Raw genomic sequence first — 57,671 nt, 5'->3', positions numbered from 1 at the left:
TCGGCAAGCGGCTGCATCGGCCAGAGCAACAATAAGGCGGCCAAGAGACTGCCTGTCAAAGACATCGGTAATGCCCAGCTTTTTGCAACATTGGAAACCATGAACCGGCCCTCCTGATTATATTTTAGACAATACGGGGACCCCGGGCCCATGGATTCCGTTAGCGCCCCCTTTCCGGCCAGATCAGTTCCATCAGGGCCCGACGACGGGGGTCAGGGAATACCACCGTGCGATCGGATCGTTCGTTTTCGAGAACCTCACCAAGCGCCCGAAACAGAAGTCTCAAAGCCAGGAGATCGTAGGGATCGTCCAGCTCAGCGAGCTGCGCTGCCCGAGTTAAATCGACTTTATTAATATCGCTCAAAAAATGACCTGAAGAATGGCGTTGCACGTAGAAATACTTACGACACCCAACGCGAGGAAGATTCCCGATGCACATGACGCTCAGAAAGCTGAAAGCAAGGAAGCACGACACCGTTACCCTGCTGGAAATCGTTTCCATGGAGGGGCGCTATTACATGGCACGTTTCTACATCGATGGCTCAGGCTATATTCTCACTGACGAAAACGACCACGTACTGATGTTTTCAGGCGCCTGTGCCACACGGGAAGTGTTCCACGACCTTCACGTTGAGCATGTCGATGTGCTGCCTCCCACCGGCACCGACGAGATGATCGGTATGCCCGATACGAGTTCAGAGCCAATGCGCGTTCCCTTCTGAGAAACAGTCGCTCCAGGTCGCCGAGGCCAGCCCAGGCCTCTGACACCTGCGTCCTCATCTCCGGCCATCGTCGGCCCTGAATCGACAGCATTTGTCGCACCACTTCCTTAAAGTGATCTCACACACCCTTTCTCGGTGTAAACGGTCCGATTTTGTTACCAGTTACGGTAACCTGACGGATCGGGAATGAACTTATCACGCGACAAGGAACTCCATGGCCGACTATTCCGCCATTGAACCCGGCTTCCACGCCATACACGCCAATCATCTGGAAGACCTGCGCAGGGCGGTGGTCTTCATCTGCCAGCAGACACCGATGCCGCCGCTGGAAAGCGAAACCTTTCTGGTCCAGAGCAACGGCATTGCCCAATGGCTGAAACTGGCACTGGCCGAGAAGCGCTCAGATGATGGTGACACCGGTGGACTGGGTATAGCCGCCGGCATGGATTTTCTGTTTCCCGCCCGTTTTATCTGGCAGGCCTACCGCGCCGTGTTACCCGAGGGCGATGTTCCGGAACAGTCACCCTTCGACAAGCGCCGGCTGGTGTGGCGACTGTACCGGCTGTTGCCGGAGCTGGTTGGTCAGGATGAGGTCTTTACCCCCCTGGCCCGGTTTCTGGACGGCACCGATCCGGATCTGAGGGATTTTCAGCTGGCCGAGAAGGTGGCGGACCTGTTTGACCAGTACCAGGTGTTCCGGGCCGACTGGCTCAGTGCCTGGGAGCAGGGCCGGGATGTGCTGATCACCGCACGCAACGAAGAGAAACCGCTGGATGAAGAACGCCGCTGGCAGCCAGTGCTGTGGCGGCGTCTGGTGCAAGATGTAGGCACCGAGGCTCACACCAGCCGGTCACAGATCCATACCCGGTTCATGCAAGTCGGACAAGCCCTGGCCGCGCCGGCCAACCGCGCCCGGCTGCCCAGGCGCATTGTGGTGTTCGGGGTGTCGTCCCTGCCGCGCCAGGCACTCGAGGCATTGTATGTGCTCAGCCGGTTCAGTCAGGTGGTGCTTTGTGTGCATAACCCCTGTCAGTTCTACTGGGCCGACATCATCAGTGACCGGGAACTGCTGAAGGCCGAGCGCAAGCGCGGCGTGGCCCATCCAACCCTGTCGCAGATCGGCGATCCGGACCAGCTGCACCAGCACGCCAATCCACTGCTGGCCGCCTGGGGCAAACAGGGCCGGGATTACATCCGGTTGCTGGACGAATTCGATAACCCGGACGAGTACCGCGACCGATTCCAGACCCCGGACCAGAAAATCGACATCTTCTCGGAACATGGCAACGATACGCCCCGCCTGCTACACCAGCTGCAGAACGACATCTACAACCTGACCCCGCTGCAGGATATTCGCGACCAGCAACGACAGGTTGACCTGGAACAGGACCACTCCCTGGCCTTTCACGACGCCCACAGCCCCCAGCGGGAGGTGGAAATCCTGCACGATCAACTACTGGCTGCCTTTAACGCCGATCCGTCCCTGCGGCCCCGGGATGTCATCGTCATGGTGCCGGACATCAACGTCTATGCACCGCACATTCAGGCCGTATTCGGGCGCTACCAGCCCGGTCGCAAGCGCCACATTCCGTTTACTATCTCGGACCAGGGCCAGCGCCATCACGAGCCGGTCCTGATCGCGCTGGAAACCCTGATGTCCCTGCCGCGCAGCCGGTTCGCGGTAAGCGAGATCATCAGCCTGCTGGAAGTCCCCGGTATCCGGGACCGCTTTGGTATCACCGAAGATGAGATTCCCCTGGCCCGGCGCTGGGTTGAGGGCGCCAACATCCGCTGGGGCCTCCACGGCCGACACCGGGAAAGCCTGGCGTTGCCGTCGAATCTGGACCGCAATACCTGGCAGGCTGGCCTGAGATCCATGTTGCTGGGCTACGGCATGGGTGATGACGAGCCCTGGGCCGGGATCGAACCCTATGGCGAAATCGGCGGGTTGCAGGCCAGTCTTGCCGGCAGGCTGAATGACTTTATTCTCAGACTGGAAGGCCTCTGGCTGGAATTGCAGACGCCGCGGACACCCGCGGAATGGGAGACCCTGTTTTCCTCCATGCTGGAGCGGTTTTTCGACAAGGTCGAAGGCACTGATCTGCTGTTGCTGAACCGCTTCCGCCGTCAGCTGGAACAGTGGCTGGACGACGCCCTGGCCGCCGGTCTGAGCACCCAGCCCTTGCCCCTGAATATCGTCAAGGACGTGTTGCTGGAAGGGCTCGACGAGGGCGGCCTCAACCAGCGCTTCCTCGCCGGCAAGGTAAACTTCGCGACGCTGATGCCGATGCGTGCCATACCCTTCCGCAAGGTCTGCCTGCTGGGTATGAACGACGGCGACTATCCCCGATCACGACCCCCGGTGGACTTCGACCTGATGGCCGAGGATTATCGCCCGGGCGACCGTTCCCGCCGGGAGGACGACCGTTACCTGTTCCTCGAGGCCCTGCTGTCGGCCCGGGAACAGCTTTACATCAGTTGGGTCGGTCGCAGCATCCGGGACGATTCCGAGCGACCGCCATCCGTGCTGGTCGGCCAGCTCCAGGATCATCTCGACGGCCTGTGGCAGTTGCCCGAAAACCCCGAATCACCGATGACCCGGGCCCTGACCACTCAACACCCATTACAGCCGTTCAGCCGGGAGTACTTTCCCCGTGCCAATGGCTTGCAGGAGGGTGGGGGCAGCCTGCCGAAGCCACTGACTGAGATTTTGCAGGGACGCAACCTGTACACCTATGAGCGCGAGTGGCGCCTGGCCCACAGCAGCGAGCTGGCGGATCGGGAGCAGGTGCCCCTGTCTTACCAGGAGCCAGAGGAGCCCATCACACTCAACGATCTGGCCCAGTTCCTGAAAAAACCCATCGATACTTTCTATCAGCGACGGTTGCAGGTCCGATTTGAAGCGGTGGAAGACGACGATACCGACAACGAGAACTTTGACCTGAATGGCCTGGATCGCTGGCGTCTGGATAACGAGCTGATTCAGGATGGTCTGCTGAAAGCCGGGTCGGAAGAAGAACTGTATGACCGCCTGGAGAACACACTGGACCGGATGGCCCGCCGCGGCGATCTTGGCATGGGTGTGACCGAACACCGGTTGAGGACCGAACTGGCGGGCCGGCTGCCGGACCTTTTTCAACGTTACCGGGATGCCGTGAGGGACTGGCCTGAAGTCCGGGCTGAGCCCCTGACCTTTGACTACCGGTTCGTCAATCACACCGGTTCGGTCGAGGTGGTGGATCTGATTGACGGCCTGCGGTCCAATGCGGCCGGCGAGCGGTGCCGACTGGTGATTGCCAGCGCCAGCCTGCTGTCGGGGTCCACCAGCGGCAAACGGCCGCGCTATGCCAATCTGGTGCGGGACTGGGTGATTCACCTGGCCGGCCAGCTCACCGGGCAGCCCTTTGAAACCCTGATCCTGGGCAAGGAGGAGGGCAGGAAATTCCGTTTCGCGCCGCTGCCCCCGGATCAGGCGCGGGCCCATCTGGATGCGATTCTGGCACGTTGGATGGCAGCCACCACACGCGCCCTGCCACTGCAGTGTGAAGCGGGTTTTGCCTGGATTTACAGCTTTTACCAGAGCAAGAAATACCTGGGCGATCACGAGCGCGCTATCAGTGACGCGGAGCAGGCCTACGGCAACGCCCTTGAACGGGATACCGGCTATCTGCGTGGCGCTTACGAGACAGCCGAAGCACTGCTGGCCAGTGGTGAATTTGAGGCCCTGCTGCATGAACTCTATGTCCCCCTGTGGGAAGCCGAACAGGGTAAATCCGCAGCCGGACAGATCGAGGGCCAGTCATGAGTAACGAGATGACCAATCGCAACCCGAACCTCGACCCTTTAACCCTGCCCCTGCATGGCAGCAACCTGATTGAGGCCAGTGCCGGCACCGGCAAGACCTTCACCATTGCCATCCTGTATGTACGCCTGGTGCTGGGGCACCAGCAACCGGAAGCCAGCCCGCTGGCCCGGGGCTTGTTACCTCCGAACCTGCTGGTGGTGACATTTACCGACGCGGCCACCAAGGAGTTGCGTGATCGGATCCGCACGCGGCTGACCCAGGCAGCTGAGGTGTTCTCGGACGCCGCTGACAGTACCGGGCCCTCGCCGGAAACCGCACTGATCCATCAGTTGCGGGACGAAAGTTACCCGGACCCGGCTACCTGGCCCGAGTGCCGCAAGAAGCTGTTGCTGGCCGCCGAATGGATGGATGAAGCGGCGGTCTCCACCATCCACGCCTGGTGCAATCGCATGCTCAGTGAGCATGCCTTCGACAGTGGTAGCCTGTTTAAACTGACCCTGGAAACGGATCAGAGTAATTTGCTGGATGACGTGGTCCGGGATTACTGGCGCACGTTTATCTATCCATTGCCAGGGGCACTGATGGACGAAGCCCTGGACCACTGGAAGACCCCGGGCGACCTGCGCAAATCCGTCCGCAACCTGATTCCGGACGCCGATAGCCTCGGAACACCGGCAGGTGATGTAAAAGAAGCCATTGAAGCGACTCAAAAACAGCGCCTGAATCTGGCCCGGGAGCTTAAACAGTATCCCTGGGGCGACTGGAAGCAGGAAGTCCTGGAACTCCTGGACAGCCTGCATAAAAGCAAACGTCTCCATGGCGGCAGCAAGAAAACCATGGTCGCGGCCTGGGACACCCTGCTGGAATGGACGGCTTCCGATGCCCTGTATCCGGAGGGCATGGACAAGGCAGGCTTCCAGAACCAGACGCCGGAAGTGCTGCCCACCAAACTCAAGGGCGAAGACCCGGCACCGGCGCATCCGGCCTTTGACGCCATTGCCGAACTGGTCGCCTTCAGCCAGAACCTGCCCAGCGCGAAATCCGACATCGTCAAACACGCCGCTGCGTGGATCGCCGAAAGGCTGGAATCCGAAAAACAGCAACGCTCGGAAATGGGCTTCGACGATCTGCTGACCCGGCTCGACGACGCCCTGCATGGGCCCCGTGGTGACCAGCTTGCAGCCACCATACGCCGGCAGTTCCCGGTGGCGCTGATCGACGAGTTCCAGGACACGGACCCGATTCAGTACCGGATCTTCAACCGCGTCTACCGGGTGGCGGACAACGACCCGCACACCTGCATGCTGATGATCGGAGACCCCAAGCAGGCCATTTACGGGTTTCGGGGCGCGGATATCTACACCTACCTGAAAGCCCGCAGGGGTGCCCGGGAACGCACCTGGACTCTGGGCCGCAACTTCCGCTCGGCCGAACCCATGGTCAAAGCCGTTAACCGGGTTTTCCAGTATGCCGACCATTACAGTCGCGACGGCGCCTTTCTGTTTGGCCGGGGCGACACCTCGCCGCTGCCATTCCAGGGAGTCGACGCCAACGGTACCAGGCGGCTCTGGTCGGTGAATGGGGAGGTCCAGCCCAGCCTCACATTCTGGCCGCTGGAAAGCGAAGAGGAAGACCGGAACGGCAAATCCAAAGGCCTGGCCAAGGGCGCTGCCACCGCCGATCTTGCCGAAGCCTGCGCCAGTGAAATTGCCCGGCTGCTGACCCTGGGCCAGCAGGGACAGGCTGGCTTCGCCCTGACCGAAAACCCTGCGGATATCAACACCGTGACGCCCGGTGATATCGCCATTCTGGTAAACAACCGCAACGAGGCCAGTGCCGTCCGCAATGCCCTCGGCCAGCGCCAGATCAAGAGCGTTTACCTGTCCGATCGGGATTCGGTGCTGACCTCACCGGAGGCTGCGGAAGTGCTGTGCTGGCTCCGGGCTTTTGCCGAGCCACGCCAGCTTGGCCTGGCTAGGGCAGCACTGGCAACGCCGACACTGGGCCAGTCCTGGCAGTCCCTGAACCGGCTCCTGACCGATGAAATCGCCCTGGAGCGGGAAATCGAACGCTTTATGGGCTACCAGCAGCAGTGGCAGGCGCAGGGCGTGCTGCCCATGTTGCGCAGCTTCCTGATGGACTTCGACGTTCCAGGACGGCTGTTGCAGCGTCCCGATGGCGAACGGCGGCTGACCGACATTCTTCACATTGCCGAACTGTTGCAGCAGGACAGCCTGCAACTGGATGGCGAGCACGCCCTGGTTCACCACTTCACCCAGATCCTGCGCGCCGCAGACGAAGAAGACGAGCATCGTACCCTGCGGCTGGAGAGCGACGCCGGGTTGGTGCAGGTGATCACAGTGCACAAATCCAAGGGTCTGGAATACCCATTGGTATTCCTGCCTTTTGGTACCTCGTTCCGGGCCGAGAGTGAGAAACAGGCGTGGGTGCGTTACCACGACGACACCGATCGACTGGTGACAGTGTTTGATCCGATGCCCGAAGATATTGCCCGGGCCGACCGGGAACGCCTGGGTGAAGATATTCGCAAAGTCTATGTCGCCCTGACCCGGGCCCGCTTTGCCACCTGGGTCGGCGTCGCCGCCATCGAACAATGGTCGCTCAGTGGCCTCGGCTACCTGATGACCAGCTCCGGGGACGGCCAGCAGGCGCTGGCGGAATCTCTCGGCCGTCTGGCCAGTGGCGAGCCTGCCATCTCGGTGACACCCTTGCCCGAGCCTTCCGATATCCGCTACGACGAACCGGCACCGGAATCCCTGGGCCCGGCACTGGTCTCCAATCGCGAGGCGAGGGAAGACTGGTGGATTGCCAGTTACTCCGCCATTGAATACACCGGCATGGCGGGCACCGGAATCGTGTTTAGTGGTGAAGTGGAAGACGCGGAAACCCAGAACCTGCTGGAGGAAAGTGCCCAGGATACCGAGGAAGCGCCCCCGGAACTCACCCCGGCCCACGATCACCATCATTTCCCGAAAGGCGCCGGGCCCGGTACCTTCCTGCATGAAGTACTGGAGTGGTGTACCCAACAGGGTTTCCGCACGGTTGTGGATAACCCGCCGCTGTTAAGGGACTATCTCGTTCGCCGTTGTAGCACCCGGGGCTGGAGCGACTGGGTGGAACCACTGGAACAGTGGCTGCTGGGGTTGCTCGATCAGCCTCTGCCGCTGCAGCGGGAAACCGCGGAGCGGGTGAGCCTGGCCCAGCTCACCACCCTGCGGCCGGAACTGGAGTTCTGGTTCGAGAGCTGCAACGTCAGTACCCGGGCCATGGACAGACTGGTAAAAAGCCATACGCTCAATCAGGCAGACCGGCCACAGGCGGAAGCAGGTCGCTTCAACGGCATGCTCAAAGGCTTTATTGATCTGGTGTTTGAACACAACGGGCAATATTACGTGCTGGACTACAAATCCAATACCCTGGGTGAAAACGACACCGCGTACACTGATCAGGCCATGGGCGAGGCCATCCTGGAAAAGCGGTACGACCTGCAATACGTGCTTTACCTGCTGGCACTGCATCGACTGCTGAAGTCGAGATTGCCCGACTATGACTACGACACCCACATTGGCGGCGCCGTGTACCTGTTCCTCCGCGGCTATCGTGCGCCGACGGCGGGGGCCTTTACCGACAAGCCGCCGAGGAAACTGATCGAGGAACTGGATGCCATGTTCAATGGCCAGTCCGGACAAGGGGAGGCCGCGGCATGAGCAAAACCCGACAGTCTGACGAGCAGTTCTCCCTGGAGCTGGGCAATGAACCGAATGACCTGCCGGTGCCGGAACAGACACCCGATACGCGCCAGCTACTGAGCAGCCTGGACGGGATCGACACACTGCTCGAGCAGTGGCAGCAAATGGAATGGATCCGCCCGCTGGATGTGGGCTTTGCCCGGCTGATCCGCACGCTGTCAGAAGAGCAGGGTGAAGCACCCCATCCCCTGGTCGTGCTGCTCGCCGCCCTGGTTTCCCACCAGGTCGGCCGGGGCCATGTGTGTATCGATCTGGCGAACCTGCTGAACGATGCCGGGACCACACTGTCCCTGCCGCCAGACGACGGGGCCCCCGCCGCAGGCCGGGAGGAAACCGGCGAAACACCCTGTCCGCAACCGGACGAAATCCTGGCCCGAAGCAGTCTGGACGATTGTCTAGCCCTGTTAAACAATACTCTGGCCGTAAGTGATGGCTCACTTACATCGCCACTCGTATTGAATGAAACGCGACTTTATCTGCGTCGATTCTGGCGTTACGAGCAGCAAATTGCGGACGGCATTCAAACCCGACTGGCGTTGGCATCACCGCTGACAGATGCCGGATCCGAGGCAGCAGCGACACTACGCCAGGCCCTGAACGTACTCTTTGGCGTCCATACCGAGGTGGATTACCAGCAACTTGCCTGCGCCCTGGCCGCCCGCAACCGGTTTGCGGTGATCACTGGCGGGCCGGGCACTGGCAAGACCACCACGGTGGTTAATCTGCTCGCCGCACTCCAGGCCATGACCGGTGAATCCGGACAGCGCGGTGGGCGGAAATACCGGATCCGGCTGGCCGCGCCTACGGGCAAGGCCGCTGCCCGCCTGAATGAATCCATAGGTGGCGCGGTCAGCCGGCTGCCACTGGAGCGCTTACCGGGCAACGTCACCCTTGAGGATATCCCTACCCGGGTGACCACCCTGCACAGACTGCTCGGTAGCCGGCCCGACACCCGTCGCTTCCGCCACAACCGGGATAATCCGTTGCTGGTGGATATTCTGGTGATCGATGAGGCGTCCATGGTAGACGTAGACCTGATGGCATCGGTGTTCGATGCGTTGCCGGCCACTGCCCAACTCATTCTTCTGGGGGACAAGGACCAGCTCGCCTCGGTGGACGCCGGGGCGGTACTGGGCGAGCTTTGCCAGCGAGCAGCCGACGCCCATTACACGCAAGAGACGGCAGATTGGCTGGCACAAATGACAGGACATTCCTTGCCCGAAAGCCTTTGTGATGCCGAGGGACAACGTCTGGACCAGGCGGTCGCCATGCTCCGTAAGAGTTACCGTTTTGGCGATGAAAGCGGCATTCGCACATTGGCTGAGGCCGTCAATACCGACACGCTGGATTCCGGAATTCTGCAGGCCTGTCGGGAAGGTCAGTTTGAGGATGTCATCTGGCTTAATGGCCAGTCTCCGAAACCGCGCCAGGAAGACACCCTGGCGCTGATCTGTTCCCACGCCGTCTCCGGCACACCGGAAGCCTTCCGTCATCAGGGGCAGGGCCGCAGCGCCAATGACAAGCCTCTGCCGCCACCGGTGGGCTACCAGCACTATCTCGACCTGTTGAACAGCCATAAACTCGGTGCAGACAGCCTACGGGAGGACTGGGACAGACTGGCCAGTCAGGTACTGGCCGCCTTCTCCGACTTCCAGATTCTGTGTGCCCTGCGCAAGGGGCCCTGGGGTGTTGAGGGCATCAACGATCGGGTGGCACGGCAGCTGCTGGCGGAAAAACGAATTCCCCGTGCTGAGGGCTGGTACGCCGGGCGTCCGGTACTGGTGACCGGCAACGACTACAATCTGGGACTGATGAACGGAGATATCGGCATCACCCTGAGTGTCCCCTGGGACCTCAACGACCAGGGTGATCCCAAAGACACATTGCGCGTGGCGTTTCCCGCTGCAGACGGCACGGACGGTATTCGCTGGATTTCACCAAGCCGGCTGCAGCAGCTGGAAACCGTGTACGCCATGACGGTACACAAATCCCAGGGCTCCGAATTCAACCACACCTGCCTGGTGTTACCGGATCGACTCAGCCCGGTAATGACCCGGGAACTGGTCTATACCGGCATTACCCGGGCCAGGAACTGGTTCAGTCTGATTACCGGCGACGCCAGCGTGTTCCGGGACAGTGTCCATCAGCAGGTACTGCGTGCATCGGGCCTTGCGCAGCGGCTCAGTCAGCCGTAGTGCCTGGCTCACTGCCTCCACCCTCTCCGCCGTGGTGCTGCTGTTCCCATAACCGGGCGTAGTGGCCAGCCTGGCTGAGGAGGTCATTATGGTGACCGCTTTCAACGATGCGACCTCCCTCCATCACCAGGATGGTGTCGGCATCGCGGATGGTGGACAACCGATGTGCTATGACCAGCGTGGTGCGTTGACGACTGACTTCTTTCAAAGCGCCGAGAATGGCCTGCTCGGACAGAGAATCCAGGGACGAGGTTGCTTCATCCAGGATCAGCAACGGCGGGTTTTTCAGAATCACCCGGGCAATAGCGACCCGTTGCTTTTCACCACCGGACAGTTTCAGGCCCCGTTCGCCCACCCGGGTTTCGTATCCGTCCGGGAGGCTGTGGATAAAGTCTTCCAGGTGGGCCATGCGGGCAGCCTGATGGACTTCCGCTTCGGTGGCGTCCGGCCAGCCATAGGCCAGATTGCGGTACAGGGTGTCATTGAAAAGCACGGTGTCCTGGGGCACCACACCGATCGCTGAGCGCAGGCTGTCCTGGGTGACGTTCCGGGTATCCTGACCATCAATCGTGATGCGGCCGTCGTCGACATCAAAGAACCGGAAAAACAGTCTGGCCAGTGTCGACTTGCCGGCCCCACTGGCGCCTACCACAGCCACCGTATGGCCGGCGGGAATGCGGAAGTCCACATCCTTCAGGATCGGACGATCCGGGCGATAGGCAAAATGCACATGCTCAAACGCCACCTCACCGCTGGTTATCGTCAGTGGTTTCGCCTCTGGGGCGTCCTCGATATCCGGTTTGTCTCCCAGCAGGCCAAACAGCCGCTCGACATTCACCAGTGCCTGGCGGGTTTCCCGGTAGACAAAGCCCAGGGCGTTCAGTGGAATGAATAACTGGATCAGATAGGCGTTGATCATGGTGAAATCACCCAGGGTAATCGCGCCGCTGGCGACTTCGCGCACCGCCATCGCCATGATCACGATCAGCGCCAGCCCGATGATCAGTGCCTGGCCCGTGTTCAGCGCCGCCAGGGACAAGCGGTTTTTCAACCGTGCCTTCTCCCAGTCCTGCAGGTCGCGGTCGTACAGATCCGCCTCAAAGGCTTCATTGTTAAAGTACTTTACGGTTTCATAGTTGAGCAGGCTGTCCACCGCCCGGGAATTGGACTGATTATCCCGGGCATTGGCCTCGCGCACGTACCGGGTCCGCCATTCCGTTACCTTGATGGAAAACAGGACGTAAACCACCACCGCCACCAGTATTGCCAGAACATACCCGGCGTTGAACACGACGAACAGGATGCCCGCCACCATCAGAATTTCCAGCAGGGTGGGGACTATATTGAACAGTGTGAACCGCAGCAGGAAACTGATGCCGTTGGTACCGCGCTCGATATCCCGGGCCAGGCCGCCGGTCTTGCGATCCAGATGGAAGGCCAGCTCACGATTGTGCAGATGCCGAAATACCCGAAGCGAGACGCGGCGCATGGCCCGCTCCGCCACCCTGGCAAAGACTGCGTCCCGAAGCTCGCTGAACAGGGTGGCGCCGAAACGCAACAGGCCGTAGGCGACAACGAGCAACACCGGAATCCAAAGCAATATCTCTCCGCCGCGATTCTGGTCGAGATAGTCGACGATGTATTTGAGCGCGACCGGCGTCGCCACGGTGGCGAGTTTCGCCAGCACCAGAAGGCAAAGGGCGAACGCAACCCGGCCGCGGAATTCGGCGAGGTAGGGCCAGAGCCCGGCAATCACCTTCCAGTTGGTCTTATGGTTGGCGGGGTAATCGTTGTCGGCGTAGGCGCGCACGGAAATTTCCTTGGATAACAGGGCAAATCAAAAGCATGGACCGTATGATGAAGGCGGGCCCGGGAATTTTATCAACAGCCCTCAAGTGTACAGCAATAAGGTATTCCTCAATTCACGCGGATTTACGCCCATCAACGGAGGCAGATCATTAATACGCGTCATCGTCAGGCCCTGAAGCTGGTCATTGAGTTTATCAGTCCGTACCGCAAGGCGGTCGCCGGTGCCATGGTGGCGCTGGTTATTACCGCCGGGATTACGCTTGGGCTTGGGCAGGGATTACGGATCCTGGTGGACCAGGGCCTGGCCACGGAATCGCCCGCTATGCTGGCCCGGGCGATCGGACTGTTTTTTGTGCTGGTGATCGGGCTCGCATTCGGTTCCTTTGCCCGCTTTTACCTGGTCTCATGGATTGGTGAGCGGGTGGTCGCAGACATTCGGAAGAAGGTCTTTAACCATCTGATTGACCTGCACCCCGGTTTCTTCGAGCAGAACCGGGCCCTGGAGATACAGTCCCGGTTTACCTCCGACACCACTGTGCTGCAATCAGTGATCGGCTCGACCGTTTCCATTGCCTTGCGGAATACCCTCATGTTGGTGGGTGGTCTGATTCTGCTGTTTGTCACCAATGCCAAACTGGCCAGTATCATCATGCTGGGCTTCCCCCTGGTGATCGCCCCCATCCTGTTTTTCGGCCGTCGGGTACGGCAACTGTCGCGGCTGAGCCAGGACCGTGTCGCGGATGTCGGCAGCTACGTGGGTGAAAACCTGACCCAGATAAAAACGCTGCAGGCGTTCAATCACCAGCCCCATGACCGGCGTTTTTTCGCCAACGTATCCGAAAAGGCTTTTGATATTGCCCGGGACCGGATCCGACAGCGTGCCTGGCTGACGACGCTGGCGATCTCGCTGGTGATGGGCGCCGTCGGTATTGTGCTCTGGATTGGCGGGCTGGATGTCATTCACGGTCGAATCTCACCCGGTGAGCTGGCGGCTTTCGTGTTTTACAGCCTGCTGGTCGGCGTCGCTGCAGGGGCGATCAGTGAGGTTATTGGCGAACTGCAGCGGGCAGCGGGTTCTGCCGCCCGGCTATTTGAACTGCTGCAAACCGAACCGGCGTTTGCCCGACCTGTCGGCGCTCCGGGAGTTCAGGCAGCCCCGGAACAGGTCGACGGCGCCATTACCATTGATCACCTGACCTTCTGTTACCCCGGGCGAACAGAATCACCGGCACTGTCCGATCTCTCACTGTCCATCCGGGCGGGTGAGACACTGGCTCTGGTCGGGCCTTCCGGTGCGGGGAAATCCACTCTGTTCGATCTGCTGCTGCATTTTTACCAACCCGACAGCGGACGGATTCTGATTGACGATCTGGACACTGCAAAAATGGCGCTGGAGGACCTGAGGCGATGTTTTGCCCTGGTGCCACAGAATCCCGCTCTTTTTCATGGATCGGTGGCGGATAACATCCGTTATGCCAGGCCGGAGGCCAGTCAGGAGGAAGTCGAACAGGCAGCCCGTATTGCCCATGCCCATGAGTTCATCCAGTCGCTACCCCAGGGTTATGAAACACTGCTGGGTGACGCCGGCCTGGGGCTCTCAGGCGGCCAGAAGCAACGAATGGCCATTGCCCGTGCCCTGTTAGCGGATGCTCCCATTTTACTGCTGGACGAGGCCACAAGCGCCCTGGATGCCGAGAGCGAGCACCTGATTCAGGAGGCGATGCCTGCGTTGACCGCTAGCCGGACGACACTGGTCATTGCCCATCGGCTGGCGACGGTCAGAGACGCCGACCGGATAGCCGTTCTGGACCAGGGACGGCTGCTGGCAGTGGGTAGCCATGACGAACTGATGAGCCACAACAAACTTTACCAGCGGTTGGCCAGACTCCAGTTTCGGGACGAGCCGGCATAGCTATCCGGTAGGCGGCTACATTAGTAGGTTTGTGTCCTTTGACGGTACTCCCTACACTGTATTGGTGAAATTTCAGAACCTGACCCCTGGGAGAATGCCAAAGTGAGCAATAAAGAATTGCAGGCACTAAAAGAACGCTATGTCGCTGCTGGCGCGGCAAGCCCAAATGAACAGTTTGCCGATCACGCTACCAACGCAGAACTGTGGGACGCTGACGGCAAGCGCATGATCGACTTCGCTGGTGGTATTGGCGTGCTGAATATTGGCCATCGGCACCCGAAAGTGGTTGAAGCCGTTAAGGCGCAGTTGGACAAACTGATGCACACCTGCCAGACCGTTATGCCCTATGAGGGCTATGTGAAGCTGGCCGAGAAACTCAGCGGCGTGGTCCCGGTGCGCGGACATGCCAAGGTGATGCTCGCCAACTCTGGCGCCGAGGCGCTGGAAAACGCGATCAAGATCGCCCGGGCCGCTACCGGTCGCAGCAATGTCATCTGTTTTGACGGTGGCTACCACGGCCGTACTCTCTACACCATGGCCATGAACGGCAAGGCCGCTCCCTACCAGACCGATTTCGGCCCCATGCCGGGCACCGTGTATCGTGCGCCCTATCCGGTCCCTTACCACGGCGTAAGCGAAGAAGAAGCTCTGCGCGGCCTGAAGATGGCGATGAAAGCCGACTCACCGGGTAAAGACACCGCTGCGATTGTCATTGAGCCGGTGCTGGGTGAGGGTGGTTTCTACGCTGCACCCGCGAGCTTCCTGAAGGAAATCCGCAAGATCTGTGACGAAAACGGCATCCTGATGATCGCCGATGAAGTCCAGAGCGGCTTTGGCCGGACAGGCAAGATGTTTGCGATTGAGCACAGTGGTGTTGAACCGGACATGATGACCATGGCCAAGAGTATGGCCGACGGTATGCCGATCTCTGCCATTGTCGGCACCGACAAGCACATGGATGCGTCCGGTCCCAACTCCCTGGGCGGCACCTACACCGGTAGCCCGACCGCCTGTGCGGCGGCGCTGGCTGTATTCGATGTGTTCAAGGAAGAGGATATCCTTGGCAAGGCCCAGCGTCTGGGTGAGAAGCTCAAACAGCGCTTCAACCAGTGGCAGGAGCAGTTCGAGCATGTGGATAACGTGCGTAACCTGGGCCCGATGGCCGCGTTCGAACTGGTTGGAAGCAAGGACAGCCACGAACCCAAGCCAGAGCTGGCAGCGGCAGTCACCAAGAAAGCCAAGGAGAAGGGGCTGATTCTGCTGAGTTGCGGTATGTACGGAAACACTTTGCGTTTCCTCATGCCCGTGACGATCGAAGATGCCGTATTGGAAGAAGGCCTTGCGATTGTGGAAGAGAGCCTGAAAGAGGCCGGTGCTTAAAGCCGGATAGTTCAGGTATAAGAGCCGGGCCTTCTGAGCCCGGCTTTTTTTTGCCTGTTATACCGGTGACTGGCGCTCCAGTGTGTAACGGTGAACCAACCGTTGCTCATTCTGTCGAATCAAGGATGCGCGAGAACGAAGGCGCACCATCAGTGGTGATTCCGAACGCCTTCGGAACCATCCGTATTTGTCGTATACTGGCCGAAACCTTTCACCGGCAGTGCCCAGCGACTTGTCGCAGTTATATTAACCAGGCTGATCTATGACCTCACCGAGCAACTCCACCACACCCGACCACAAACCAAGACCCTGGGTCGACCTGCTGGTCAGTATCATTATTCCCTCAGTAATCCTGATGAAATTCAGTGGGGATGAGTACCTTGGGAACGTTAACGCTCTCATAATTGGCTTGGCCTTTCCCCTGGGCTGGGGGCTGTTCGAACTGATTCGTTATCACAAGAAGAACTTCATTGCCGTGCTCGGTCTGATCAGCGTCGGACTCACGGGCGGCATTGGCCTTTTTGAACTGGACGCTGGCTGGCTTGCGGTCAAAGAGGCAGCGGTACCTGCAGTGATTGGTCTCGCGGTACTGGTATCAACACGCACCAGATACCCGCTGGTGAGAACACTGCTCTATAACCCGTCCGTTCTGGACGTACAGAAGATTCAGCAGTCCCTTGAAAAAGAAGGCCGTGTGGCTGAGTTCGAGGAGCGCTTGCTGAAAGCCAGCTACTTTTTCGCAGGTACCTTCCTGTTCTCTTCCATTATGAACTACGTGATTGCCCGCTGGATTGTAACCAGCCCATCCGGTACCCAGGCCTTCAATGAGGAGCTTGGCCGGATGACACTGGTCAGCTACCCGATGATTGCCATTCCCTCGATGATTATGATGATGCTGATCTTCTATTATCTGTGGCGCACAATACGGCGGCTCACTGGTTATACCCTGGAAGAAGTGATGGCGCCCCATCTCGCCGAGAAAGAGAAAAAGAAATCCTCTTCCGGGTCGGCCACGGGTGAGTGAAAGCCATCTCTCCTGTTGGCGGACGTGAGTAGTTTGGACAGGTAAATGCCGGACACAAAAAAACGGCGAGGATGTCAGAATCCTCGCCGTTTTTTTTATAGCTGAAAACAGGACGATTTATATGTCCAGATTGGTTACCTGCAAGGCGTTGGTCTGGATGAAATCACGACGTGGTTCAACGTCATCACCCATCAGGGTGGTGAAGATCTGGTCAGCGGCAAACGCATCTTCGATGGTTACTTTCATCATCCGACGGGTCTCCGGATCCATGGTAGTTTCCCAAAGCTGTTCCGGGTTCATTTCACCCAGCCCCTTGTAGCGCTGGATATTAAGACCACGCTGCGCCTCCTTCATCAGCCATTCCAGTGCGCCTTCGAAAGACAGTATCGCCTGCTTTCGCTCACCACGCTGAATGTAGGCACCTTCTTCAACCAGGCCTTCCAGGGTCTCACCCATACGGGCAATCGCCGCATAGGAGGAGGATTCGAAAAATTCATGGTTGAACACATGCTCGTGGGGAATGCCATGAACATAGATGGTGACCTTTGGCAGGAACAAATCCCGCTCCGGATCCTTGGTAACCGAGAAGGTGTACTTGGTTCCGGTACGGGTATCGAGGCTCAGATCATCGCCAAGACGACCAGCCCAGCGCGCAACAGAAGCCTCGTCCTTCAAATCTTCCGACTTGAGGGTAACGTTGTGCAGCATCTGCTCAAGAACCTTGGCAGGGTATGCGCGGGACAGACGGTCAATCATGGCCATCACCGCCTGGTAATCCTTGACCATGGTTTCCAGTGCCGAGTCCTTGATCGCCGGTGCGTCCGGATTTACGAAGAGCTGCGCTCCTTCCAGAGCGGTCTGAGTCAGGTAGGCTTCCTTAGCCTTCTCATCCTTCAGGTACTGTTCCTGTTTGCCACGTTTAACCTTGTAAAGCGGGGGCATGGCGATGAACACGTGACCGCGTTCGATAATTTCCCGCATCTGACGGAACAAAAAGGTCAGCAGGAGAGTCCGGATATGCGAGCCGTCCACGTCCGCATCGGTCATGATAATAAGTGAGTGATAACGGAGCTTGTCCGGATTGAACTCCTCCCGACCAATGCCGCAACCCAGCGCAGTAATCAGCGTTCCGACTTCAGCAGAAGACAGCATTTTATCGAAACGGGCTTTTTCGACGTTAAGAATCTTACCTTTCAATGGCAGGATAGCCTGGGTCTTCCGGTCCCGGCCCTGTTTGGCACTACCACCGGCCGAGTCACCCTCCACAATGAACAATTCGGAAAGGGCGGGGTCTTTTTCCTGGCAGTCCGCCAGTTTTCCGGGCAAGCCTGCTATATCCAGAGCACCCTTACGACGGGTCATGTCTCGCGCCTTACGCGCCGCTTCACGGGCCCGGGCCGCTTCGATCATCTTGTTGACGATCAGTTTGGCCTCATTCGGCTGTTCCTGGAGGTACTCGGCAAAACTCTGGTAAAGCTCCTGCTCAACTGCGGTCTTAACCTCTGAAGAAACCAGTTTGTCCTTGGTCTGTGACGAAAACTTGGGGTCCGGAACCTTGACGCTGATGATAGCAGTCAGACCTTCCCGCGCATCGTCCCCAGAGGTGCTTACCTTGGCTTTCTTGCCAAGGCCTTCATGCTCAATGTAGTTGTTCAGGGACCGGGTCAGCGCGGCCCGGAAACCGGCGAGGTGTGTACCACCATCCCGTTGTGGAATGTTATTGGTGAAACAATAGATATTTTCCTGAAACGCGTCGTTCCACTGCATCGACACTTCTACAGACATTCCGTCTTCCCGCTCGTTATTGAAGTGGAAAACACGGTTGATAGGCGTCTTGTTGGTATTGAGGTGCTCTACGAAAGCACGCAGACCGCCCTCGTACTCGAACACTTCTTCCTTTCCACTGCGCTCATCGGTCAAACGGATACGAACGCCGCTATTGAGGAAGGCCAGCTCACGCAGCCGTTTGGCAAGAATATCGTAATGAAACTCGATGTGAGTAAAGGTCTCAGGCGAAGGAATAAAGTGTACCTTCGTGCCAGAGGCATCGGTTTCACCGACAGCTGATAGCGGTGCGTTGGGTACACCGTGGGTATAGCTTTGCTCATACACCTTGCCATCACGGCGGATGGTCAGGGTCAGGGTAGAGGAGAGGGCATTCACCACGGACACCCCGACGCCGTGCAGACCACCCGACACCTTGTAGGAGTTATCGTCAAACTTACCACCCGCATGAAGAACAGTCATGATGACCTCTGCGGCGGAGACACCTTCCTCTTGATGCAGGTCGACCGGAATACCACGACCGTTGTCCTTTACGGTAACCGATTCGTCCGGATGGATAATTACCCCGATTTCGGAACAGTGGCCTGCCAGAGCCTCATCGATGGAGTTATCCACCAACTCAAAGACCATATGGTGCAAACCAGTGCCGTCATCGGTGTCACCGATATACATGCCAGGGCGCTTTCGCACCGCATCAAGTCCTTTTAAGACTTTGATACTGGAGGAATTATAGTTCGATTCGCTCATTAAAGACTCCTGAAAGGTGTACCGGTGGCATGCCTGAACCCACCGTGGGCGAACTCAGGTCGGCTTAGGCCGGCTTTATTCTTCCGTCAATTTTCCATGTTCCACGTGGAACATTCTGTACTTCGGTGCATCACTCTCCGGCCAGAGCACCTCGGGTTCCGGGGCCTCAATGGAGGTAATAAACACCTGACATCGTAATGCCTGTAACTTTCGCGCGAGCATGCTCCTGTGCCCCACGTCGAGCTCGGCATTAATATCATCGAGCAAAAACGTCACCTGCTTGCCCAGCTCGCTCAGAATCATGCCTTGGGCAATTTTCATCAGGATAACAAGAGTTTTCTGCTGACCTCTGGAAAACGTCTCCGCTACGGGACGCCCCTGATATTTCAACCTGATGTCCGCTCGGTTGGGGCCATACAAGGTATGCCCCATTTTCCGTTCCTGGTCCCGGTGGCTGGACAGTATATCGACCAATGACTGACTCGTGTCCCAACCGGGATAAAACTCCAGTTTCAATCCCTGGGTCCAGCCTACATCAACTTCCCGTACCAGCGCCTCAAACGCGTCCTTGAAGCGTTCGAATGTTGCCCTTCTTGCTTCGCTGATGCGGTCACTAAGGGTCGCGTACTGAGTATCCCAGACCCTTAAAAGCGCTTCGTCTAGTCTACCATTTCTCAGCGTTTGATTCCGCTGCGATGTGACTCTCTGACACTGCTGCCACACCGATGCGAACGAAGGTTCCACGTGGAACACTGCCCAATCGAGAAACTGACGACGTTTACCCGGGCCGCCTGCGACAATGTCGAACACGCCAGGATCAATCACAGAAACCGGCAGATGCATAGCCAGGGACGAGAGGTTTCGGACACCTTCGCCATCGACTCTCAACGTTGTTTCCTTGTGGCCAATGTCTCTGGCGATACCCAAACGATGAACGACACCTTTATCCTCATCGCCTGGTTCCGCATCCGCACCTCGGTCAAGGCCACCGAAAACCGTAAGACGCTGTTGCCCGTGACTAACCACTGCCTGATGGCGACTCACACGAAACGAACGTCCAAGCCCAAGGTAACCAATCGCCTCAAGTACGCTTGTTTTTCCACTGCCATTTTCTCCGTACAGGAGATTGAAAGACGGCGAAAAGCTGACTGGCGACGAAGACAGGTTCCGGAAGTGCTCGGTCTGAAGTTTTACAAGCGCCATAAATCGGACAACTCGGAAGCGGCAGGGGAAATTCGGTGCGTCCATAAAAAAGGCAGCGTTACCCACTCGCGTAACGCTGCCTTAGTGTACAAAAGCCAGGCTCTGAAGGCGACAGCCTCAATGAAGCATGTTTAAACGCTCATCCATAAACACATCCATTTCCGGTGCGAGAATGTGCACGTAGCGATCGAAATAAAGAAACTGCTTCAACAACAACGCAAATTCCCGGGGGAAATGAAGTCCGTGGCTTTCTCCAATTTTCACCATATCCATCAGGATATGATTCACATCATCCTCTGCCTGGTCAGCCTCATAGGGCACCTCGTCCGGCACCATCTTATCCATTTGCTGGTATAAGCGGCGTAAATCTCCGGCCAACTCGTCAACCCTAACGGTCTGTCGGGTCACCCCGATCCGGATCATTGCATCCGCCATACCGTCAAAGTTACCGACCATGACAGCCGATATGAAATCACTCACCGCCTGCCAGGTATCCGGCTTGATGCGGCCAACGATTCCAAAATCGATGAAACCAACACGTCCGTCCTTCAACACCATCAGGTTTCCCGCATGCACATCCGCGTGGAAAAATTCACACTGGGTGAGGCTGGAAAACCAGGTATTCATTGCGGTAATTAACGTTCGTTCCGGGTCACGAGCATATCCCCGAATACTTTCCAGATCCGTCAGCGACACACCATAAAAACGTTCCATGGTCAGGACGCGACGGGTGCTGCAATGCTCGTACACTTTCGGGACGGTGGCGTCCTCATTGTGGGTATCGTTCAGAAACGACCTGAACACCTTAAGGTTGTTTGCCTCCTTGATGAAGTCGCACTCCTCCATCATGGTGCGCTGGATTTCCTCGACGATCCCCGACATCGACGTCCACGACAGCTTTGGCGCCAGAGTCTCCACAATCCTCGCAGACAGATAGAGGAAATTGAGATCCGTCAGCAGGATGTTTTCCACGCCCGGCTTCTGCACCTTGATAACCACTTCTTCGCCAGTCACCAACCGCGCAGCATGCACCTGGGCAATGGACGCAGAAGCCAACGCGACCGGATCAATATCCGAGAACACCTCTTCCAGAGGCTGATCCAGCTCGTCCCGGATGATTTTCTTGATCACACCGAAAGGGAGGTTTGGCGTCTTATCCAGGCAAAACTGGAATTCCTCGACATATTCTTTCGGGAAAAAGGTAGGGGAGCTGGCAATAAACTGCCCCAGCTTTATGTAAGTCGCACCCAAAGACTCAAATGTCTGCCGCAAGAGCCGAGGGGTAGCGGGCCGATCGCCCCGCACCCAACTGACACCGGTGCGCCCCAGTACAGAGAGCGTTTGCCCGACCCTGAACGCGCCTTTGATTCCATTCGAAACGGTGCCCATCATTCTCCTCCTATAACCTCATCGGCATAACGACGTAGAGGCAACGGTTATCATTCTGTGCTTCGATCAACGCACTGCTGTTCGGATTGGACAGGGTAATCTTAACCTGATCCTCCTCCAGCGCATTCATCACGTCGACCAGGTAGCCTACATTAAAACCAATCTGGAGGGATTCGCCCTGATAATCCACAGGCAGCGCGTCTTCGGCCTGTTCCTGATCCGGGTTGTTGGCAAACACCTGCAGCTCATTTGTTGCCAGGTTCAGACGGACACCCCGGATGTTTTCATGCGAAAGAATCCCGGCCCGCTGCAAGGTGTTTTTCAGCGTCGCCCGATCTGCCAGCACGACTTTGTCCCCACCGCGGGGAACAACCCGGTTGTAATCAGGGAACTTGCCTTCAATCAGCTTGGAGGTAAAGGTGTAGGCCCCAACCGTCGCCCGCAGATGGTTATCACCGATAACGAGCGTTACCGGAGTTTCCACATCATCGAGCAGCCGCGCCAATTCCAGCACACCTTTACGCGGCACAATCACCTGCCGCAAGTCCGGACACCCCGTCGGCAATTCGAGATGCGCCATCGCCAGACGGTGGCCATCCGTAGCTACTGTCCGGACATGGTCCTTGTCCACCTCCAGTAACAAACCGTTGAGGTAATAACGTACATCCTGCTGGGCCATGGCAAACGCCGTGGCATCAAGCATCCTGCCCAGTTCTTTCTGAGGCAGCTCCAGACGGAAGCTCTCATCCTCATCTTCCACATTCGGAAAATGCTCCGCCGGCAGGGTCGACAGCGTGAAGTGACTGGCACCGCAACGCAGGTGCAAACGATCGCCTTCGAGGGCCAGCTCGATCGGCGCTTCATCACCCAGTGCCCGGCAGATATCGGACAACTTTCGTGCCGGTACGGTAATTCGTCCGGGCTGATCCACATGCACCGGTGTAACCCGGCCAACAAGCTCCACTTCCATATTGGTGCCGGTCAGTGTCAGGGTATTATCTTCTGCCACCAGCAATACGTTGGAGAGCACCGGCATGGTCTGTTTCTTTTCCACCACCCCGGCAATGCTTTGCAACGGGGTAAGCAGGGATTCACGGCTGATCGTCAGTTTCATGGCACTCAGCTTTCTTTTATGTTGGAAGGGTGAATGTTATTCGCTAACACCCGGCATCAGGTGGTCAGCAGTCTCATAAAGTTCTGATAATCTTCGCGGATACCAGGATCAGTTTCCTGTAGCTCCACGATTTTTTTACAGGCATGCAACACGGTCGTGTGATCGCGGCCACCAAAGGCATCGCCGATTTCGGGCAGACTGTGATTGGTCAGCTCCTTGGACAGCGACATGGCCACCTGACGCGGTCGGGTAACGGTCCGGGTCCGTCTCTTGGACAGCAAATCCGCCACCTTGATCTTGTAGTACTCGGCCACCGTGCGCTGGATATTGTCAATACTCACCTGTTTCTCATGCAGCGCCAGCAGATCTTTCAGGCTTTCCCTGATGAAGGGAGGGGTAATCTCAGAGCCAGTGAAGTGAGCATTCGCTATCACCAAACGCAGCGCCCCTTCTAGCTCCCGGACATTCGACCGGATTTTTTGCGCAATAAAAAAGGCGGCTTCGCTACTGAGTTTCACGTTTACCTGTTCGGCCTTCTTCATCAGAATTGCGACTCGCGTTTCCAGCTCCGGCGGTTCCACCATCACCGTCAATCCCCAACCAAAGCGGGATTTGAGTCGCTCTTCCATATCTACGATTTCTTTCGGAAACCGGTCACAGGTTACAATCACCTGCTGCCCACCTTCCAACAGAGCGTTAAATGTGTGGAAAAACTCCTCCTGGGAACGCTCTTTACGTGCAAAGAACTGAATGTCATCAATCAGCAGTGCATCCACCGAACGATAATAGCGTTTGAATTCATTAATCGCATTCAGCTGCAACGCCTTGACCATATCGGCAACGAACCGCTCCGAGCGAAGATACGCCACTTTAGCCCGAGGATTCCGACGCACAATTTCATTACCGATCGCATGCATCAGGTGAGTCTTACCCAGCCCCACGCCACCGTACAGAAAAAGCGGGTTGTAGGCTCCACCAGGATTTTCCGCCACCTGCATTGAAGCAGCACGTGCCAGCTGGTTCGACTTACCTTCGACAAAGGTGTCAAACGTGAAGCCTTCATTCAGGAAACTCTGATGTTTGATGTCACCTTCAACCTGCACCTCGCGGCGTTCACTCGCGGACTTGGCTCTTACCGCTGAGCCCCCGCCCACCGAAACGGCGATGCCCCGTTCTTCTTCGGTCACTCGCCTGCCGGTTTCTTCCTGAACATCCCCATTGACCTTCAAAGGCGCCTGAGACCGTTTGACTGGCTCACTTTCCCGGGGAGCAGACCCGACTTTCATGTTTACCCGAGGAGCCTGTCCACCGTTCAGGTCCTTCAATACTTCTTCTATCCGCCTGAGATATTTTTCATTTACCCAATCCATCACAAACCGGTTAGGCGCAAACAGCATCAGTAGACCCTCCTGCTGATCAGACTGGAGGGGTCTTAGCCAGGTATTGAACTGTTGTGCGGGAAACTCGTCCCGGAGTACTTCAAGACATTGATGCCACATACTGTTCGGCACGACAGTCAGCTCCCTGATAACCCAGAAATGTCCCAGACCAGATAACGCAATTTCCAGTCTCAAGATAGAACCCCGGATTCTAACCTGCCGACTCCTCCAGTGAAAGAGTAAAAGACTTTTCATGAACAGCCTGTGGAAATTTTAAACTATATTTTTCAGTTTCTTACAAACTTACCTACAACCTTGTGTACAGAAATTTCTTTCCACATAAGTTACCCACAACCCTGTGTGTACACCTTGCGGTTAACCCTGTGTGAAAGCACAGGTCGAACAGGTGGATAACTCGCCTCGATTCTCCAAACCCGACTTACCCACATTTGGTCATGCATTCTTCCACAGGGCTCATCCCGCTTTATCAGAATCCTTATCAACGCCGTAATCCGCTGACTTTCTTTATTTTTATTCGCTTATCCACAGAAAACGCCCTCCCTAATAACAGTAATAAGTAATCTTTAAAAGAATTCTAAAAAGACCTATTAATGTAATTACTGAGCCGCTTAACCCCGATGAACCAGCCATCAGCATAAGCCCCTAGCAATAACCGTTGAATTCCCCCCGGTATTTGCATAGAATGCCGCTCCTGTTTTGGCTGTATATTTTCCGGCCAATTACTGAATTACCAACTGACGAATTGTGAGATCATCACCATGAAAAGAACGTTTCAACCAAGCGTCCTGAAGCGTAAGCGCGTACACGGTTTCCGTGCCCGTATGGCAACAGCCAACGGCCGCAAGGTTATTTCCCGTCGTCGTGCCAAAGGTCGCGCACGTCTGTCTGCGTAACTTGCTGGTCGCCTCATGAAGGCTTTGAACTTTCCGAAATCACACCGTCTGCTACGACCGGCTGATTACGGCAAAGTCTTCGATGACGTACAGCTGAAAGTTCCGCACCGGAATTTCCTGATCCTGGCAACACCGAATAATCTCGGTCATGCCAGGGTCGGTCTGATTTTCTCCAAAAAGAATCTGAAACTGGCCGTTCAGAGGAACCGGATCAAACGCCGGGTTCGAGAGACCTTCAGACATCAGACGGAACTCCCGGCTCTGGACATTGTGGTACTCGGAAGACAGGGGCTAGCAAGCCTGGATAACCAGGTCATCTGCGATTCGCTTAATGATCTTTGGCGCCGGCTGAAAAAAAAGCACAGCCAATCCCGAGCATCGACACCAGAGCATGCCAGTAGAGGAACGGGTTAATGCGCCAACTCTTGCTCCTGCCCATCCGCTTCTATCAGTACGCAATCAGTCCTCTGATGGGCAGTCACTGCCGCCATTATCCCACCTGTTCGCAATACGCTGTTGAAGCCATTGGCCACCATGGCGCGCTAAAAGGAATTTTTCTCTCAATTCGACGGCTTTTAAGGTGTCATCCCTGGGCCGAAGGCGGTTATGATCCGGTACCAGGCACGGCACAATCCGGATGCGCTGACTCCGTGACTACCTGCGTTCAGGAAGATCATTCCCATCCCACAACCCAGACCAGACAGTAACTCTATGGATATTCAACGCATCGTATTATTTGCCGGCCTGGCTATTGTCAGTTATCTGATGGTGCTTGCCTGGAATGAGGACTATCATCAACAACCACAAACCGCCCAGGTGACTGAAGCCTCTGCTTCTCAAACGGCGAGTGGTACGGATTCCATGGTGCTCCCGGAAAGCAACCAGAATCAGGCTACCGATGAAGAGTTCGCTACCCCGGAAGGCAGTGACACCGTTGTTGCATCAACCACCAACGGCGCCGCAGTTGAAAACCAGTTCATCACCGTTCGCACCGATGTACTCGATCTGACCATTGACCGGGTAAGCGGTAACCTCGTCAAGAGTTCCCTGCTCAATTACGATGAATCCCTGAACAGCAACGATTCCCTGCGACTGCTGACCAATACCGAAAGCCGGACATACGTTCTGGAAAGTGGTCTGATTGGTCGTGACGGCCCCGATAGCCGCAAAAATGCCAGTGCACCGGTTTATCAAGTATCAGCGGAAAACTACGAGTTATCCGATGGCCAGGACCAGCTGAACGTTGATCTGACCTACACCACTGACAACGGGGTCAAGATCGTCAAGCGGTACCAGTTCGCGCGCGACAGCTATGAAATAGGCGTTCGCTACCTGATCGAAAACCAGTCCGGACAGGAATGGAAAGCCAACTTTACCGGCAAAATCGTTCGCGATCAGGCCCCGGATCCGACCGCCCAGACCAGTATGGGTATCAAGGCGTTCCTGGGCATGGTCATGAGTTCCCCCGAGGACCCTTACGAAAAATTCGATTTCAGTGACCTGGAAGAAGCGCCCGTCAACCAATCCGTTACTAATGGCTGGCTGGCATTCCTTCAGCACTATTTTCTGACCGCCTGGATTCCCGAACGTGACCAGCCGGCCCAGTTCCAGACCACAACCCGTGGCTCGCTGAACGTGATGGGCTTTGTTTATCCAGCCACCAGCGTTGCACCAGGCGAAACAGTTGAAGTCGGAGCCAACGCCTACGTTGGCCCGAAAATCATCGATCGCCTGGAAAACATAGCACCAAACCTGGATCGCACCGTTGATTTCGGCTGGCTGTTCTTTATCTCTCTGCCACTGTTCTACATCCTTCAGTGGTTCCACGGCATCGTCGCCAATTGGGGTGTTTCCATCATCCTGCTGACCGTTCTGGTGAAAGCGGTCTTCTTCCACTTGTCGGCAACCAGCTACAAGTCCATGGCCAAAATGCGGGCGGTAGCGCCCCAGTTAACCCGGCTGAAAGAACTGTATGGCGATGATCGCCAGCGCATGTCCCAGGAAATGATGGGCCTGTACAAGCGCGAAAAAATCAATCCGCTGGGTGGCTGTTTGCCGATTCTGGTTCAGATGCCGGTGTTTATTTCCCTGTACTGGGTACTGTTCGAGAGTGTTCAGCTCCGTCATGCCCCGTTCATGCTGTGGATTAACGATCTGTCCCAGATGGATCCGTACTTCATCCTGCCGATCCTGATGGGCGCCAGCATGTTCCTGCAGATGCACCTGAACCCGACACCGCCGGATCCCATGCAGGCGAAGATCATGAAGATGATGCCACTGGTATTCACCGTGTTCTTCCTGTGGTTCCCGGCAGGTCTGGTCCTGTACTGGCTGGTGAACAATATCCTGTCGATCAGTCAGCAGTGGTACATTACCCGCAAGATCGAAGCAGAGACGGCAGCCAAGAAGCAATAACCACGGCAGCCGACCCGACCCAGACAAAGGCTCCTTCATGGAGCCTTTGTTGTTTCAGACTGAGGGAACCGAGATGAACCAGAGTTCTGACACCATTGCAGCAATAGCTACGGCGCCCGGCCAGGCCGGTGTGGGGATTGTTCGCGTCTCCGGTCCGTTGGCCACTGAAATTGCCAGTCAGATACTGGGATTCGAGCCCCGGCCCAGGTATGCCCACTATGGTCCATTTCTAGGAAGCGATGGTGGACTGATCGATGAGGGTATTGGCCTGTTTTTCCCGAATCCCCATTCTTTTACCGGGGAGGATGTGTTTGAACTACAGGGCCATGGTGGAACGGTTATTCTCGATTTATTGTTACGGGAAGTCTGCCGTCGCGGCGCCCGCCTGGCGCGGCCTGGTGAGTTTTCCGAACGCGCCTTTCTGAATGACAAACTGGATCTCGCCCAGGCAGAGGCCATTGCAGATCTGATTGAGAGTAGTTCAGAGCAGGCCGCACGCTGCGCTGTACGCTCGATGCAGGGAGTATTCTCGCGCCGCATTGACGATCTGGTCGACGCGGTGACCCACTTGCGCATTTACGTCGAAGCCGCCATCGATTTTCCGGAGGAAGAGATCGACTTTCTGGCGGATGGCAAGGTCGCGGGGGATCTGCAAGAACTGCTGAACCGCCTTAACACCATTCTGGCCGAAGCGCAGCAGGGCACCATTCTGCGTGACGGTATGAAAGTGGTTATTGGCGGGCGACCCAATGCTGGTAAATCCAGTCTCCTGAATGCCCTCGCTGGCCGCGAAGCAGCTATCGTGACAGCCATAGAGGGGACGACCCGGGATGTCTTGCGGGAACATATCCACATTGATGGTATGCCCCTGCACATCATCGACACTGCGGGCCTGCGGGACAGCCCCGACGAGGTGGAACAGATCGGAATTTCCCGGGCCTGGGATGAAATTCGTCAGGCGGACCGGATCCTGCTCATGGTGGATGCGACCACGACCGATAAAACCGAACCTCACGAAATCTGGCCTGACTTTATTGATCAGCTGCCTGCCAGAGCACCGGTTACCGTGATACGCAACAAGGTAGACCTTTCCGGTGAAACCGTTGGAATCACTGCCGAACCGCATCAGTCAGCGCCGGTCATCCGGCTTGCCGCCAAATCTGCCGAAGGCCTGGAAACCCTGCGGGATCATCTGAAACAGTGCATGGGCTTTGCCAGTACCACCGAGGGTGGCTTCCTTGCACGCCGTCGTCATCTCGATGCGCTGGAGCGAGCCCGGCAATCACTGTTGCAAGGACAAAGTCAGCTCGAAGGCTACGGTGCCGGCGAACTGCTGGCAGAGGACCTGCGGGCAGCACAGGATGCGCTGGGCGAAATCACCGGGCACCTGACCCCGGACGACTTACTTGGCAAGATCTTCAGCAGTTTCTGCATTGGCAAGTAGAACCGGAACAACCGGTTCTACTTGCCCCTCTCTGATTTACTCCCTGTATTTTCTCGAAACTCGCTAACCTTTTTCACGACGCTCCCGGATGGTCGTGAGGTTTTTATTGCGGTCTTAAGGGTTCCTTAAGCTCTCTGAGCCACACTCTTGCGAATCAAAAATGGACATCGAACCCGTAAGGAAAAGGGATTCGCTCAAGGTGGCGTCTTTATGGCTTCAGAAACATCTTTATCCGTTGTTATTCCGGTGATGAACGAGGAAGACAGCATTGGCAAACTGATTACCGAGATTCACTCGGCTTTGAACGAGTATCCCCGGTTTGAAATCGTCATAGTGGATGATGGCAGTAGCGACCAGACCCTTGCCATGGCGCTTGCTACGGCGAAATCCCTCGAATGCCCGATTCAGACGATTCGGCATGAACGGAATGCCGGTCAGAGCTGTGCGGTAAAAACCGGTGTGAGGTATGCCCGTGGAGACTTGATTGTCACCATCGATGGCGATGGTCAGAATGATCCAGCCGATATTCCCGCGATGTTACGGCGGGCGGAAACCATCGGTGCCGATGATTTCTGTATCGCCGGTTACCGCAAAAACCGAAAGGATACTCCCTGGAAATGTTTTCAGTCGCGGCTGGCGAATCGGGTACGGAATGCCTTGCTGCATGACGGCGTTCCGGACACGGGTTGTGGTCTGAAAGTGCTGCCCCGGGAAACCTTCCTGAAATTGCCATGGTTCAATCATGGCCACCGTTTTATCCCGGCGCTGGTTAAGGCAACGGGTGGCCTGGTAGACGTGGTTGAGGTGAATCACCGGCATCGCGAGCAGGGAATTTCCAAATACTCTGCCTGGAACCGGGCCTGGGTAGGCATCGTTGACCTGATGGGCGTGATGTGGCTGATACGGCGCATGCCGGTTATTCGTATAAGTGAACCCCATGACGCAGGCCAGTCCTGATATGAAAAGCTGGCTTAAGCCACTTTCATTTCTGTTTCTGGCAGTCACCGGTGCGCTGGCTATCAGCCAGGGCTGGCTTGACCTCCTGGCCGACCAGAAACATCTTGCCAGTTACCTTCACAGTCATGGCGTGATGGGTGTTGTGTTGATTGCTACGGGTGGTGCTGTGTATTCCGGGCTCGGAGCCCCCAGGCAATTGCTTGCGTTCGTGTTTGGTTTTGCCATGGGCTTTTCCACGGGGACGATCTTCTCCACCCTGGTCACCACCCTGGGAGCGGCGGCTTGTTTTTACACCGCCAGATTTTTGCTCAGACCCACCCTGCTTAAGCGGTTCGAACGCCGGATGACGGCCTTTGACCGCACCATTGCCCTGGATCCGCTGTTAAAGATTATGCTGATCCGGTTGCTGCCGGTGGGCAGCAACCTGCTTACAAACCTCCTGGCTGGAGCCTCCGGTATACGGGTATTGCCGTTCCTTGTTGGCAGCACTCTGGGTTATCTGCCTCAAATGCTGATCTTTGCGCTGGCCGGTGCCGGCATCGGCAACGCCAACCAATACCCATTGTTGTTGGGGGCTGCGCTTTTTGTTGTTGTCGCAATGATTGCTGCCACGCTTTATCGAAACCGGCGAATACGAAACCTTTCTGCCCCGTTATCTGAAGAGTTCTGATGGGTTCTATGTCTGTGTCCCGTCTTCTTGATGATCTTGCCGACCGGATAAGCCGTTTGTCAGAACGGCAGCTGTTCCTGCTGCTGATGGCATTTGCCGCGTTTATGATATTCATGGGGATCGGCCTGCGTTCGCCGTGGCCTGCGGATGAGCCCCGTTTTGCGGAAGTCGCCAGGGAAATGGTGGACTCGGGACAATGGCTCATTCCCATGCGGGGGAGCGAGTATTATCCCGACAAGCCCCCGGTCTTTATGTGGGCCGTCGCCCTGTTCTACTGGCTCACCGGCAATCTGAAAATTGCTTTTCTGCTGCCCAATGCCCTGTGTGGTTTGCTGACCTCAGCATTGGTATTCGACCTGGGACGCCGACTCTGGAATCCGCGTACCGGCGCTATCGCCCTTGGTTTGCTGTTGCTTGCCCCCCAGTTTCTGATTCAGGCCAAGAGAGCCCAGATCGACGGCATGGTCGCCTGCTGGATAACCGTTGCCTGTTACGGGTTGCTCAGACACTTTTTCGAGCGACCGGCCTGGGGCTGGTATTTTGCGGCCTGGGGTTTTATGGGGCTGGGCATCATTACCAAGGGTGTCGGATTCCTGCCCATCTTCATGTTTCTTCCACTACTGGCAATGGCGATCAAAGACCGTACCCGGTTTGGTGATGCACTGACCTGGCGCTGTACCCTGGGCCCACTGGTGATGCTTCTCGTTGCTGCTGCCTGGCTGGTGCCCATGGTGATGTATGTGGACAGTGTTGGCACCGACGCCGCACTGGCCTATCGCGACAATATACTGTTCAAACAGACGGGTGAGCGATACGCCAATTCCTGGGGGCATTTGCAGCCCTGGTACTACTTCATCGTCAATGTGATTCCGTCACTCTGGTTTCCGCTTCCCTTGCTGATCCTGGCAGCCTGGCGCCCGTTTGCTCGGCGTTTGCGCCATCAGCCGGAACTCGTTGTACTGTTTGTCTGGGTCATTCTGGTTGTGGTGTTCTTCAGTCTCAGCCCGGGTAAGCGTGGTGTATACCTGTTACCCGCGCTACCGATGTTCGCACTTGGCATTGCTGTGGTCCTGGACAGCTTGCCCGGCCTTCGGGAAGGCACGTCGGCCTGGTTGTCGCCGTTGATGACAGGGCTACACGGAGTTCTGGCTGTGGCTCTGATTGCGGTTGGCATTCTGGCGTTAAACGATCACCCCAGGCTTGTGGAAAAATTCAGCGATTACAGCCGGGATCCTGCCCGCCTCCCTGAGGCTGGAAGCTTCTTCCTGACTTTCGGTATTCTCTGGCTGGCTTCCTTGCTCATATTCTGGCGAAGCCACGCTCTATTCCGTTGGTTCCTGGCGTTGATGGTGAGCTGGCTGCTGTTCTCTACCTGGGGCTATAGCATCATGGAACCCCTGCGTACGCCACGGAACATACTCGCCGCCGCAGAACAAAGACTGCCCCCTGATGCGGAACTTGGCCTGCTTCGTTTCAGCGAGCAATTCATTTTGTTTTCCCGGCTCGACATAACCCACTTTAGCTATTTCAGCAGCGAGCGGGGTATGGAACGCAATGCCTGGCGGTGGATGAACGAGGGGACCGAACGGTATTTGCTTGTGGAGAATGGCCTTGAGCTGGCCTGTTTTGGTTATGAAGGCGCTCCCAAACTGGGTGTTGCCCACCGGGAGGCCTGGTACCTCCTCGGCCCCGACCAGCAAAAAGCCTCTTGCCAGGCACCCGCCAAACGGCAAGAGTTCACAACACCGTATCCGTGCCGTGAAAGCACAGGGTTGTGTGTGAAAGCCAGTTCGCCTGACCTCTAGTCGTGCTTCAGCCCGCGGCGATGGCAATACGTGATAGACTGCTGCACGAAGACCTGAAAGCCCTGCAGGATGCTCTGGGGTAGATCACCGACGCGATAGCGCCCGATGATCTGCTAGGCAAGATTTTCAGCAGTTTCCTGTATTGGTAAATGGGGTCATGTTCAAAATGCCGGTTCGCTCTTTCCCTCAGCAGCGCCTTGCGTATGTCACGCTGCTGCTTGCCTTTTTGCTGAACGGCTGTGCGTTCATTGAACGGGCAGTCACGCCGGCCCATGGCCCAGATTATCAAGCCGGCCAAGATGCCTCTGAAGGCGACGTGAGCCAGACCAGGGAAACGTCGCAGCATGAACGCGAGGCACTGTTCGCCCAACCTTACATCGACCCATTGACGGATTACCTCCGTAAACACCGGGGCGACACTGGCCAGCAGTCGATTCTTTCAGAGATCCGGCGGGAACGGGACGCCCGTTGTGACGCCATCGCCCTGGACTATGAAACCAGGCCAGCCACGGAAGACAATCTTCAAAGTTATCGGGCCGGCTACGATTATTCCTGTCCGCAAGACGTTGAGGCGTTTGCTGAGCGGGTGAACACCCGGACTGAATCCGTGCAGGCAACGGAGGACGAGCAAACCGGGGCTGCTACTGTTCAAAGCAAAGCGCTCAGCGATTGCTATCTGCTCACCAGCATAAAGAACTTCAGTGCGGCCAGAAAGGTGTGTTCCACTCCGGCAGAGAACGGTGATACTCGCGCCCAGGCCAGCATGGGGATGATTGCTTACGCGTTCGAGAAGTTCGACGAGGCATTTGACTGGGCCCGTCGCGCGGCGCCCGAATCGGCCGACGCAAGCTATCTGCTGGGCAGACTTTATGAGCGCGGCAAGGGTGTTAAAACGGATCGCAAAAAAGCCGCCTACTGGTATCAGCAGGCTATTGAAGGAGGACACAGTGACGCACAGGGGGCGCTCCAGAGTCTTTCATCGGTTGCCGAACGGGATGACGGTTAATCATCATTAATCGATAAGGGGAGTTAGCGCTCCGGGATCATTCTATGCTATTTCCGTTTCTGCGGGCGCCCACGCTGAGACATTCCATTCTCTGGCTTCTTGTCAGTCTTCTGCTGGTCTTCCTGGTCGGGATGACGCTGCTTTCGAACCTCAACCTCAATTATTCCAAGGACGCGATTTCGGACCTTCGCCGGCAACAGATAAAGGAAGTAGTGTCTGGCGGTCTGGCACGGATTGATGCCCGGCAGTCAGCTCTTGCCAGCTATACCGTCACTCTTGCCAATATTGGCGAAAGTTTCTATCGGCTTGGCGATGGCCCCTCATCAGCCACTGAAGCCACTCTGAAATCGGATATGGAAAATACACTCAAGCAGCATCTCGAGGATTTTGAAGGCGCCTCGGCTGCGGGTTTATGGTTTGAGCCGGGTATCCTCGCTGATGGCAACCGCAGCTATATGCCTTATTACATCCTGGACTCGGAAACGCCATCCGTCGCCGGGCAATCGGTGACAACGGTTCCGAAACGTCTGGATACCGAGTCCCAGTTTGGTGAGTACCGTAATTCACCCTGGTTCTCCCGCACCCTCGGGCCGGACTGGCAGCCAGATCCGCAGCAGGCAGGCACCGTCTACTGGTCGCCGGTTTTCTTCGATCTCAATACCAAGCGGGCGCTGCTGGCGCTGGCCAGCCCGATGTACAACCGTGATGGCCGATTGCTTGGAATTGCCACAACGGCCTGGTCAGCAGATCAGATCATCGATCTGGTCAGTGAGGTGAGTGTCACCGACCAGAGCTTTGCCTTCCTCAACGATCGGAACAATCGCAACCTGTCGAGTCTGAGTCAGGGTGAAGACAACCGTGAGGAACAGGCGTTGATCGATGCCATTCTTGGTCTGAACCTGGCTGAGCGATTACCTGAAGCAGCCAGCAGCGTGCGCCTGCCACTGACGACTCAGCGGATGATGGTGAATGGCCGGGACTACGAGTTGTACTTTGCCGGTACTGCCGGAGGTATGGTTTATGGCGCGGGCGTTCCGGAAGATGAAATAAATGCCGTACTGCGCACCATGGTGAGTACCAACAAGCAAATTCTATTCGGTACAGCGGGCGTGCTCCTGATTATCAGCGTGTTTCTGATCTGGCGAATTGTCCGGCTGATTCGTGAATTACAGGCTTCCTACACCGATGAACTGACTGGTCTGCCGAATCGGGTCCGGTTGCAGCGTGATTTGCAAACCCGTGAGGGAGCCGCCCTGTTGATTCTCAATCTGGACCGGTTTAACCAGATCAACAGTCTTTTGGGCACAGCGTGCGGTGATCACGTTTTGCTGGTCGTCGCTGCGCGATTAGCCAGCCTGCGCCGTGGCGTGGAATCACGAACCATCTATCGTTTGCCTGGTGACGAATTTGCCTTACTGACCAGTCCCGAGTCCCAGAGCGCGATTGAAGAACTGGCGGCAGACATGAGGACCCTGGTCACCGACCAGCGCGTTTACTGGGAAAACCAGCCACTGACGCTCGACGCGAGCGTTGGCGTAGCAATTCGACAGGAACGCCGGGCAAATGATCCGGCAGACCAGCTGATCAGTCAGGCCACGACCGCCATACTCAGAGCCCGGCAACAAGGTCGCCATCAGTTGCTCTATGACCCTCTTGTGGGTATTGAAGAAACGTTTGAAAACAACCTGAATTGGGCCAATCGGCTGAAAGAGGCTATTGATGAGGAACGGCTGATTGCCTGGTTCCAGCCCATCCACGATAACCAGCTTGACCGGGTGACCAAATTTGAATGCCTGGTGCGAATGGTGGAGGGGAATGGCGATGTGATCAGCGCCTCACGTTTTGTTGATATTGCCAATAAGCTTCGCCTCAACAGGACCCTTACGGCCGTTATGCTGGAGCAGTGTTTTCGTGAGTTCAGCGGACGTGAAGAAGAATTTTCGCTGAACCTGTCATATGGGGACATCGCCCACCAGCCCACCGTGAAACGGATTATTGACGCCCTGGACAGGTCTGGCATCGGTGACCGGGTGATTTTTGAGATCCTGGAATCCGATGGTATTGCCAACTATGACGAAATTCGCTCATTCATTGAACAGGTTAAACCCTACGGTTGCCGGATCGCCATTGATGATTTCGGCACCGGCTATTCCAATTTCGCCCACCTGCTCAGCCTTCATGTGGATTTCATCAAGATTGATGGCAGCCTGATCCGCCACCTGCATGAAGATCAGACCGCGTTTCTGGTGACCAGAGGCATCGTCCAGTTTGCCCGCAGCCTGAATATCCGCACTGTTGCAGAGTTTGTCCACAACGAGCAGGTTCAGGCCCGGGTAAAAGAACTGGGTATTGATTTTTCCCAGGGCGAGTACTTTGGCATGGCCAGACCTTCCCCCTGAGCAGGATGTGCGCACCTGCCGGCGGATTGCCATTGGCTGAACGTTGTCAGTGGTTGAACGCAAACGCTTCCTTGGGCATCTGCATCAGATTCCTGCTGGGGCTGAGCATGCTGGTGGCGTGTGACTGCGCCCGTGGCAGGAGGCGTTCGTAGTAGAACTCGGCGGTTGCCAGCTTGGACTGGTAAAAAGCCTCGGATTCCTCGCCGCCTTTGTCTAACCGTTCTGCAGCTACGGCGGCCTGCCGTGCCCACATGTAGGCCATGGTGACGTATCCGCTGTACATCAGGAAATCATGGGCCGCGGAACTGACCATATCCCGGTCTTTGCGCGCCGCCAGCATGACCCGCACCGTGAGCAGATTCCATTGCGCGGTCAGCTTCAGCAATTCTATCGCGTAGGGCCGCAGGCGCTTGTCGGTGAGATGTTTGCGGGCAAAGTTGGCGATCTTCGCGGTAAATTCCCGTACCGCGCCACCCCGCGTCATCAGCAGTACCTTCCGCCCCAGAAGATCCAGTGCCTGAATACCGGTAGTGCCCTCATAGAGAGTGGCAATCCGGGTATCACGGACAATCTGCTCCATGCCGTGCTCGCGGATGTAGCCATGGCCGCCAAATACCTGCATGCCGAGATTGGATGCTTCATAGCCCAATTCGGTCAGAAACCCTTTCAGGATGGGTGTCAGGAAACCGAGCTTGTCGTCGTACTTGTCGGTTTTCTTCTGATCGCCTTCGGAATGGCCCTCCACCATGTGATCCGCCAATCGTGCGGCATAATACAGCATGGCCCGACCACCTTCTGCGATCGCTTTCTGGGTCAGCAGCATCCGGCGGACATCGGCATGGTGGATCAGGGCATCGGCTACCTGATCCGGCTCCTTTTTACCGGAAAGCGCGCGCATGGATCGGCGCTCTTTGGCGTAATCCAGCGCCCATTGATAGGACAGCTCGGCCGGCCCCACGCCCTGAATGGCAGTGCCGATCCGGGCGGTGTTCATGAAAGTGAACATGCAGTTCAGGCCTTCGTTCTCCGGGCCGATCAGGAATCCGGTGGCGCCATCGAAGTTCATCACGCAGGTGGCGGAGGCCTTGATGCCCATTTTCTTTTCCAGGCTGCCACAGGTCACAGCATTACGCTCGCCGATACCATCGTTAGCGCCTGGCATGAACTTGGGCACGATGAACAGGCTGATGCCTCGAGTGCCCTTGGGTGCGTCCGGCAGGCGGGCAAGCACAATGTGGATAATGTTTTCGGTCAGGTCGTGGTCACCGGAGGAAATGAAGATCTTGGTTCCAGTCAGGTGGTAGCTGCCATCGGCCTGGGGCTCGGCTTTGGTTTTTACCTGGCCGAGATCTGTGCCGCACTGGGGTTCGGTCAGGCACATGGTACCGCCCCATCGGCCTTCCGTAAGTGGTGTGAGGTAGGTCCGTTTCTGGTCCTCACTGCCGTGCAGGAAAATGGTATTCATGGCACCCATTGACAGGCCAGGGTACATGGAGAATGACCAGTTGGCGGTACCCATCATTTCCTGCTTGAGCAGCCCCATGGAGGCGGGCAGTCCCTGCCCACCGAACGCTTCCGGCGCAGACAGCCCCTGCCAGCCACCCATCGCATACTGATTGTAGGCTTCCTTGTAGCCGGCGGGCGTTGTAACAACGCCATCTTTGAGCGTGCAGCCCTCCTCGTCGCCTGACTGGTAAAGGGGGCTCAGGACGTCTTCGCAGAAGCGCCCACACTCGGTCAGAATGGCATCAACAATGTCCGGAGTGGCGTTTTCGCCGCTCTTGAGACTTTTATAGTGCCTGGGGTAGTCAAATACCTCATTGAGCAAAAATTTCATGTCGCGCAGCGGCGCCTTATAAACCGGCATAACGAATCCTCTGTACCTGTCGTTCATCCACGGGGAAGCTCCTATACTGGCAGTATTACGGTATTCCCGGGCCGCTGCCATTGACGAAAACCACCGGACCGGATGTCAGCAAAGACAATTGGCTGAAATGACGCGAGAGTCTTCGAACCGCACCCGGCATTGATCGAAGCTGCCGGATACCGCGTATGTGTTGGCGTGGAACTCGAAACTCAATGTCTCCGACGGAGTGTAAAAGTCATGCAAATCCCCCCTGCCAGCGTTTGGGCATCTGGCCCATTCCGTCTCCTGTGGGTATTGTTCGGAGTGTGGTTTCTGACCGGTTGTGCGGGCTCATCACTTGAGGATTATCGTGATCGCGAGCCGGCCCTGATCCCGGACCAGTTCTTTACCGGCGAACTTTCTGCCCGTGGTGTGGTCAAGGATTTCTCTGGCGAAGTCATTCGTACCTTTGATGCCGATATAACCGCGTCCTGGGCTGAGGATGGCACCGGAACTCTCGATGAGGTCTTCCGGTTTGATGACGGAGAGGTTCAGACTCGGGTCTGGACACTGACTCCGTCTGAACATGGCTATCGCGCGACAGCCGGGGATGTGGTCGAACCCGGCACCATGCAATGGCAGGGCAATGCCATTCATATGAACTATGTGCTGCAGGTGGCCTACGGTGATGGCACTCTGGACGTGCGGATGGACGACTGGATGTACCTGATTACGCCGGACACCCTGATCAATCAGACCACCATGAGTAAATGGGGCATTGATGTCGGGGAAATTGTTCTGGTCATCCAGAAACGGTAGACAATACCTGACCAAACCTGACGGATGCTTGGAAAATTATGTGGAAGCAATGGCTGATCGGACTGGTAATGGTTGCCGTCGCAGCGGGAGCTGCGGTTACTTACCGCTCAATGGAAAGTGAAAAGGCGACCCAAAGTGGTCGCGAGCGGCCTGCCAGTGTCGTCAATACACGGACGCCGGAGCGGGATACGGTGCGTGATGTGGTCAAGGCCGTTGGTAACCTCAAGGCCCTGAATGCGGTGGAGCTGACGACCGAAGTCAGTGGCCGTGCGGTGGCACTCAATCTTGAAACGGGTCGCCGGGTGGAGCAGGGCGATGTGCTTTTGCGACTCGACGATCGCCAGGCCCGGGCTGACCTGGAGGTTATTGAGGCCCAGCTAGCCGATGCCCGCCGGAAGTTTGAACGGGCCCAGCGCCTCCGTTCCAATAACAGTATTTCCCAGTCCCAGGTGGACGAATTGCGTACCGCAGTCGATGTGGCGAACGCCCAGCGCCAGTCGGCCCGGGTGCGCCTGGAAAACCACCGGATTGAAGCACCTTTTGCCGGTGTTGTCGGGCTGAGTGATATCAGCATCGGTGCCTATGTCACCGCTGGTACCGCCATTACCACGCTCGATACCACGGAGCGCATGGAACTCAACTTTGCCATTCCCGAACGGTTCCTGGGGCAGGTTGGCCTGGGACAGCAGGTAAATGGCACCTCGCCAGCCTTTCCGGATACCCGCTTTGCCGGAGAACTCGCCGAGCTGGGCACCCGTATTAACGAACTGAGCCGGACTCTGCCGGTACGGGCTCTGATTGATAATCCCGATGGCAAACTGCGCCCCGGACAATTTATGTCAGCAACCCTGACACTGCGGGAACGTCAGGCCCTGGTGATCCCGGAACAGGCAGTCATGGTCCGTGGTGACGAAAAGTATGTGTTTGTTGCCGAGGATGGCATTGCGCGACGGATGTCGGTAGTTCTGGGCTCCCGTATGCCTGGCCTGGTCGAGGTGGCCGAGGGTCTGACTCTCGAGGATGCGGTGATTGTTACCGGACAGGATCGTCTCAGCAGTGGCGACCGTATTCGCGTGGTGGACGAGGACAATGCCATACCGGATAACCGGTTTGCCAAGTCCACGGAGTCCTGACCGTGATTCTTTCAGATGTCTCGATCAAGCGCCCCGTCTTCGCAACGGTTCTCAGTCTGCTGATTGTGGTGTTTGGTCTGGCTGCCCTGCTGGGCCTGCCAGTTCGTGAGTACCCGGACATTGATCCGCCCGTGGTGTCGATTTCCACAGACTACATCGGCGCGGCTGCGGAAGTGGTGGATACCCAGATAACCCAGGTGGTCGAAGGGGCCATCAGTGGTATTGAAGGTATCCGTTCGATTGAGTCGTCTACCGAACAGGGTGAATCCCGCACCAGTATCGAGTTTTCCACATCCCGGGATGTGGATATCGCCGCCAATGACGTTCGCGATGCGGTTTCCCGGGTTGCAAACCAGTTGCCTGAAGAAGCGGATCCGTCCGTTGTTCGCAAGGCTGACTCCGATGCCCGCCCAATGATGTGGGTGACACTGCGCAGTGATGTCTGGGACAGTGCTGAGCTGAGTGATTTCGCAGATCGGGTTCTGGCTGACCGTCTGTCCGTGCTGGATGGGGTTGCAAATGTCCGTATCGGCGGTGAACGACGTTACGCCATTCGGGTCTGGCTCGACAGGGAGCGGCTGGCAGCCAGGAATATCACGGTGGCGGAAGTGGAGAGTGCCCTGCGCGCCAATAATGTGGAATTGCCCGCCGGCTCAGTCGACTCTTCCACCCGGAACTTCACGGTGAGGGCCGAAGGCCGGTTATCCAAAGTAGAGCAGTTCCGCGAACTGGTCATCCGTCGAAACGACAACGAGCTGCTGCGCCTGGGCGAGGTTGCCAACGTTCAGATGGGTGTCGAATCCGACGTCAGCCGTCTTCGCGCCAACGGCCAGACGGCTATCGGCATGGGTATTATCCGCCAGTCCAAGGCCAATACAGTCGCCGTTTCTGATGCGGTGCAGGCTGAGCTGGAGAAGATCCGGGAAACCCTGCCGCCGGAAGTAACGATCGCTGAGAGCTACGATGAATCCATCTTTATCCGGGCCTCGATCAAGGAAGTGGTAACCACGCTTGCGATTGCCGTGTCCCTGGTGATTCTGGTGATCTTCCTCTTCCTCCGTTCCTGGCGTGCCACCCTGATTCCGGCCGTGACGATTCCGGTCGCGGTCATCGGCAGTTTTATCGGTCTGGGCTTCCTGGGCTTCTCCATCAACGTGCTGACCCTGCTGGCCGTGATTCTGGCCATCGGACTGGTGGTGGACGATGCCATCGTGATGCTGGAAAACATCCAGCGCCGAATCGACAATGGCGAACCGCCGCTGCTGGCCTCCTACCGCGGTGCCAAACAGGTAGCCTTCGCCGTTATTGCCACCACCCTGACGCTGGTCGCGGTGTTTGTGCCCATCTCGTTCATGGGGGGCAACGTCGGCCGTCTGTTTGCGGAATTTGGCTTCACACTGGCGGCTGCCGTCGTGGTGTCCAGTCTGGTTGCGCTCACCCTCGCGCCCATGCTGTGTTCGAAATGGCTCAGACGCAGTCCGGAATCAGCCGAGGGCCATCGCCTGTGGGCGGCCAGCGAGAAGGTTTTGAGTGGTTTGACCCGGGGTTACGAACGGCTGCTGCGCTTCTCCCTGAATCAGCCTGGCCTGTTACTCGGCCTGGGCGTGGTGGGGCTGATCGCTGCTGCGGTCGTTTATCCGAAACTGCCTCAGGAGCTGGCGCCCACCGAAGATCGTGGCGTCATCATTATGCCGACCAGTGCCCCCCGGGGGTCGACGGTAGAGTTTACCGATCACTATGTCCGCAAGGCGGAAGAACAGCTGATGCCCTACCTCGAGTCCGGCGTAGCCAGTCGTCTGCTCTCCATTGTCGGTTTCCGGGATGAAGAAGATAACGCCTTCATGATCATGGGCCTGGTGCCCTGGGAGCAGCGGGACATCAAGCAGCAGCAGATCACCAGTGAGCTGCGGGGCAAACTGAGTCAGGTTGCCGGTATCCGGGTGGTGGCTGTAAATCCTCCGGGTCTGGGCCAGAGAGGATTCAGCCAGCCCGTGGAATTTGTTGTTGCCGGCCCGGATTACGAATCGGTCCAGGCCTGGAGCGAGGAAATCGTCGAGCGGGCGAAGGAAAATCCGGATCTGCTGAACCTGGACACAGACTTTGAACTGACCCGGCCGGAACTGCGTCTGACCATTGATCGGGAGCGGGCTGCGGACCTGGATATAACCGTCGAGGAAGTTGGCCTGACCCTGCAAACCATGCTCGCGTCCCGGCAGGTGACAACGTACCTGGATCGTGGCCGTGAGTATGACGTGATTGTCCAGGCGGCTGATGCTGACCGTGCCACCCCGGCCGATCTGGGTCAGATTTTCCTGCGGCCGAGGGAGGGCGGTACCCTGATCCCCCTTCAAGCCCTGGTATCGGTGGAGGAAGTGGGTGCTAACCCGGATTTACGGCGGATCGATCGGCTGCCGGCCGTGGTTATCAGTGCCTCCCTGGCAGATGGTTACGACCTGGGCTCGGCGCTGACCTACCTGAACAATCTGGCTGTGGATAACCTGCCACCGGAAGCGCGGGTGAGCTACAAGGGCTTGTCCCGGGAATTCCAGGAATCCTCAGCCGCAATCTACGTGACCTTTGCCCTGGCCTTTGTGATTGTTTTCCTGGTGCTGGCTGCCCAGTTTGAGAGCTGGATTCACCCGTTGATTATCATGCTGTCGGTACCGTTGGCGGTTACCGGGGCGCTGCTGGCCCTTTGGTGGGCCGGGATCAGCCTGAATATATACAGCCAGATCGGCATCATCATGCTGCTGGGGCTGATGGCAAAGAACGGTATTTTGATTGTTGAGTTCGCCAACCAGCTCCGGGACAGGGGTTATGAAGTTAAGGACGCGATCCTGGAGGGAGCCAGCCTGCGTTTCCGGCCGGTATTGATGACCACCATCTCCACCGTCTTCGGCGCTGTGCCGCTGGTTATTGCCACGGGCGCGGGCGCTGAAAGCCGTACGGCTATTGGTATGGTCATTCTTGGTGGGCTGATTTTCGCGACCACCCTGACGCTGTTTATTATTCCCGTGCTTTACAACCTGCTGGCACGGTTTGCCAAGTCCGCGAACGCAGTGGAGCGGGAACTGGAGCGTCAGGCAACGGGTAGTGCCGGCGGCGCGGGAATGGCGACCGCGCCGCGCAAACAGGCCGACGATTTCTGACCGGTCCGGTTGCATTCAGAGTGTGGGTGGAAAGCACAGTTGGCCGTTGAAGACCTCATCAGGATGTACATCCACACAGAAAACCTGCTGACCGGATTCTGTCGGCAGGGTTGTGGACAACGTAACCGTGCGCCGGGCATCTGGCAGGGCGACATAGGGTCGTGAACTGTTGATGTGCTGAGGCCGTTCCAGGGCGTTGCGGAAGTATTCCCGATGGCCCCAGCGTGCACCGGCAGAATGATACAACGGGTTGAACCCGCCCCGGTGTATGTCGTTGGTGGCGTGGGCAAGATTGCCTTGCTGGACCCCGCTGCCGTCGAGCAGGAAACAGCGTTTGACACCATCCATTTGCAGCAGGCGATTGCAGTTTTCCCTGAAAGGGTTGGTTCGCATGATCTGGTGGCAGGCATCCATGATTTCAAAGCGCAGCAGTCGCAGGTAACTTTCCTGGTCCTTGCTATCCTGTAGCCACCATTCATCTGAATCGGCCACGACAGTGCGTAAGCGGGCTTCCGATTTTTCCACCGTTTCATCGGCGATCGCCCCTGGTCTGGCAAACAGAAACCCCTGTAGCAGATCTGCCTCCGTATCCAGCGCAATTCTGGCCTGGGCACCGTTTTCAATACCCTCCAGCAACACCAGGCTGCCGCTTTCACGGATCATCCGTACAAGGCTTTCCAGGAGCAGGCGGGCGCGGTTATTGTTTTCTGCGTTCACCAGCAGACTGCGGTCCAGTTTGACGATCAGGGGGTTGATTCGCCACAGGCGCTCGAAATTGGAGTCGCCCATGCCAAAGTCATCAATGGCGATCTGGAAACCAAGACCCTTGGCCTTGTGGATAAATTCCATCAGCGCTTCGGGGTTATCCGAGGCGGTTTCAACCAGTTCCAGAACAATTTTCTCAGGGTGCAGGCCGCAGCTTTGGCACTGTTGTGCCAGTCGCTCCAATGACGCTTCGGGATGAACACAGGTATGCGGATTGATGTTGAGAAAGAGCCAGACCGGGTTGTCGCCCGCGGAAAAACCGGACAGATGCAAGTGCAGCAGGTGGCGGTCCAGCTCCGGGGTCTGATTAAGATTCGCCGCCTGCTCGAAAAGCTCGACGGGGGATATGGGGTGTTTATTCCGGCTGACCCGGACCAGGGCCTCGTAGCCGACCAGTTTCTGGTGGGTTGGGCTTAGTATGGGTTGGTAGGCAGATCTGAAATCGTGACTGTGGATAATTCCGGGGTCGGGTTCTCCCTCGGTGCCACTATGGCTGCGACGGGAAAGTCGGACTACGCTGCTCATGGTCAGGAACCTTTAGATAATTGTTTCCGGGAGAGCCGTCCTGGCGAGGAATACCAACGGTTGAGCAGGTATTTTCAGCGAGTTTCATGCCAAAATTCCCGAAGCAGCTGATAACAGTGGTGTTAGTTTGTTCCGGTTTTGCCTGACTCGGGGTATTCGGCACAATTTCAGTGCAAATTTGGCGTAGATCGCCAACACCGCGCACCAAAACAGGATTATTCATGGCTACACACAGTCAGTTCCGTTTGCTGGGGCAACGACGGTTCCTCCCGTTTTACCTCACCCAGTTTTCCGGAGCGTTCAACGACAATCTGTTCAAGAATGCATTGTTGTTGCTGATTACCTACGGTGCGGGTGGGTTGATGGGGCTTTCCGTCAACGTTGTGGTCAATCTCTCCGCTTTCCTGTTTATCCTGCCGTTCTTTCTGTTTTCCGGAATTGCCGGCCAGATGGCGGACTGCTATGAAAAGTCCCGCATTATCCGCTACGTAAAGCTGGCGGAGATTTTCATTATGGGGCTGGCCGCACTGGGTCTCTGGTTTGGCTGGTATGAGCTGCTGTTGGTGTTGCTGTTCCTGATGGGCACTCAGTCCACCTTCTTCGGGCCGGTCAAGTACGCCATCCTGCCGCAGGTTCTGGCGGATGATGAGCTGGTCGGTGGTAACGGCCTGGTCGGCATGGGGACGTTTGTTGCCATTCTTATGGGCACCATTGCTGCGGGTCTGCTCATGGGCTATGAAACGGCTGCGAAGCTCACTGCTGTCGCAGTTCTGGTCATGGCGGTGCTTGGTTATCTGGCGGCCCGTCAGGTGCCCCCAACCCGCAATCACGGCGCCGATATTGTGGTCCGGTTTCGCCCGGTTGCAGAGACCTGGCACCTGATGTCGGTTGCCGCTGAGCGGCGACCGGTGTTGCTGGCAATCCTGGCCATCTCCTGGTTCTGGTTTCTGGGCGCCGCCTACCTGACGCAGTTCCCCAACTTTGCCCGTACCAACCTTCTGGGCGATGAAACGGTGGTCACCTTGTTGCTGGCAATGTTCACCATTGGTGTCTCCATAGGCTCCATGCTCTGTGAACGGCTGACCAAGCATCATGTTTCCCTGGTGCCAGTGCCCTGGGGGGCGTTGGGTCTGAGCTTGCTGGGCATGGATTTGTTCTTTGCGGTTCCTGATGCGCCGGTTTCGTCCACCTGGTGGACCCTTGTGACCGATCCGGTGTATTTGCGGGTACTGCTGGATCTGATGGGTATCGGTATCTGCGGGGGACTGTTTATCGTTCCGCTTTATGCTTTCATCCAGCATGAAACCCCACGCGACAAGCGTGCCCGTATCATTGCTGCACTCAACGTGATTAATGCCTTGTTCATGGTCGTCAGTGCGCTGGCCGGGATTCTGGTTCTTGGTGTCCTTGGGGTAAGCATTCCCGGCTTTTTCCTGCTGTTATCTATGCTCAATGCCGTGGTGTTGCTGGTGGTATGGCATTTGCGGCGTCTGGAAGCAGCAAAATCTGTGGATAATTGATTGAACAACCTACGGATAATCTCTGAATGAATATTTTTAATCTCAATGAAAACAGATAGTTAAATCTATATTTCAAGCACTTAAACAGCAATAAAATATGTGGATAACTTTCTTGAAAACTTTTCTTAGAAGGTGCTGCCAAGCCTCTGAAAAGCAGATAATTTCGGTTTTCCACTACCCGTGATACAGGGATTTTTCAGCATTTTATCCCGGGGTTCGGATTATGCGGCTTTCAACCCGGCGTGGGTCTGGTTAAAATTTGTGCATTCAGACTGCATTTTCCCGGGTGAGGCGTTATACTCGCCGCCCTGTTTTTATCCCCCGATTTCCGAGGTGTACTGTGGATTTTCCGACCCGTTTCGATGTCATTGTCATTGGTGGCGGCCATGCCGGCACTGAAGCCGCTCTGGCAGCGGCCCGCATGGGTTCGCAGACCCTGCTGCTGACTCACAACATTGAGACCCTGGGCCAGATGTCCTGCAACCCGGCCATTGGCGGTATTGGCAAGAGTCATCTGGTGAAAGAGATTGATGCCCTCGGTGGTGCCATGGCCCATGCCACGGACCAGGCTGGCATCCAGTTTCGGGTTCTGAACAGCCGCAAGGGCCCTGCTGTTCGTGCGACCCGTGCCCAGGCTGACCGGGTGCTTTACAAGGCGGCGATTCGTCACACGCTGGAGAACCAGCCCAATCTGACCCTGTTCCAGCAGGCTGCAGATGACCTGATCGTGGAAAATGACGAAGTAACCGGTGTGGTGAGCCAGACCGGTATCCGGTTCAACGCCAAAACCGTAGTGCTCACCACCGGCACGTTTCTTGGCGGTGTTATCCACATCGGCATGCAGGCTCATTCCGGCGGCCGTGCCGGCGATGCCCCGGCCAATGCACTGGCCAAACGCCTGCGTGAGCTGCCCTTTAACGTGGGCCGCCTGAAAACCGGCACTCCGCCTCGCATCGATGCCCGCAGTGTGGACTTTTCGGTTATGGAGCAGCAGTGGGGCGACAATCCCGCGCCCGTGATGTCCTTTACCGGTAGCCGGGACCAGCACCCGGAGCAGATCTGCTGTTACGTGACCCGCACCACCGAGCGAACCCACGACATCATTCGCAGCGGCTTTGACCGTTCACCCATGTTCGCCGGGAACATTGAAGGCATCGGGCCGCGTTACTGTCCGTCCATCGAGGACAAGGTGAACCGCTTCGCCGACAAGGATTCGCATCAGATCTTCGTAGAGCCCGAGGGCCTGACCACCAACGAGCTCTACCCGAATGGCATTTCCACCAGCCTGCCGTTCGATATCCAGCTGGAGGCGGTGCGGTCGATTCCGGGCTTTGAAAATGCCCACATTACCCGGCCGGGTTATGCCATTGAGTACGATTTCCTGAACCCGCAGGACCTGCGCCATACCCTGGAAACCAAGTTTATCCAGGGGCTGTACTTCGCAGGCCAGATCAACGGTACCACCGGCTATGAAGAAGCCGGGGCCCAGGGCCTGCTGGCGGGCATCAATGCGGCACTGAAGGCCCAGGAGAGAGAGGAATGGTATCCGCGCCGTGACGAGGCCTATCTGGGTGTTCTGGTAGACGATCTGATCACCATGGGCACCAGTGAGCCATACCGCATGTTCACCAGCCGGGCGGAATACCGTTTAATCCTGCGGGAAGACAACGCCGACCTGCGCCTGACCGAGACCGGCCGCAAGCTGGGCCTGGTCGATGATGATCGCTGGCAGAAGTTTAATGACAAGCGTGAAGCCATTTCCAAAGAGCGCAGCCGTCTGGAATCCACCCGGATCCATCCGAATGACGAGGCCGGGGAACGCGCCAACAGGCTCCTCAAACAACCGATGAACCGGGATCAGACCCTGGCTGAGCTGCTGCGTCGGCCGGAGATTGATTACAGTCACATTGCCGAGATCGGTGCCGAGCACGCCGAAGACCAGAATGTGGCCGATCAGGTCGAAATCGAAATCAAATATGAAGGCTACATTTCCCGCCAGGCGGATGAGATCGAGCGCCTGCGCCGGAATGAGAACACGGCATTGCCTGTGGATCTGGACTACGACGTCATCGGAGGCTTGTCCAACGAGATCAAGCAGAAGCTCAAATCAGTTCGCCCGGAAACCGTGGCCCAGGCTTCCCGGGTTCAGGGGGTGACTCCGGCGGCGGTCAGCCAGATCCTGGTGCACCTGAAGAAGCGTGACCTGCTTCGTAAACAGAGTGCCTGACCCGAAACCATGACCAACGAACTCTGGCAACGCCAGCTCCGGGACGGGCTGGCGACGATGGGCCTGGCCTTCAGTGAGGAGCGGCAGCAAGGGCTGCTTGCGTTTCTGGCCCTGCTCAACAAGTGGAACCGGGCATACAACCTGACTGCGGTCCGCGATGAACGGGCTATGGTGTCCCGGCAGTTGTTAGACAGCCTCAGCATCCTGTCCTGGGTGACCACTGATCATCTGCTGGACGTTGGTGCCGGTGGTGGTCTGCCGGGCATTCCGCTGGCGATTGCCTTGCCAGAGAGGCAATTCACCCTGCTGGACAGTAACGGCAAGAAAACCCGGTTTCTCAATCAGTGCGTGCTGGAACTTGGCCTGAAAAATGTTCAGGTGATACATGGTCGTGCCGAGGACTGTAAACCGGAGCAACCGTTCACCCAGATCAGTAGCCGGGCCTTTACGGCGCTTGAGAATCTGGTGGACTGGTGCGGAGATCTGCTGGCGAATGAGGGCGAGTTCCTTGCCATGAAAGGTCAGTTTCCGGATGATGAGGTGGCTGCCCTTCCGGCCGGCTGGCAGGTAAAATCCCGCCATTCCCTGAAAGTTCCCGGTGCGGATGGCGAACGACACCTGTTGGTGATCGCCCGGGCAGATGATTCCCAGTAACCCCCCAACAGGAGGCGAGATATGGCGCGCGTGATTGCAGTGACCAATCAGAAAGGCGGTGTGGGTAAAACCACCACCTGCGTCAACCTTGCAGCCTCACTGGCCGCCACCAAACGCCGGGTATTGCTTGTCGATATGGATCCCCAGGGCAATGCCACCATGGGCAGCGGTGTGGATAAGAACGAGCTTGAATTATCCGGCTACGATCTGCTGACCAAGCGCGCCTCTGCCGCCGAGGTAATCTTCCGTGCTGAAGCCTCCGGTTTTGACATTTTGCCTTCCAACGGCGATCTGACTGCGGCAGAAGTGGAGCTGATGAACGAAATTGGCCGGGAGCATCGCCTGCGTCTGGCGCTGAATACGGTTCGTGATAATTACGATTACATCCTGATCGATTGTCCGCCGTCGCTGAGCCTGTTGACGGTCAACGCCCTGTCTGCCGCCGATTCCGTGCTGATTCCCATGCAATGTGAGTATTACGCACTGGAAGGCCTGGCAGCGCTGATGAATACCGTCGAGCAGATCCAGGAAACGGTGAACCCGAACCTGCAGGTTGAGGGCATACTGCGTACCATGTACGACCCCCGCAACAGCCTGACCCTGGACGTGTCGAGCCAGCTCAATGAATATTTCGGCGAAAAGGTCTATCGTGCGGTGATTCCCCGTAATGTCCGGCTGGCCGAGGCACCGAGTTACGGCATGCCGGCCCTGAAATACGACCGTGTTTCCAAGGGAGCTGTGGCTTATCTGGCGCTGGCCGGGGAGATGGTTCGTCGCCACGGTTCAAAAAAGACATCCGCGCCGGTTGCGGTGTAACATACCGCCCTGTCACTCAATAATGCATAACGATTTTCAACGGGAAGAATGACTGACACCATGGCGGCGAAAAAACGAGGACTGGGCGAGCGCGGGCTAGGCGCATTGCTGGCGGGATCCAAGGTCAACCTGGACCAGGAACTCAAAGACCACGACGGCGAACTGCGCGAAGTCCCCATCGATCTCATCCAGCGTGGTCGTTTTCAGCCGCGGCGTGATATGGATCCGGCGGCACTGCAGGAGCTGGCTGACTCGATTCGTCAGCAGGGCGTGATGCAGCCGGTGGTGATTCGCCCCATCGCGGAAGGTCGTTACGAGCTGATTGCCGGTGAGCGTCGTTGGCGTGCCACCCAGTTGGCCGAACTTGACAGCATTCCGGCCATCATTCGCGATGTTCCTGACGAAGCCGCCATTGCGATGGCGCTTATCGAGAACATCCAGCGTGAAAACCTCAACCCCATCGAGGAAGCTTTCGCGCTCCAGCGCCTCCAGGACGAATTCGGTCTGACCCAGGCCCAGGTTGCTGAGGCCGTGGGTAAATCCCGCACCACGATCACCAATCTGCTGCGTCTGATAGGGCTGACAGAAGACGTGCGCCTGATGCTCGAACATGGCGATCTGGAGATGGGCCATGGTCGCGCCATGTTGACCCTCCCGCCTGAACAGCAGATGCAGGTGGCGAAACAGGTCGTTGCCAAATCCCTGTCAGTACGCCAGACCGAAGCACTGGTTCGCCGTGTTCAGCAGGAGACCCCTGAGAGCAAGTCCGGCAAGAAAACGGCTCCGGATCCGAACATCACAGCCTTGCAGGATGATCTCGCGGAGCGCCTCGGTGCCCGGGTCTCCATCGCCCATGGGCAGCGCGGCAAGGGCAAGCTCGTCATCGAGTACAGTTCCCTCGACGAACTGGATGGCATCCTGGGCCATATCAAGTAAATTGGCCCGGTTTCCTGCTTCCTTGGTCCCCCCTACGAAAGTTTGTATTCTCACATTCACACAACATGTAGTGTTGGCAATGTAGCTGTTCGTCTATTTGTGTCGCATACCGCGCAATACCGGTCGTTGTGCACGCTGGAACGGATTTTGTGAAACCGGGTTTTGTTGATTCGTACACATTGAACACATATAATCTGCGGCGCTTATATCGGTGTATTTGGCTATTTTTTAAACCGAATCGGGTAGTGACACCGTACCCTCAGGACAAAAATGACGAAGGCAGCTTCGAGCGGGATAGGCCGCCCGCCCATCACACGGTGGTTGGCAATAGAAAGTGTGGTACTTGTCTTCGTGAGCCTGGCGTTTTTTTTCTTACGCGGTCAGGTGTCCGGATATTCAGCGCTGGTGGGTGGTCTTATTTTTTTGCTGCCCCACGGTTATTTTGCGCTCAAGGCATTCCGCTATTCCGGCGCGCGGTCTGCCAGGAAGATTATAAGTTCTTTTTACCAGGGTGAGGCCGGCAAGCTCATCCTGTGTGCCATCCTCTTTACGATGGCCTTCAAATGGATTCAGCCGCTTGATGTAGCGGCACTTTTTTTAACATTTGCGATCATGCTGGTCACCAACTGGTTGACACCGCTTCTGGCGGGCAGCAATACGCAGCAAAGCTAACTGGACCTGGGAAACCGTTATGGCAGGAAGTGCATCCGAATATATCCAGCATCACCTCCAGAACCTGACGTATGGCAAGTTGCCTGCGGGATACGAACGTACCGACGGCACGGTGCTGCAAGAAGCGCAATGGACCATGGCCCATAATGCGGCCGAAGCATCCGATATGGGTTTCATGGCAGTGCATGTGGACTCCCTTGGTTGGTCGGTCGCCCTGGGTGTGATTTTCCTGTTTCTGTTTCGTCTGGCCGCGAAGAGGGTGACTTCTGGTCAGCCCGGTGGGCTGCAGAATTTTGTCGAAGTGATGGTGGAGTTTGTAGACCAGAGTGTTAAAGAAACCTTCCACGGCAAAAACAAGGTCATCGCGCCATTGGCACTGACGATCTTTTGCTGGATCTTCCTGATGAACCTGATGGATCTGGTGCCGGTGGACTTTCTGCCGCAGTTGTTCCATCTGATGGGTCTGGAGTACATGAAAGTGGTTCCGACCACTGATGTTAACGTCACTCTGGGTATGTCCCTGTCAGTGTTCTTCCTGATCCTCTTCTACAGCATCAAGGTGAAAGGCATTGGCGGTTTCATGGGCGAGTTGACCCTGCATCCGTTCTCATCAGACAACCTGATTCTCAAGATTTTGCTGGTGCCGGTGAACTTTCTGCTTGAAGGCGTGAGCCTGATTGCCAAGCCGATCTCACTGGCGCTGCGTCTCTTCGGTAATTTGTATGCCGGCGAGCTGATATTCATCCTTATTGCATTGCTGCCGTTCTGGACGCAGTGGGCACTGTCTGTACCCTGGGCGATCTTCCACATTCTGGTTATCACCCTGCAGGCATTCATCTTTATGATGTTGACGATCGTGTATCTGAGCATGGCTCACGAAGACAGTCACTGATCGGACACCATTAAGTCGTAGTTTTGAAAACCTGACCATTAAACTGAAAACCTAAACTGAAAACTGGGAGTTATCATGGAAACTGTAGTTGGAATGACCGCTATTGCCGTTGCACTGCTGATTGGCCTGGGCGCACTGGGTACTGCAATTGGCTTTGGTATTCTCGGTGGCAAGTTCCTGGAAGGCGCAGCGCGTCAGCCGGAAATGACCCCGATGCTGCAGGTTAAAATGTTCATCGTTGCAGGCCTGCTGGATGCTGTAACCATGATCGGTGTTGGTATTGCACTGTTCTTCACCTTCGCCAACCCGTTCGTCGGCCAGATCGCCGGTTAATCGAGTCGCCAGCCGGGGGTGTTCCCCGGTCAGATGATTCTTAACAACACAGGCGAGAGGTGAAGACGTGAACATTAATTTGACGATGATTGGTCAAGCCATCGCGTTCTTTATCTTTGTCGTCTTCTGCATGAAATATGTGTGGCCGCCTATTATGGCCGCACTGCAGGAGCGTCAAAAGAAGATCGCTGACGGACTGGCTGCCTCAGACCGCGCATCGCGCGATCTGGAACTGGCTCAGGAAAAGTCAGCTCAGGAACTGCGTGAAGCCAAACAGCAAGCTGCTGGCCTGATTGAACAGGCCAACAAGCGCGCCGCCCAGATTGTGGAAGCATCGAAAGATGACGCCCGCAAGGAAGGCGAGAAGCTGATTGAGCAGGCCAAGGCCGAAATTGAACAGGAGCGTAATCAGGCTCGTGATGCCTTGCGTGCAGAAGTTGCCGCAATTGCCATCGCTGGCGCTGAGAAGATCCTGGAGACCTCTGTCGATGCCTCCAAGCACAACGAGATGTTGGAAAAACTGGCGGCAGAACTTTAAACGACGAGGTTCATCATGGCAGAACTGAGAACGCTGGCCCGTCCTTACGCAAAAGCAGCATTCAAGGCCGCTCAGGACCACGAGCAACTGGCTGAATGGTCCCAGGTGCTGACAATTGCCGGACAGGTCACCGCGAACGAAGACATTCGACAGCTTCTCGCGAATCCGGGTCTGGAAGAGCAAAAGAAAGCCGAGCTGATTATCGAGGTCGTCGAAAACGGCGTCACCGATGAGGTTCGCAATTTCTTCGCTGTACTGGCTGAAAACCGCCGGTTGACTCTTCTTCCTGAGATTTCAGCGCTTTTCAACACGTACCGGGCTGATCTGGAGCGCACTGTTGATATCGAAGTGACCGCAGCCTTCGAGCTGACGGACGAACAGCAACAGAAGCTCGCCCAGGCACTCTCGACGAAACTCGAGCGGAAAGTGTCACTCGCAGCGTCACTGGACAAGTCTCTGATTGGCGGTGCAGTTATCCGCACCGGTGATCTGGTCATTGACGCATCTGTACGCGGAAAGCTGACTAAGCTGGCCGACACTCTGGGCTCCTGATTTCAGCACAAGGTTTGAGGATATTGGCATGCAGCAACTGAATCCATCCGAGATCAGTGACATCATCAAGAAGAGAATCGAAAAGCTCGATATCTCTTCCGAAGCAAAAAATGAAGGTACGATCCTGTCCGTTTCTGACGGTATCGTACTGATCCACGGTCTTGCCGACGTTATGTACGGCGAGATGATCGAATTCGCCAACGGCATCTTCGGCATGGCTCTGAACCTGGAGCGTGATTCCGTCGGTGCGGTTGTTCTGGGCGACTACGAAGGCCTGGCAGAAGGCCAGAAGGTACGTTGTACCGGTCGTATCCTGGAAGTTCCGGTTGGTCCGGAACTGCTTGGACGCGTCGTGGACTCTCTGGGTAACCCGATCGACGGCAAGGGCGAGCTGGGTACCGACCTGACTTCCCCCATCGAGAAGGTGGCGCCGGGCGTTATCGCACGTCAATCGGTTGATGAGCCGGTTCAGACCGGTCTGAAAGCGATCGACACCATGGTGCCGATCGGTCGCGGCCAGCGTGAGCTGATCATCGGTGACCGTCAGATTGGTAAGACCGCTGTCGCTATCGACGCGATCATTAACCAGAAAGACTCTGGCATCAAATGTATCTACGTAGCCGTAGGTCAGAAACAGTCTTCCATTGCCGCCGTTGTGCGCAAGCTGGAAGAGCACGGTGCCATGGACCACACCATCGTGGTGGCCGCGGGCGCTGCTGACCCGGCTGCTACGCAGTTCCTGGCGCCGTACTCCGGCACCTCTATGGGTGAGTACTTCCGTGACCGCGGTGAAGACGCCCTGATCATTTTCGATGATCTGTCCAAGCAGGCTGTGGCTTATCGTCAGATTTCCCTGCTGCTGCGTCGTCCGCCGGGCCGTGAAGCCTACCCGGGTGACGTTTTCTACCTGCACTCTCGTCTGCTGGAGCGCGCATCCCGCGTAAACGCTGACTACGTCGAGAAACTCACCAACGGTGAAGTGAAAGGCAAGACCGGTTCCCTGACCGCGCTGCCGATCATCGAAACCCAGGCGGGTGACGTGTCTGCGTTCGTACCGACCAACGTGATCTCCATCACCGACGGCCAGATCTTCCTGGAAACCAACCTGTTTAACTCCGGTATCCGTCCGGCGATGAACGCCGGTGTCTCCGTATCCCGGGTAGGTGGTTCGGCCCAGACCAAGATCATGAAGAAGCTGGGCGGTAACATTCGTCTGGCTCTGGCTCAGTATCGTGAACTGGCTGCATTCGCCCAGTTTGCTTCCGATCTTGACGAAGCAACCCGCAAGCAGCTTGAGCACGGTCAGCGTGTTACGGAACTCATGAAGCAGAACCAGTACAGCCCGATGTCTGTGGCTGAAATGGGTACGGTTCTGTTTGCAGCCAACGAAGGCTTCCTGGACGACGTTGATGTCGAGAAGGTAGTGAAGTTCGAAGCGCAGATGCTTGACTGGATGCGCTCCGAGCAGAAAGAACTACTCGACAAGATCAACGAGAAAGGTGATTTCAACGACGAAATCGCTGCCGGCCTCAAAGCTGCACTTGAGAAATTCAAGACCACTCAGAGCTGGTAAGAAAAGGGGCCTGCGATGTTTATCGCGGGCCGGTTTTCGTAGCAATGAGTGTCTAACTTGAGAAGGCAGTGAGTTATGGCCGTCGGCAAAGAAATACGTAACCAGATTTCGAGCATCAAGAGCACGCAGAAAATCACCAGCGCTATGGAAATGGTGGCTGCGAGTAAGATGCGTAAGGCTCAGGAGCGCATGCAGGCTACCCGCCCGTATGCCGAAAAGATGCGTCAGGTGATCGGGCACATTGCCAAGGCGAACGCTCAGTACAAGCATCCGTTTATGGTTGACCGCGAAGTTAAGCGTGTTGGCTATATTGTGGTGTCCACTGATCGTGGCCTGTGCGGTGGTCTGAACAGCAACCTGTTCAAAGCGCTTGTCCGTGAAATGAAAGCGTGGAACGAAAAAGGGGTGGAATCCGATCTGTGCGCCATCGGACAGAAAGGTGCCTCCTTTTTCCGGAGCTATGGCGGCAACGTCGTCGCGGCGCTGACCCATCTGGGTGACAGCCCGAGCTCTGAAAAACTCATCGGCAACGTCAAGGTCATGCTGGATTCGTTCTCCGAAGGCAAGATTGATCGCCTGTACGTGGTGAGCAATGAATTCGTGAACACCATGACCCAAAGCCCGAAGGTGGAGCAGCTTCTGCCCCTGCCGGAAAGCGAAGACGAAGAGATCAAGAACCAGTGGGATTATCTCTACGAGCCCGATGCCAGGCAGATCCTCGATGGCCTTCTGCCACGTTTTATTGAATCCCAGGTATACCAGGGTGTGGTAGAAAATCTGGCATGTGAACAGGCAGCCCGGATGATCGCCATGAAGAGCGCAACTGATAACGCCGGTGACATTATGGACGAGCTTCAGTTGGCCTATAACAAGGCGCGTCAGGCAGCCATCACCCAAGAGATTTCGGAGATTGTGAGCGGCGCGGCTTCGGTCTGATCCGCCCACAATCCAACTGGTTTTATTGACTACTAAAGATAACGAGGAACCGAGCATGAGTAGCGGACAAATCGTTCAGATCATTGGCGCGGTTATCGACGTGGAATTTCCACGTGACTCCGTACCCAACGTATATGACGCACTGCTGCTTGAAGGTGGCGAAACAACTCTGGAAGTCCAGCAGCAGCTGGGTGACGGCATTGTTCGTACCATCGCAATGGGCAGCACCGAAGGCCTGAAGCGTGGCCTGAAAGCAGAAAACACTGGCAAGGCAATCTCCGTACCTGTTGGTACCCAGACCCTGGGCCGTATCATGGACGTTCTGGGTCGTCCCATCGACGAGCAGGGCGACATTGGTGAAGACGAGCGCTGGGCAATCCATCGCAAGGCACCGGGTTATGCCGATCAGGCAGCATCCGCGGACCTGCTGGAAACCGGTATCAAGGTTATCGACCTGATCTGCCCGTTCGCCAAGGGTGGTAAGGTTGGCCTGTTCGGTGGTGCCGGCGTAGGCAAGACCGTTAACATGATGGAGCTGATCAACAACATCGCGAAAGAGCACTCCGGTCTCTCTGTATTCGCGGGTGTTGGTGAGCGGACTCGTGAAGGTAACGACTTCTACTACGAAATGAAGGACTCCAACGTCCTTGATAAGGTAGCGATGGTCTACGGCCAGATGAACGAGCCTCCTGGAAACCGTCTGCGTGTGGCCCTGACCGGTCTCACCATGGCTGAGAAGTTCCGTGACGAAGGTCGTGACGTACTGTTGTTCGTTGACAACATCTACCGTTACACCCTCGCGGGTACCGAGGTATCAGCACTGTTGGGCCGTATGCCGTCCGCGGTAGGTTACCAGCCGACACTGGCCGAAGAGATGGGCCAGCTCCAGGAGCGGATCACCTCCACCAAGAATGGCTCCATCACGTCCATCCAGGCGGTCTACGTTCCGGCGGATGACTTGACTGACCCGTCACCAGCGACAACGTTCTCGCACCTTGATGCGACCGTGGTACTCAGCCGGGACATCGCCTCGAAGGGTATCTACCCGGCGATCGACCCACTGGATTCCACCTCACGTCAGCTGGATCCGCTGGTTATTGGTACGGAACATTACGAAGTGGCCCGTGGCGTGCAGACCAATCTGCAGCGCTATAAGGAGCTGAAAGACATCATCGCCATCCTGGGCATGGATGAGCTGTCAGAAGATGACAAGCTGGTTGTATCCCGTGCTCGTAAGATCGAGCGTTTTCTGTCCCAGCCGTTCCACGTTGCTGAAGTATTCACCGGTTCTCCCGGTAAATACGTGTCCCTGAAGGAGACCATCAGCAGCTTTAAGGGCATTCTCAACGGTGACTATGACGATATGCCTGAGCAGGCTTTCTACATGGTTGGTACTATTGAGGAAGCGGTCGAGAAAGCGAAGGAAATGAAGAGCAAGGCCGAGAAGTAATCTGAGCCGTTGCACTTGTTTCCGGATCGATCAAAGAGGCAACTGACATGGGTATAACCGTGCATTGTGATGTGGTAAGTGCCGAAACAAAGATCTATTCCGGATTGGTTGAAATGCTGATCGCTGCGGGCTCTGAAGGTGACCTGGGTATTGCCCCGGGTCACGCCCCGCTGCTGACCGAGCTGAAGCCGGGTCCCATTCGGATTATCAAGCAGGGCGGTGAAGAAGAAATTCTTTACGTGTCCGGCGGATATCTGGAGGTCCAGGCCAATCTGGTGACTTTGCTGGCAGATACTGCGGTTCGTGCAAAGGATGTGGACGAAGCTGCAGCGCTTGAGGCTCAGAAAGAAGCCGAGAAAGCACTTGCCAACCAGACCGGTGAATTCGAGTACTCCCGAGCCGCTGCCGAGCTGGCCGAAGCTGTTGCTCAGCTTCGAACCATTCAGCAGCTGCGGAACAAAATGCGGTAAGCATTTCTGTTTCGGGTATGC

44 protein-coding genes (1 of these 44 only partly in view) are annotated in these 57,671 nt (G+C 56.7%); 34 read left to right on the top strand and 10 right to left on the bottom strand.

The genetic code is table 11. The features are described 5' to 3' along the window. Both KFJ24_RS15550 and KFJ24_RS15545 read right to left on the bottom strand, forming a co-directional pair. On the bottom strand, positions 1 to 101 hold the 5' portion of the coding sequence (locus KFJ24_RS15550; protein WP_250832005.1) for a DUF4864 domain-containing protein. Its footprint begins 343 nt before the window's first position; the window shows 101 of its 444 coding nt (coding positions 1-101); it begins with the start codon at positions 99 to 101; its stop codon lies off the left edge, out of view. 59 nt (positions 102 to 160) lie between these two features. Then, positions 161 to 364 (bottom strand): hypothetical protein, encoded by a 204-nt coding sequence (locus KFJ24_RS15545; RefSeq protein ID WP_250832004.1) that lies wholly within the window; start codon positions 362 to 364, stop codon positions 161 to 163. A gap of 67 nt (positions 365 to 431) precedes the next feature. Between KFJ24_RS15545 and KFJ24_RS15540 the strand changes: the two genes are divergently transcribed. The 4 genes from KFJ24_RS15540 (at position 432) to recD (ending at position 10,492) form a co-directional block, all read left to right on the top strand. Beyond that, a complete protein-coding gene (locus tag KFJ24_RS15540; RefSeq protein ID WP_250832003.1) occupies positions 432 to 722 on the top strand; it encodes a DUF6482 family protein in 291 nt (96 codons plus the stop codon). A 214-nt stretch (positions 723 to 936) separates the two neighbouring features. Next, a complete protein-coding gene (gene recC, locus KFJ24_RS15535) occupies positions 937 to 4,527 on the top strand; it encodes an exodeoxyribonuclease V subunit gamma (RefSeq protein ID WP_250832002.1) in 3,591 nt (1,196 codons plus the stop codon). Then, positions 4,524 to 8,255, top strand: a complete 3,732-nt coding sequence (gene recB / locus KFJ24_RS15530) for an exodeoxyribonuclease V subunit beta (RefSeq protein ID WP_250832001.1) — start codon at positions 4,524 to 4,526, stop codon at positions 8,253 to 8,255. Before recC ends, recB begins: the two co-directional genes overlap by 4 nt. Further along, positions 8,252 to 10,492: an exodeoxyribonuclease V subunit alpha gene (gene recD / locus KFJ24_RS15525; RefSeq protein ID WP_250832000.1), complete on the top strand. Its 2,241-nt coding sequence runs from the start codon at positions 8,252 to 8,254 to the stop codon at positions 10,490 to 10,492. The genes recB and recD overlap by 4 nt, the downstream gene beginning before the upstream one ends. Here recD and KFJ24_RS15520 read toward each other — a convergent pair. Then, positions 10,479 to 12,302: an ABCB family ABC transporter ATP-binding protein/permease gene (locus KFJ24_RS15520; protein ID WP_250831999.1), complete on the bottom strand. Its 1,824-nt coding sequence runs from the start codon at positions 12,300 to 12,302 to the stop codon at positions 10,479 to 10,481. The genes recD and KFJ24_RS15520 overlap by 14 nt on opposite strands. A gap of 171 nt (positions 12,303 to 12,473) precedes the next feature. Here KFJ24_RS15520 and KFJ24_RS15515 point away from each other — a divergent pair, with 171 nt between their 5' ends. The 3 genes from KFJ24_RS15515 to KFJ24_RS15505 all read left to right on the top strand — a co-directional run bounded on the left by KFJ24_RS15515 (position 12,474) and on the right by KFJ24_RS15505 (position 16,617). Next, complete coding sequence (locus tag KFJ24_RS15515) at positions 12,474 to 14,213, top strand: ABC transporter transmembrane domain-containing protein (RefSeq protein WP_250832673.1); 1,740 nt, start codon at positions 12,474 to 12,476, stop codon at positions 14,211 to 14,213. Positions 14,214 to 14,315: 102 nt separating this feature from the next. Then, positions 14,316 to 15,593: a 4-aminobutyrate--2-oxoglutarate transaminase gene (gabT, locus tag KFJ24_RS15510; RefSeq protein WP_250831998.1), complete on the top strand. Its 1,278-nt coding sequence runs from the start codon at positions 14,316 to 14,318 to the stop codon at positions 15,591 to 15,593. Positions 15,594 to 15,855: 262 nt separating this feature from the next. After that, positions 15,856 to 16,617 carry a VC0807 family protein gene (locus KFJ24_RS15505; protein WP_250831997.1) on the top strand — a complete coding sequence of 254 codons (762 nt, stop codon included), beginning with the start codon at positions 15,856 to 15,858 and terminating at the stop codon, positions 16,615 to 16,617. Positions 16,618 to 16,734: 117 nt separating this feature from the next. Here KFJ24_RS15505 and gyrB read toward each other — a convergent pair whose 3' ends face one another. From gyrB to dnaA, 5 genes are all read right to left on the bottom strand, one after another. Further along, complete coding sequence (gene gyrB / locus KFJ24_RS15500; protein ID WP_250831996.1) at positions 16,735 to 19,149, bottom strand: DNA topoisomerase (ATP-hydrolyzing) subunit B; 2,415 nt, start codon at positions 19,147 to 19,149, stop codon at positions 16,735 to 16,737. Between the two features lie 75 nt (positions 19,150 to 19,224). Continuing rightward, positions 19,225 to 20,352: a DNA replication/repair protein RecF gene (gene recF, locus KFJ24_RS15495; protein ID WP_250831995.1), complete on the bottom strand. Its 1,128-nt coding sequence runs from the start codon at positions 20,350 to 20,352 to the stop codon at positions 19,225 to 19,227. Positions 20,353 to 20,469: 117 nt separating this feature from the next. Further along, positions 20,470 to 21,741 (bottom strand): ABC1 kinase family protein, encoded by a 1,272-nt coding sequence (locus KFJ24_RS15490; RefSeq protein WP_250832672.1) that lies wholly within the window; start codon positions 21,739 to 21,741, stop codon positions 20,470 to 20,472. 10 nt (positions 21,742 to 21,751) lie between these two features. After that, positions 21,752 to 22,855, bottom strand: coding sequence for a DNA polymerase III subunit beta (dnaN, locus tag KFJ24_RS15485; protein WP_250831994.1), 1,104 nt, complete (start codon positions 22,853 to 22,855; stop codon positions 21,752 to 21,754). A gap of 56 nt (positions 22,856 to 22,911) precedes the next feature. Further along, a complete protein-coding gene (gene dnaA, locus KFJ24_RS15480) occupies positions 22,912 to 24,354 on the bottom strand; it encodes a chromosomal replication initiator protein DnaA (protein ID WP_284709386.1) in 1,443 nt (480 codons plus the stop codon). Between the two features lie 659 nt (positions 24,355 to 25,013). Here dnaA and rpmH point away from each other — a divergent pair. The 10 genes from rpmH to KFJ24_RS15430 all read left to right on the top strand — a co-directional run bounded on the left by rpmH (position 25,014) and on the right by KFJ24_RS15430 (position 35,844). Next, the gene (rpmH, locus tag KFJ24_RS15475; protein ID WP_008172542.1) at positions 25,014 to 25,148 is read left to right on the top strand and encodes a 50S ribosomal protein L34; all 135 of its coding nucleotides are present in this window, start codon (positions 25,014 to 25,016) and stop codon (positions 25,146 to 25,148) included. Positions 25,149 to 25,163: 15 nt separating this feature from the next. Next, positions 25,164 to 25,562 carry a ribonuclease P protein component gene (gene rnpA, locus KFJ24_RS15470; RefSeq protein ID WP_250831993.1) on the top strand — a complete coding sequence of 133 codons (399 nt, stop codon included), beginning with the start codon at positions 25,164 to 25,166 and terminating at the stop codon, positions 25,560 to 25,562. Beyond that, positions 25,562 to 25,855 carry a membrane protein insertion efficiency factor YidD gene (yidD, locus tag KFJ24_RS15465; RefSeq protein ID WP_250831992.1) on the top strand — a complete coding sequence of 98 codons (294 nt, stop codon included), beginning with the start codon at positions 25,562 to 25,564 and terminating at the stop codon, positions 25,853 to 25,855. The genes rnpA and yidD overlap by 1 nt, the downstream gene beginning before the upstream one ends. Positions 25,856 to 25,859: 4 nt before the next feature. After that, positions 25,860 to 27,563 carry a membrane protein insertase YidC gene (gene yidC / locus KFJ24_RS15460; protein ID WP_250831991.1) on the top strand — a complete coding sequence of 568 codons (1,704 nt, stop codon included), beginning with the start codon at positions 25,860 to 25,862 and terminating at the stop codon, positions 27,561 to 27,563. Between the two features lie 73 nt (positions 27,564 to 27,636). After that, positions 27,637 to 29,007 carry a tRNA uridine-5-carboxymethylaminomethyl(34) synthesis GTPase MnmE gene (gene mnmE / locus KFJ24_RS15455; protein ID WP_250831990.1) on the top strand — a complete coding sequence of 457 codons (1,371 nt, stop codon included), beginning with the start codon at positions 27,637 to 27,639 and terminating at the stop codon, positions 29,005 to 29,007. Between the two features lie 210 nt (positions 29,008 to 29,217). Continuing rightward, on the top strand, positions 29,218 to 29,964 hold the full coding sequence (locus KFJ24_RS15450; RefSeq protein ID WP_250831989.1) for a glycosyltransferase family 2 protein: 747 nt from the start codon (positions 29,218 to 29,220) through the stop codon (positions 29,962 to 29,964). Beyond that, positions 29,945 to 30,634 (top strand): TVP38/TMEM64 family protein, encoded by a 690-nt coding sequence (locus KFJ24_RS15445; protein ID WP_250831988.1) that lies wholly within the window; start codon positions 29,945 to 29,947, stop codon positions 30,632 to 30,634. Before KFJ24_RS15450 ends, KFJ24_RS15445 begins: the two co-directional genes overlap by 20 nt. Further along, on the top strand, positions 30,634 to 32,439 hold the full coding sequence (locus KFJ24_RS15440) for an ArnT family glycosyltransferase (RefSeq protein WP_250831987.1): 1,806 nt from the start codon (positions 30,634 to 30,636) through the stop codon (positions 32,437 to 32,439). The genes KFJ24_RS15445 and KFJ24_RS15440 overlap by 1 nt, the downstream gene beginning before the upstream one ends. Positions 32,440 to 32,605: 166 nt before the next feature. Next, positions 32,606 to 33,445, top strand: a complete 840-nt coding sequence (locus KFJ24_RS15435; RefSeq protein ID WP_250831986.1) for a tetratricopeptide repeat protein — start codon at positions 32,606 to 32,608, stop codon at positions 33,443 to 33,445. Between the two features lie 44 nt (positions 33,446 to 33,489). After that, positions 33,490 to 35,844 carry a bifunctional diguanylate cyclase/phosphodiesterase gene (locus KFJ24_RS15430; RefSeq protein ID WP_250831985.1) on the top strand — a complete coding sequence of 785 codons (2,355 nt, stop codon included), beginning with the start codon at positions 33,490 to 33,492 and terminating at the stop codon, positions 35,842 to 35,844. Between the two features lie 46 nt (positions 35,845 to 35,890). Here the strand turns inward: KFJ24_RS15430 and KFJ24_RS15425 are convergent, their stop codons facing one another. Beyond that, positions 35,891 to 37,711: an acyl-CoA dehydrogenase C-terminal domain-containing protein gene (locus KFJ24_RS15425; RefSeq protein ID WP_250831984.1), complete on the bottom strand. Its 1,821-nt coding sequence runs from the start codon at positions 37,709 to 37,711 to the stop codon at positions 35,891 to 35,893. A gap of 237 nt (positions 37,712 to 37,948) precedes the next feature. Here KFJ24_RS15425 and KFJ24_RS15420 point away from each other — a divergent pair, with 237 nt between their 5' ends. Genes KFJ24_RS15420 through KFJ24_RS15410 form a run of 3 tightly spaced genes read left to right on the top strand, consistent with a single transcriptional unit; the run spans position 37,949 to position 42,791 of the window. After that, positions 37,949 to 38,509, top strand: coding sequence for a DUF3833 domain-containing protein (locus KFJ24_RS15420; RefSeq protein ID WP_250831982.1), 561 nt, complete (start codon positions 37,949 to 37,951; stop codon positions 38,507 to 38,509). Positions 38,510 to 38,547: 38 nt separating this feature from the next. Continuing rightward, the gene (locus tag KFJ24_RS15415) at positions 38,548 to 39,642 is read left to right on the top strand and encodes an efflux RND transporter periplasmic adaptor subunit (RefSeq protein WP_250831981.1); all 1,095 of its coding nucleotides are present in this window, start codon (positions 38,548 to 38,550) and stop codon (positions 39,640 to 39,642) included. A gap of 2 nt (positions 39,643 to 39,644) precedes the next feature. Next, entirely contained in the window at positions 39,645 to 42,791 is a 3,147-nt protein-coding gene (locus KFJ24_RS15410; protein ID WP_250831980.1) for an efflux RND transporter permease subunit, read from the top strand. Positions 42,792 to 42,806: 15 nt separating this feature from the next. On the opposite strand, the gene KFJ24_RS15405 is transcribed toward KFJ24_RS15410, so the two are convergent. Next, a complete protein-coding gene (locus tag KFJ24_RS15405) occupies positions 42,807 to 44,081 on the bottom strand; it encodes an EAL domain-containing protein (RefSeq protein WP_250831979.1) in 1,275 nt (424 codons plus the stop codon). Positions 44,082 to 44,302: 221 nt separating this feature from the next. Here KFJ24_RS15405 and KFJ24_RS15400 point away from each other — a divergent pair, with 221 nt between their 5' ends. From KFJ24_RS15400 to KFJ24_RS15335, 14 genes are all read left to right on the top strand, one after another. Beyond that, the gene (locus tag KFJ24_RS15400; RefSeq protein WP_250831978.1) at positions 44,303 to 45,601 is read left to right on the top strand and encodes an MFS transporter; all 1,299 of its coding nucleotides are present in this window, start codon (positions 44,303 to 44,305) and stop codon (positions 45,599 to 45,601) included. A gap of 340 nt (positions 45,602 to 45,941) precedes the next feature. After that, positions 45,942 to 47,828, top strand: a complete 1,887-nt coding sequence (mnmG, locus tag KFJ24_RS15395; protein ID WP_250831976.1) for a tRNA uridine-5-carboxymethylaminomethyl(34) synthesis enzyme MnmG — start codon at positions 45,942 to 45,944, stop codon at positions 47,826 to 47,828. Between the two features lie 9 nt (positions 47,829 to 47,837). Beyond that, positions 47,838 to 48,482 (top strand): 16S rRNA (guanine(527)-N(7))-methyltransferase RsmG, encoded by a 645-nt coding sequence (rsmG, locus tag KFJ24_RS15390; protein ID WP_250831975.1) that lies wholly within the window; start codon positions 47,838 to 47,840, stop codon positions 48,480 to 48,482. 21 nt (positions 48,483 to 48,503) lie between these two features. Beyond that, positions 48,504 to 49,298 carry a ParA family protein gene (locus KFJ24_RS15385; RefSeq protein WP_250831973.1) on the top strand — a complete coding sequence of 265 codons (795 nt, stop codon included), beginning with the start codon at positions 48,504 to 48,506 and terminating at the stop codon, positions 49,296 to 49,298. Between the two features lie 60 nt (positions 49,299 to 49,358). Next, positions 49,359 to 50,234 (top strand): ParB/RepB/Spo0J family partition protein, encoded by an 876-nt coding sequence (locus KFJ24_RS15380; protein WP_250832669.1) that lies wholly within the window; start codon positions 49,359 to 49,361, stop codon positions 50,232 to 50,234. Between the two features lie 270 nt (positions 50,235 to 50,504). Next, positions 50,505 to 50,906, top strand: coding sequence for a F0F1 ATP synthase subunit I (locus KFJ24_RS15375; RefSeq protein ID WP_250831972.1), 402 nt, complete (start codon positions 50,505 to 50,507; stop codon positions 50,904 to 50,906). A gap of 19 nt (positions 50,907 to 50,925) precedes the next feature. Continuing rightward, positions 50,926 to 51,798 carry a F0F1 ATP synthase subunit A gene (gene atpB / locus KFJ24_RS15370; RefSeq protein ID WP_250831970.1) on the top strand — a complete coding sequence of 291 codons (873 nt, stop codon included), beginning with the start codon at positions 50,926 to 50,928 and terminating at the stop codon, positions 51,796 to 51,798. Positions 51,799 to 51,873: 75 nt separating this feature from the next. Next, complete coding sequence (atpE, locus tag KFJ24_RS15365; protein ID WP_012138088.1) at positions 51,874 to 52,131, top strand: F0F1 ATP synthase subunit C; 258 nt, start codon at positions 51,874 to 51,876, stop codon at positions 52,129 to 52,131. A gap of 67 nt (positions 52,132 to 52,198) precedes the next feature. Further along, the gene (locus KFJ24_RS15360; protein WP_250831969.1) at positions 52,199 to 52,669 is read left to right on the top strand and encodes a F0F1 ATP synthase subunit B; all 471 of its coding nucleotides are present in this window, start codon (positions 52,199 to 52,201) and stop codon (positions 52,667 to 52,669) included. 15 nt (positions 52,670 to 52,684) lie between these two features. Beyond that, positions 52,685 to 53,221, top strand: coding sequence for a F0F1 ATP synthase subunit delta (locus tag KFJ24_RS15355; RefSeq protein ID WP_250831968.1), 537 nt, complete (start codon positions 52,685 to 52,687; stop codon positions 53,219 to 53,221). A gap of 28 nt (positions 53,222 to 53,249) precedes the next feature. Beyond that, positions 53,250 to 54,794 carry a F0F1 ATP synthase subunit alpha gene (gene atpA / locus KFJ24_RS15350; protein WP_250831966.1) on the top strand — a complete coding sequence of 515 codons (1,545 nt, stop codon included), beginning with the start codon at positions 53,250 to 53,252 and terminating at the stop codon, positions 54,792 to 54,794. 75 nt (positions 54,795 to 54,869) lie between these two features. After that, complete coding sequence (gene atpG, locus KFJ24_RS15345; protein ID WP_250831964.1) at positions 54,870 to 55,730, top strand: F0F1 ATP synthase subunit gamma; 861 nt, start codon at positions 54,870 to 54,872, stop codon at positions 55,728 to 55,730. 55 nt (positions 55,731 to 55,785) lie between these two features. Then, on the top strand, positions 55,786 to 57,180 hold the full coding sequence (gene atpD, locus KFJ24_RS15340) for a F0F1 ATP synthase subunit beta (protein ID WP_250831963.1): 1,395 nt from the start codon (positions 55,786 to 55,788) through the stop codon (positions 57,178 to 57,180). 47 nt (positions 57,181 to 57,227) lie between these two features. Continuing rightward, complete coding sequence (locus KFJ24_RS15335) at positions 57,228 to 57,650, top strand: F0F1 ATP synthase subunit epsilon (protein WP_250831962.1); 423 nt, start codon at positions 57,228 to 57,230, stop codon at positions 57,648 to 57,650. The last annotated feature ends 21 nt before the right edge of the window (positions 57,651 to 57,671 follow it).

This window comes from Marinobacter sediminum (assembly GCF_023657445.1).
In the GTDB taxonomy this organism is placed as follows: domain Bacteria; phylum Pseudomonadota; class Gammaproteobacteria; order Pseudomonadales; family Oleiphilaceae; genus Marinobacter; species Marinobacter sediminum_A.
This window is presented reverse-complemented; position numbering and strand designations above follow the sequence as displayed.

What these genes read in the sequence shown, in the direction of transcription:
- KFJ24_RS15540 (WP_250832003.1), top strand. Translation starts at nt 432, where the DNA reads ATGCACATGACGCTCAGAAAGCTGAAAGCAAGGAAGCACGACACCGTT.
- recC (WP_250832002.1), top strand. Translation starts at nt 937, where the DNA reads ATGGCCGACTATTCCGCCATTGAACCCGGCTTCCACGCCATACACGCC.
- recB (WP_250832001.1), top strand. Translation starts at nt 4,524, where the DNA reads ATGAGTAACGAGATGACCAATCGCAACCCGAACCTCGACCCTTTAACC.
- recD (WP_250832000.1), top strand. Translation starts at nt 8,252, where the DNA reads ATGAGCAAAACCCGACAGTCTGACGAGCAGTTCTCCCTGGAGCTGGGC.
- KFJ24_RS15505 (WP_250831997.1), top strand. Translation starts at nt 15,856, where the DNA reads ATGACCTCACCGAGCAACTCCACCACACCCGACCACAAACCAAGACCC.
- gyrB (WP_250831996.1), bottom strand. Translation starts at nt 19,149, where the DNA reads ATGAGCGAATCGAACTATAATTCCTCCAGTATCAAAGTCTTAAAAGGA.
- recF (WP_250831995.1), bottom strand. Translation starts at nt 20,352, where the DNA reads ATGGCGCTTGTAAAACTTCAGACCGAGCACTTCCGGAACCTGTCTTCG.
- KFJ24_RS15490 (WP_250832672.1), bottom strand. Translation starts at nt 21,741, where the DNA reads ATGGGCACCGTTTCGAATGGAATCAAAGGCGCGTTCAGGGTCGGGCAA.
- dnaN (WP_250831994.1), bottom strand. Translation starts at nt 22,855, where the DNA reads ATGAAACTGACGATCAGCCGTGAATCCCTGCTTACCCCGTTGCAAAGC.
- dnaA (WP_284709386.1), bottom strand. Translation starts at nt 24,354, where the DNA reads ATGTGGCATCAATGTCTTGAAGTACTCCGGGACGAGTTTCCCGCACAA.
- rpmH (WP_008172542.1), top strand. Translation starts at nt 25,014, where the DNA reads ATGAAAAGAACGTTTCAACCAAGCGTCCTGAAGCGTAAGCGCGTACAC.
- rnpA (WP_250831993.1), top strand. Translation starts at nt 25,164, where the DNA reads ATGAAGGCTTTGAACTTTCCGAAATCACACCGTCTGCTACGACCGGCT.
- yidD (WP_250831992.1), top strand. Translation starts at nt 25,562, where the DNA reads ATGCGCCAACTCTTGCTCCTGCCCATCCGCTTCTATCAGTACGCAATC.
- yidC (WP_250831991.1), top strand. Translation starts at nt 25,860, where the DNA reads ATGGATATTCAACGCATCGTATTATTTGCCGGCCTGGCTATTGTCAGT.
- mnmE (WP_250831990.1), top strand. Translation starts at nt 27,637, where the DNA reads ATGAACCAGAGTTCTGACACCATTGCAGCAATAGCTACGGCGCCCGGC.
- KFJ24_RS15450 (WP_250831989.1), top strand. Translation starts at nt 29,218, where the DNA reads ATGGCTTCAGAAACATCTTTATCCGTTGTTATTCCGGTGATGAACGAG.
- KFJ24_RS15445 (WP_250831988.1), top strand. Translation starts at nt 29,945, where the DNA reads ATGACGCAGGCCAGTCCTGATATGAAAAGCTGGCTTAAGCCACTTTCA.
- KFJ24_RS15440 (WP_250831987.1), top strand. Translation starts at nt 30,634, where the DNA reads ATGGGTTCTATGTCTGTGTCCCGTCTTCTTGATGATCTTGCCGACCGG.
- KFJ24_RS15435 (WP_250831986.1), top strand. Translation starts at nt 32,606, where the DNA reads ATGCCGGTTCGCTCTTTCCCTCAGCAGCGCCTTGCGTATGTCACGCTG.
- KFJ24_RS15430 (WP_250831985.1), top strand. Translation starts at nt 33,490, where the DNA reads ATGCTATTTCCGTTTCTGCGGGCGCCCACGCTGAGACATTCCATTCTC.
- KFJ24_RS15425 (WP_250831984.1), bottom strand. Translation starts at nt 37,711, where the DNA reads ATGCCGGTTTATAAGGCGCCGCTGCGCGACATGAAATTTTTGCTCAAT.
- KFJ24_RS15420 (WP_250831982.1), top strand. Translation starts at nt 37,949, where the DNA reads ATGCAAATCCCCCCTGCCAGCGTTTGGGCATCTGGCCCATTCCGTCTC.
- KFJ24_RS15415 (WP_250831981.1), top strand. Translation starts at nt 38,548, where the DNA reads ATGTGGAAGCAATGGCTGATCGGACTGGTAATGGTTGCCGTCGCAGCG.
- KFJ24_RS15405 (WP_250831979.1), bottom strand. Translation starts at nt 44,081, where the DNA reads ATGAGCAGCGTAGTCCGACTTTCCCGTCGCAGCCATAGTGGCACCGAG.
- KFJ24_RS15400 (WP_250831978.1), top strand. Translation starts at nt 44,303, where the DNA reads ATGGCTACACACAGTCAGTTCCGTTTGCTGGGGCAACGACGGTTCCTC.
- rsmG (WP_250831975.1), top strand. Translation starts at nt 47,838, where the DNA reads ATGACCAACGAACTCTGGCAACGCCAGCTCCGGGACGGGCTGGCGACG.
- KFJ24_RS15385 (WP_250831973.1), top strand. Translation starts at nt 48,504, where the DNA reads ATGGCGCGCGTGATTGCAGTGACCAATCAGAAAGGCGGTGTGGGTAAA.
- KFJ24_RS15380 (WP_250832669.1), top strand. Translation starts at nt 49,359, where the DNA reads ATGGCGGCGAAAAAACGAGGACTGGGCGAGCGCGGGCTAGGCGCATTG.
- KFJ24_RS15375 (WP_250831972.1), top strand. Translation starts at nt 50,505, where the DNA reads ATGACGAAGGCAGCTTCGAGCGGGATAGGCCGCCCGCCCATCACACGG.
- atpB (WP_250831970.1), top strand. Translation starts at nt 50,926, where the DNA reads ATGGCAGGAAGTGCATCCGAATATATCCAGCATCACCTCCAGAACCTG.
- atpE (WP_012138088.1), top strand. Translation starts at nt 51,874, where the DNA reads ATGGAAACTGTAGTTGGAATGACCGCTATTGCCGTTGCACTGCTGATT.
- KFJ24_RS15355 (WP_250831968.1), top strand. Translation starts at nt 52,685, where the DNA reads ATGGCAGAACTGAGAACGCTGGCCCGTCCTTACGCAAAAGCAGCATTC.
- atpA (WP_250831966.1), top strand. Translation starts at nt 53,250, where the DNA reads ATGCAGCAACTGAATCCATCCGAGATCAGTGACATCATCAAGAAGAGA.
- atpG (WP_250831964.1), top strand. Translation starts at nt 54,870, where the DNA reads ATGGCCGTCGGCAAAGAAATACGTAACCAGATTTCGAGCATCAAGAGC.
- atpD (WP_250831963.1), top strand. Translation starts at nt 55,786, where the DNA reads ATGAGTAGCGGACAAATCGTTCAGATCATTGGCGCGGTTATCGACGTG.
- KFJ24_RS15335 (WP_250831962.1), top strand. Translation starts at nt 57,228, where the DNA reads ATGGGTATAACCGTGCATTGTGATGTGGTAAGTGCCGAAACAAAGATC.